A 57,671-nucleotide genomic window follows, 5' to 3' on the forward strand; every position below is an offset into this window, starting at 1 on the left:
TGTTTCCGGCCAATCGGGTGCGGGTTTCCGGCCGGGTGCGGGCCAGCCGGGTGCGGGCCAGCCGCGTTCGGGCGCGCCGGATTCGGGCCGGTCTGGTTCTGGGCAGCCGAGGTCCCAGTTGCCGCAGCCGATTGTGATCAGTCCCACTCGCCGGGTCTGGCGGGCCGGGGCGCCCGGGGGGCGGTTGGTGCCGCGGTGGAAGCGGCGGCCGACGCCCGACGCCTGGTCGATCTTGCACGGGCATCGGCGGGAGGTCGTGGCGCTGGCGCTGCTCGGGCTGGCGGCGCTGCTGGTGCCCTTCAGGTTCCCGACCGTGCTGATCTTTCCGGTGCCGGCGATCGTGTGGGCCGTCGGGGCGGTCGTCACGTTGTCGTGTCAGGGGTGGAACATGCCCGACCGGCTGGCCGGTCTGGGGGCGCCCGCGCTGGCCTGGATATTCGGGGGCGGCATCCTCGCGCTGACCGGGCCCGAGCGGACCTCCGTCGAAGGGCTGCTAGCGCGCTTCAACGAGGTCGCCGGCATCGCGTTCATCATCGGCACCGCCGCCGGGCTGACGTGGCTGCTCTACCGTCTGTTCGACCCACCCGTCTCCACACACGCCCGGCGGTAGCAGGCCGAGCGCCAGCCTGATCCAGGCCGACACGAAGCGGTCGGTGGCCACCCGGCCGGGGGCCTCTCCGGTGGTGTACTCGATCAGCCGGAAGTTGATGATCGAGCCGCCCAGCACCGAGCCGACCCCGGCCCAGTCGACCTGGGCGTCGAGGTATTCGGGCTGGCAGGCGAACCACTCGGTGAGCGCGTCGAACATGGGCTGCAGCAGGCCTGCCGTGACCACCGCGACCAAATCGGGGAACTGCGACAGGTCGCGGAAGAAGACCTGGGCGAGCCGGCGTTCCTCGTCCATCTTGTCGAGCCCCGCGTGGCACATCGCGGCCAGCCGGACCTCGATCGGCTCGGTCTGGGCGACGTCGAGCGTGATCTCGTTGCGCGACGCCCGGTCGGCGACGGCGGCCGCGAGGACCTCGTACTTGGACTTGAAGTGCCGGTAGAGGCCCCCGGCGCCGGGCGACAGGCCGGCGGCGGCCTCTATCTCGGCCACCGAGGTCGCGTTGTAGCCGCGCTCGGCGAACAGCCGTAGCGCCTCCTCGATGATGCGACCCCGTGTGCTCATCTGTACCTCCCGCGAGGGACAGCGTAGACCGCCCAGCTTTAAAAGGAAGATCCACTTCGCGGCGGATCGCGCACTTTGGCATCCTTGATCCGTGCACAGCATGGGGATCAACGTCGGTTTCGACCTCGACCTGACGCTCGCCGACACTCGCGCGGCGATCGCGGCCGTCTACGAGGCGATGCTGCCCTCGCTCCACACCCCCATCGACGTCGCGATCGCGGTGTCGCGGATCGGCTGGCCGCTGGAAGACGAGCTGGCCCAGTGGTTGCCGGCCGACGAGATCCCGGCCGCCGTGGCGCTCTACCGCTCGCTCTATCCGGTCATCGCGCTGCCCGCCACCGTGGCCATGCCGGGCGCCCACGAGGCGCTGGCGGCCGTCCGCGCCGCCGGGGGCCGGATCATCGTGGTCACCGGGAAGAACCCGCGTGACGCCCGGCGCACGGTCGACGCGCTCGGGCTCGACGTCGACGAGATCGCCGGGTCGGTCTTCGGCGCCGACAAGGGCGCCGCCATCGCCGCGTTCGGGGCGGCGGTCTACGTGGGCGACCACGTGGCCGACGTCGAGGCGGCCCGAGCGGGCGGGGCGATCAGCGTGGCCGTCGCGACGGGCGGCTGCACCCCCGCGCAACTGGCCGAGCGGGGCGCCGACGTGGTCGTCGCCGACCTCACCGAGTTCGTGTCCTGGTACACCGCCCGGACGTCGATTCCCGCGTAATTTGACGGGCTTTCGGCGGTCACCCGGGAGCCTTAGTGGGCATAACCTACATCCATTCCCTTCCACGACAGTTTGAACGAGGTCACTCCTGTGCCCAGCGGCAAGGTCAAGTGGTACGACGAAACCAAGGGTTTCGGTTTCCTCACCCGCGACGACGGCGGTGAGGTCTTCGTGCATTCATCCGCGCTGCCCAAAGGCGTGGAAGCCCTCAAGCCCGGCCAGAAAGTCGAGTTCGGGGTCGCCGAGGGGCGGCGCGGCCAGCAGGCGCTGTCCGTCAGGGTGCTGGAGCAGCCCCCGACCCTGGCGAAGGCGCCGCGTCCGAAGGGGAAGCGCAAAAAGCCCGACGAAATGGTCGTCATCGTCGAAGACCTGATCAAACTGCTCGACGAACTGTCGACCTCGTCCTACCAGAAGGGCAAACTCCCCGAACCCGTGCACGCGAAGAAGGTCGCCACCGTGATTCGCGCAATTGCGGACGACATTGACGCCTAAAACGGATTTGTCAGAGGTTTCGTGTCCCCTGCGGCCGGTGGCTGAGCCACCGGCCGCAGGGGCACGGTGACCGCGGTCGACATGCTCATGACCTTCCGCTGACGGCGGGTGACCAGCAACCAGACCAGCGAGACCGCCAGCAGGGTCGCCATCACCGCCAGCCCGGCCGTGCCCTGCGCGAACAGCGACAACATCAGGCCGATCAGGCCGCCGAACACCCAGGCGATCTGGAGCAGCGCCTCGACCACCCCGAAGGTCGACGACCTGACCTCCTCGCCGATCTCCCGCTGCACGATCGCGTCGAGCGCGAGCTTGCCCAGCCCCTGCGCGAACGCGCCGATGAGGGCGACCGCGACGGCCGTCCAGAGACTGAAGAAGAACGTCGCCACGAGCGTGGTGAGCGTGGTCAGCGCCAGCGTCGACAACACGATCAGGTGCGGCGGATAGGACTTCACCCACGACGCCACGGCCGCGCCGAACAGGCCGCCGCCCCCGGCCGCCGCCGCGAGCAGGCCCAGCGTGATCTCGGGGGCCAGCCCCGGCAGGTGCTTGTCCTGGACGAGGAACAGCAGGAAGAAGACCAGGAACCCGGCCTGGATGCGGATGGCCGCGTTGGCCCGCATCGACTCGGCCACGATCGGCCCGACGTTCAGCAGGGCCCGCACGCCCGGCGGCTTCGCCGACTCCTCCTCGTCGGGGGAGTCGACGTGACGGGGCAGCCTTATCGACACCACCCCGGCCACCAGGAACAGCACCATGGCGATCCGGAGCACCCATTCGGCGCCCAGCCAGGCCACCAGGCCCGCCCCGAGCCCGGCCGCGCCGCCCGCCGCGACCAGCGCGAACAGGGCCACCCGGGCGTTGGCGGTGACCAGCCCTATGTCGGCCGGCAACACACTCGGCATGATCGCCGCCCGGGACACGTTGTAGGCCTTCGAGAGCACCAGCACCGCCAGGGCGGCCGGGAAGAGCGAGAGCGTGTCGCCGTAGACGACGCTGGAGGCCATGCCCCAGCAGAGCAGGCCGCGGGCGAACAGGGTGCCGGCGATGACGTAGCGGCGGCCCGACCGGAAACGGTCGAGCACCGGGCCGACGAAGGGCGCGACGACGGTGAACGGCACCATCGTCACCAGCAGATAGAGGGCCACCTGGCCGCGCGCCTGCCCGACGGGCATGCCGAAGAACAGGGCGCCCGCCAGCGAGACCGTGATGAACGCGTCGCCCGCGCTGTGGACGGCGGTGACCTCGATGAGACGGCCGAGGCCGGTCCGGTCGGCGCCCTTCGCGTGGGTCAGCCGCCGGCTGGCCCGCCCGACGCTGCCGGCGGCCCGTCCGACGCTGCCCGCGCCGCGGCCGATCGAGCGGCCGGTCCGGGCGCTCGCGGACATGATCGCGCGGCCCGCGTCACGGACCTTGCCCCAGGCACCCGCCACCCCATCCGCTCCTCTCGTGTCGAATTTCCAGTCTTACCGACGTACTCGGGTGCTGTCCGCTCCCGAGGAGGGTGAAAATCGCTCCTCAGGTAGGTGAAAATGGAGTGTGAGCCGTACCCGCGTGAGAACCCCCGCCGCTGACCAGGCCTGCGCCGCCGCCGTCGACCTGGCTCGTTCGGCGGCCGAGGAGATCGCCAGGCCGGGCGAGGTCGGCGAACACCTGGGGTTCGACGCGGAGGGTGACCGGGTGGTCACCCACTATTTCGCCTGCCTCGATCGAGCATACGAGGGCTGGCGCTGGGCGATCACAGTGGCCCGTGCTTCGCGTGCGAAGGCCGTCACCGTCAGTGAGACCGTGTTGCTGCCCGGCAAGGGCGCCCTGCTGGCGCCGACCTGGGTGCCGTGGAGCCGCCGTCTGCGCCCCGGCGACCTGGGCCCCGGCGACCTGCTGCCGGCCGAGGCCGACGACGACCGGCTCGCGCCCGGCTTCACGGCCGAGGCCGAGGCCGACGACGAGACCGACCACCAGATGCTCTTCGAATACGGCCTTGGGCGGGCCCGGGTGTTGTCGGCGATCGGCCGCGACCTCGCTGTCAACCGCTGGCACAGCGGCGAGTCGGGCCCCGACTCACCGCTCGCGACGGCGGCCCCCGCCCAGTGCTCCACCTGCGGTTTCTACTGGCCCCTCGCCGGCGCGCTGCGCCTGGGCTTCGGGGTGTGCGCCAACGAGTTCGCCCCCGACGACGGTAAGGTCGTCGCCGCCGACCACGGCTGCGGCGCCCACTCCGAGGCGGCCCCCGCGCCGTCGGCGGCGGGCGAGGCTCCACAGCCGATCCTCGACGACCTGGGCTACGACCCCATGCCGGAAGGCTGACCTCCCTTCACTCCCGGAAGCGTGTGATGAACGACTTCTTCGGCACCACCCGCATGCGTGAAAACGTCCTCGCCGCCTGGACGGCCTCGCCCGCCCGGTTCCGCGAGGACGCCAATGCCGAGGAGGATTTCGCCCTCGGCGGCTACCGCGACCGCCTGATCGTCGAACTGGCCCAGAACGCCGCCGACGCCGCGCTGCGCGCCGGGGTGCCCGGCCGGTTGCGGCTGACCCTGCGCGAGGGCGTGCTCGAGGCCGCCAACACCGGCGGGCCGCTCGACGCCGCCGGGGTCGAGGGCCTGTCGACGCTCCGGGTCTCCGGCAAGCGCGACGAGGCCGGCGCGGCCGGACGGTTCGGCGTCGGCTTCGCGGCCGTCGTGTCGGTCAGCGACGAGCCGGCCGTCGCCTCCCGGGCGACCGGCGGGGTGCGCTGGTCGCGGGCGCTGACGACCGAGCTGGTCGCCGCGGTCCCCGAGCTGGAGAACGAGCTGGCCGGGCGTGAGGGCCACGTGCCGCTGCTGCGGCTGCCGTTCCCGGCCGAGCTGACGGTGCCCGAGGGCTTCGACTCGGTCGTCCGGCTGCCGCTGCGCAACGCCGCCGCCGAAGACGCCGTCCGGCGCATGCTCGAGGAGACCAGCCCGGCGCTGCCGCTGGTCATGCCCGCGCTGTCGGCGATCGACATCGAGGTCGACGGCGTCTGGCGCAGCGTCACCGCCGCCGGGTGGCACGTCGTCGAGGCGTCGGGCGAGTTCACGCCCGAGCAGGTGGGCGACCTGTTCGCCGACCGGCCGACCGAAGAACGGGCCCGTCCGTTCTGGCAGGTGCGGTGGGCCGTGCCGATCGCCGGGGCCGTCGCCCACGGCCAGGCCCGTGCGTGGGGCGACCAGGCCCGGCGCGACGGCGAGGCGCTGCCGCTGCCGAAAGACGTGCCGTCGTCAGTGCACGCGCCGACGCCCTCCGACGAGCCGCTCGACCTGCCCGCTCTGCTGATCGCCACGTTCCCGCTGGCCACCGACCGGCGTCACGTCGCGTCCGGGCCGCTGACCGACTTCCTGGTGCGGCGTTCGGCCGAGGTCTACTGCGACCTGCTGCGGTCGTTGCCGCGCACTCCCCGGCTGCTCGACCTGGTGCCGCAGGTGCTGGCCAAGGGCGAGCTCGACGCGGCGATCCGGGGCGAGATCCTCTCCCTGCTGCCCGACCTGCCGCTGCTGCCCGCCATCTCGGCCCCCGAGGAGCCCGCCGAGCGCTACGCCGAGGTCGTCAACGCCCGGCGCGCGGCCGACGGGCTGGCGCCGCTCTCCTTCGCCGACGACGAGGAACTGGTCATCGCCGGGCGCGACGCCCGGGTGGTGGCCGGGCCCGGCGAGTTCCTGACCATGATCGCCGACATGGTGCCCGGCCTGCTCCCGGCCGGGTGGCCGGTGCGCCACCACGCGCTGCCGGGCCTGGGCATCCGCAGGGTCGAGCTGGCCGACGTGATCGACATGCTCACCGGCGACGCCGTGCGCGACCGCGAGCCCGCCTGGTGGCGGGCGCTCTACCAGGTGCTCCCGGCCGACGACCTCGAAGCGGTCGGGGCCGTGGCGGTGCCGCTGGCCGACGGCCGGCTGGTGCGGGGCGCCCGGGGCACGCTGCTCCTGACCGACGGCGAGAAGGCGCTCGACGCGGCGCTGCTGGCGCCCCTGGGCCTGCGCATCGTCCACCACGACGCCGCCCACCCGCTGCTGCTGCGGCTGGGGGCGGCCGAGGCGACGCCGCGGACCGTCCTCGACGACCCGCTCACCCACGCCGCCGTCACCGAGTCGGCCGGGTCGGCCGACCCCGAGCCGGTCGCGCAGGCGGTGCTGGCCCTGGTCGACGCGGCCGGGCTGACCGCCGGTGAGGCGCCCTGGCTGGCCGCGCTGGCCCTGCGCGGGGCCGACGGCGAGGTCTACGCCGCCGGCGACCTGCTGCTCGAAGGCGGCGACCTGGCCAAGCTGATCGACCAGGAGGCCCCGTTCGCGGCGCCCGACCTGGTGGAGAAGTTCGGCTCCCGGGTGCTGGCGGCGGCCGGCGTGCTCGACGGGTTCGCCGTGGTCAACGACGCCGACGTGGTGCTCGACCCCGACGACTGCGACCACGACCTCGACCGTGAGGACGAGTGGCTCGACGCGATCCTCGACCTGCTGCCCGAGCTCGACGTGCCGCCCGTGGCGCGCGAGTTCACCGCCGTCCGCGACCTCGAATACGTCGCCGACTGGGCCGCCGCGCTGCCGCTGCTGGCCCGGCCGCCGCTGCGCGCCGCCCTGCAGCCGATGCGGGTCTTCGCGGCCGGCGAGGTCCACGAGGTGCCCTCCTACACCGGCTGGTGGCTGGCCCACCACCCCGTGATCGACGGGAAGCCGCCGACCTCCCTGCGGCTGCCGTCGGCCGACCCCCTGCTCTTCGGCCTGTACGCCGACGCGCCCCCCGTCGCCGACGAGTCGGCCCTCACGATGATCGGGGTGCGGTCGACCCTGGCCGACCTGCTCGCCTCCCACGGCGGCCCCGAGGAGCTCCTCGACCTGATGGCCGACCCCGGGCGGCCCGTCGACCGGGCCCAGCTGCGGGCCCTCTGGAAGGCGCTGGCCGAGGTCGGCCCCGAACGGGTGAGCCCCCCGGCGGCGGTCCGGGCGGTGCAGGACGGCGAGATCGTGGTCGCCGACGTCGACGGCGAGCTCGAACCGGTCGTCGTCGAGGCGCCCGACCTGCTCGCCCTGGTGGCCGACCGGCCGCTGGTGCTGGTCGGGTTCGACCAGGCCGAGGCGCTGTCGGAAGTGCTCGACCTGCCGCTCGTCGGCGAGGTCGTCACCGGCGACGTCACCTCGTCGGGCGCGGAGACCCCGGTTCCCCCGCAGGTGCGCAGGCTGCTGCCGGGGGCGCCCAGTTCGTACATGAAGCATGAGGAGCTGCTCGTCGACGGCAGGCCGGTGCCGTGGCGGTTCTTCGAGGGCCGGGTGCACGCGTCCGGCGTCGAGGGGCTGGCGCGCGGGCTCGCGTGGTCGGCCGGGCAGTGGGGCGACCGGCTCGCGGTCGAGGCGCTGCTGCGCGATCCCGGCCGGGTGCCGCTGCTGCTGGCCGAGGCCGACCTCGACGGCTGAAACACTGCCAGGGTGGAACGTCACCTGATCAGTCACCTCGCGCACACCGACCACCCCATCGCCGCTCCGGTGAGCGGTCAGACGATCACGCGCATCCTGCGCCGGGCCAAGCTCGGCGCCCAGCCGCGCGTGCTCGACCTCGGCTGCGGCCATGGCGTCTGGACGCTCCGCGCCCTCGCCATGCACGAAGACGCCACCGCCGACGCGGTCGACGTGCACCGCGAGGGCCTGGAGTCGTGCCGGATCATGGCCGAGCGCCAGGGCCTCGACCACCAGCTCACCCTGCACCACACGTCGGCCGCCGACTATGAGAACGGCCTCTACGACCTGGTCATGTGCGTCGGCGCGACGCACGCCTACGGCGGCCTGGTCGAGACCGCCAACGCGGTCAAGAAGCACCTCAAGCCGGGCGGCCTGGCGCTGATCGGCGAGGGTTTCTGGGAGGTGCCCCCGAACGCCGAGACGCTCATCACGCTGGGCGCAGAACCGGGGGAGTACGCCGACCTGGCCGGCACCGTCGAGCGCGCCGAGAGCGCGGGCTACGCGACGGTCTACGCCTACACCAGCGAACTGTCGGAGTGGGACGACTACGAGTGGTCGTGGACCGGCAGCCTGCTGCGGTGGGCGGCCGACCACCCGGGCCCCGACGGCGACACGGCGCGGGCGGCGGCGCTGGCCCACCGCGACATGTGGCTCAAGGGCTACCGGGGGGTGCTGGGTTTCGTGACGCTTCTGCTGAAGCGGACGAACTGATCTTCCGGTCGCGTCGGCGGACGAACCAGAGCCCGAAGAACCCCATGCCGATCCCGGCCACGCAGGTCCACGAATACCAGCTCTGGTCGGGGCGGACGATCAGCAGGACGATGAGGGCGATCGCCCACAGGACGATGCCGACCGTGATCGTCGCGGAGTCGTTGGTCTTGAGGGGCTCTGGATCGGGCCGCCGCTGCTGGGTCACCCTGTCACCTTAAATCCGGCAGGTCACAAGTGGCCCATGTGAGATTCGACGCGGGTCGCGTACGAAACCGCAACGAAAAAGTCACGTCGGCGACCTGGGTCTTTTCCCTGGTGGTAAGGGGTGTCACTCTGCGCGGGTGAGTGACGTCAAAACCCCCCAAAGCAGTAGTTTCCTCGACACGTATTTCAAGATCTCGGCTCGGGGCTCGTCGGTCGGCGCGGAGGTTCGTGGTGGTCTGGCCACGTTCTTCACGATGGCCTACATCGTCGTGCTCAACCCGATCATCCTGGGCTTCGTCCAGGACAAGGACGGGCAGTTCCTCGGCGACGGGTCGGCTCCCAACCTGTCGTTGATCGCCGTCGCGACGGCGCTGGTGGCCGGCCTGCTGACCATTCTGATGGGCGTGGTGGCGAACGTGCCCTTCGCCCTGGCGGCGGGCCTGGGCCTCAACGCGTTCGTCGCCTACGGCATCGCCTCCCAGGTCTCCTGGGAGGACGCCATGGGCCTGGTCGTCCTCGAAGGTCTGGTCATCCTGGTGCTGGTGCTGACCGGGTTCCGGACGGCCGTCTTCCACGCCATCCCGGCGAGCCTGAAGACCGCGATCTCGGTGGGCATCGGCCTGTTCATCGCGCTCATCGGCTTCGTGGACGCCGGATTCGTGCGCAAGACGGCCGCCCCGGCGCCGCCCCTGGAGCTGGGCATCGGCGGCGGGCTGACGTCGTGGCCGATCCTGGTGTTCGTGGTCGGCCTGCTCGTCACCGCCCTGCTGGTGGCCCGCAAGGTGAAGGGCGCGATCCTGATCGGCATCGTCGGCGCGACGATCTTCGCGATCGTCGTCCAGGCGATCGGGAACATCCCGAAGCAGCAGGACGGTGACGTGATCACCCCGGGAGGCTGGGGCCTGAACCAGCCGGCCCTGCCGTCGTTCGACCAGATCTTCGCGCTGCCCGACTTCTCGCTGATCGGCCAGTTCAGCCTGTTCGGCGCGTTCACCAAGCTCTCGGTCGTGCTGGCCGTGCTGCTGGTGTTCACGCTGCTGATCACCGACTTCTTCGACACCATGGGCACCGTCGTCGGCGTCGGCAAGCAGGCCGGCCTCGTGGCGGCCGACGGCACGCTGCCGAAGACCAAGGAGATCCTCCTGGTCGACTCGATCGCGGCCGCCGCCGGCGGCGCGGCGTCGGTGTCGTCGAACACGACCTACATCGAGTCGGCCTCGGGCGTCGGCGAGGGCGCGCGGACCGGGCTCGCCTCGGTGGTCACCGGTCTGCTGTTCCTCGCGTCGATGTTCCTCGCGCCGCTGGTCAACATCATCCCGTACGAGGCCGCGGCGCCCGCGCTGGTGGTGGTCGGCTTCCTGATGATGACCTCGATCCGGGAGATCGACTTCACCGACCTGGAGATCGCGATCCCGGCGTTCTTCACGATCGTGCTGATGCCGTTCACCTACTCGATCGCCAACGGCATCGGGGCCGGGTTCATCACGTACGTGCTGATCAAGGCGGTGAAGGGCAAGGCGTCCGAGGTGCACCCGCTCATGTGGCTGGTGGCGGTGCTGTTCACGATCTACTTCGCGCTCGGCCCGATCAAGATCCTCTTCGGCTTCTGAAACTTTCAACTATTTGCCGATAGATTGCCGGATCTCCGCAGGACCACCCGCGTCGCACGGCTGGTGCATTGACCGTATTTTGCGGCCAATTCTAGCCTTCCGTGCGACACGGGAGTTACCGAAAGGTTTCGGAACAGGAGATCCAGTGCGTACCTCTAAATGGCGATCTCTGATGGCGGCGGCCCTCGCCCTCGCCTCGGCCGCCGCGACAGTGCTCGTCGCCACGCCGGCCTCGGCCAGCGCGGCGCTGCGTGTGCACGCCCAGGCGCGCGGCAAGTTCATCGGCACCGCGCTGGCGACCTCGCCCCTGGCCAACGAGACGGCCTACCGGAACATCGCCGGGAGCGAGTTCAACCAGATCACGGCCGAGAACGCGATGAAGTGGAGTGACACCGAGCCGAACGACAACCAGTACACGTTCGGCGGCGCCGACCAGATCGTCAACTTCGCCACGGCGAACAACCAGCAGGTGCACGGCCACACCCTCGTCTGGCACAGCCAGACGCCGGGCTGGGTCCAGGGCCTGTCGGCCACCAACATGCGCGCCGCGATGAACGAGCACATCGCGACGGTCGTGGGCCGCTACGCCAACAACCCCGCGGTCGTCTCGTGGGACGTGGTGAACGAGGTCTTCGAGGAGAACGGCAGCTTCCGCTCGTCGTTCTGGTACAACACGCTGGGCTCCAGCTTCATCGCCGACGCCTTCCGCGCGGCGCGGCAGGCCGACCCCGACGCCCGCCTGTGCATCAACGACTACAACGTCGAGGGCATCAACGCCAAGAGCACCGCGATGTACAACCTGGTCCAGCAGCTCCGGTCGCAGAACGTGCCGGTCGACTGCGTCGGCTTCCAGGCCCACCTCTCCACCCAGTACGGCTTCCCGAGCGATCTCCAGCAGAACATGCAGCGGTTCGCCGCCCTCGGCGTGCAGGTCAGGATCACCGAGCTCGACGTCCGCATCCAGGGGTCGCGCACCTCGGCCAAGGACACCCAGCAGGCGACCTACTACAGCAACGTGGTGAACGCCTGTCTCGCCATCACGGCCTGCGCCGGCGTGACCATCTGGGGCTTCACCGACAAGTACTCGTGGGTCCCGGACACCTTCCCGGGTGAGGGCTTCGCGCTGATCTACGACAACAACTACTCGCAGAAGCCGTCGTACACGGCGGTCCACAACGCCCTCGACAACGGCAGCCCGAGCGACACCACCGCACCGACGACACCGGGCGCCCCGACCGCGTCCAGCGTCACCTCGTCGGGCGCCAGCCTGTCGTGGACGGCCTCGACCGACTCGGGCGGCTCCGGTCTGGCCGGGTACAACGTCTACAACTCCTCCGGTACGCAGCTCGCGACGTCCACCACCAACTCGGTGACCCTGACCGGGTTGTCGGCCAACACGGCCTACACGGTCTACGTCCGGGCGCGTGACGGCGCGGGCAACCTCTCGGGGAACTCGACCTCGGTCACCTTCACCACCACGGGCGGCAGCAGCGACACCACCGCCCCCACCACCCCCGGCACGCCCACGGCATCCAGCATCACCTCGTCGGGCGCCAGCCTGTCGTGGACCGCGTCGACCGACTCGGGCGGCTCGGGCCTGGCCGGGTACAACGTCTACAACTCCTCCGGTACGCAGCTCGCGACGTCCACGACGAACTCGGTGACCCTGACCGGGTTGTCGGCCTCGACGGCGTACACGGTCTACGTCCGGGCGCGTGACGGCGCGGGCAACCTGTCGGGGAACTCGACCTCGGTGACCTTCACCACCACGGGCGGCACCTCCGGCGGCTGCTCGGCCACCGGCACCATCCAGACCCAGTGGGGCGGCGGCTACGTCGTCCAGCCGGTGACCGTGACCAACGGCAGCTCCGCCCGCACCTCGTGGACGGTGACCTTCACCCTGCCCTCCGGCCACACCCTCGTCGGCTCCTGGAACGCCACCCTCACGGTGTCCGGGAACACGGTGACGGCCCGCAACGCCAACTACAACGGCAACCTCGGCGCCGGCGCGAGCACGACGTTCGGCTTCCAGGTGGCGCGTCCCAGCAGCGACACCTCGACGGCGTCGGGTTACACCTGCGCCTGATTCTTGACCCGGGCACGGCCTCCTTCGGGGGCCGTGTCCGGCCTTTTCGGGGAAGGTATCCCTGAGCAGGAATGCCAAGGTGTGCCATATAGTTAGCAAAGGTAATGACTCATGCTAACGAATCCTCAGAACACGGATCCGGCTGCGAACCTGCGCAGCGACGCCGGTCTGGCGTCCGCGCTGCGCGTGTCGCTGGCCCGGCTGACCCGTCGCCTGCGCAAGCAGGCCGTGGGTCACATCCTGACGCCCACGCAGCTCGCGGCCCTGGCCGCCGTCGAGCGGCACACCACGATGACCCCCGGCGAACTGGCCGAGCACGAGAAGGTGCAGCCGCCTTCGATGACCAGGGTGGTCACCCATCTGGAGGAACGCGGCCTGCTGGCCCGCTCTCCCCATCCCACCGACCGTCGTCAGGTGACCCTGTCGGTCACCCCGGCGGGCGCCTCCCTGCTGAAGGAGGAGCGCCGCCGCAAGGAGGCCTGGCTGGCCCAGCGCCTCGGCGAGCTGACACCCGAGGAGAAGGCGATCCTGCGCAAGGCCGCCCCCATCCTCGAAAAGCTCTCCCAAATGTGAGAAGGCTGCGCACCGCGGCCGATCTGGCGAAGTGGACGGGTGCTGGGGCGGTTCGGGAGCCCGGCCCAGCCTCGGCCGACGGCGCCGCCGGCATGTTCCGGTCATTGCGGAACTTCAACTACCGGTTGTTCCTCTCCGGCAGCGTGGTCTCCAACGTCGGCACCTGGATGCAGCGCACCGCCCAGGACTGGCTCGTGCTGAGCCTGACCGGAGGGTCGGGCACGGCGCTCGGCATCACGGTGGCGCTGCAGTTCCTGCCGATCATGTTGTTCGGGATGTGGGGCGGCGTGCTGGCCGACCGGTTCCCGAAACGGCGGCTGCTGATGACCGCGCAGTCGCTGATGGCGGCGCTCGCGCTGGCCATGGGCGTGCTGACCGTCACCGGCCACGCCGAGGTCTGGCACGTCTACGTCATGGCCTTCACCCTCGGGCTGCTGGCCTGCGTCGAGGTGCCCACCCGGCAGTCGTTCGTGGTCGAGATGGTCGGCCGCGACGACCTGTCCAACGCCATCGCCCTCAACAGCTCCTCGTTCAACCTGGCCCGCGTGGTCGGCCCGGCCGTCGCCGGGCTCCTGATCAACTGGCTGGGCGGCACCGGCCCGCTGTTCCTGGTCAACGCCCTCACCTTCGCCTTCACCATCGGCGGCATGCTGCTGATGCGGACGGCCGAACTGCGCACCCCCGAGCCGGTCAAGCGCGGCAAGGGGCAGGCCAGGGAAGGCGTGCGCTACGTGATCGGCAAGCCCGATCTGCTGCTGCCGGTGCTCATGGTCGGCTTCGTCGCGGTCTTCGCGCAGAGCTTCACCACGTCGATCGCGCTCATGGCGACCGAGGTGTTCGACGCGGGGGCGTCGGCGTTCGGGATCGGCAGCAGCGCGTTCGCCGTCGGGGCCGTCGTGGGCGCCCTGCTGGCGGCCCGGCGGGTCACCCCGTCGCGGCGGATGATGGTCGCCGCCGGCGTCGCCTTCGGGGCCGCCCAGATCGCGGCGGCGGTCACGCCGGCGTACTGGGCCTTCCTGATCGTGCTCGTCCCGGCCGGGCTGGCCATGATCACCGTGCAGACCATGGCGAACTCGACTCTCCAGCTCGGGGCCTCCAGCGAGATGCGCGGACGGGTGATGGGGATCTACGTCCTGGTCTTCACCGCCGGCGCCCCGATCGGCGCCCCGCTGATCGGCTGGATCGCCGAACTGGCCGGTCCCCGCGTCGGGATCATGGTCTCCGGCCTGCTCAGCCTGACCGGCGTGGCGCTGGCCGTATTGATCACCCGGCTGGTCGCGGCCCGCAAGGCCGTGGCCCTGAACCCGGCCGCGGCGTCGGTCGCGGTCTGAGGATGGTCAGCGGCACCCCATGGGCTTGGCTAGGCTCGACGCCGTGGACCGTCCCCGCCGCTGGCTGCTGCCGACCGTGCTCGGCCTGCTGATGCTGCTCGTCGTCGTGGGCGCGCTGGTTCAATAGCCGCCTGTTTGATGGCCGCGCCCTGGGCGCGGCGGCCGGGGCCTGTTTGATGGCCGCGCCTCCGGCGCGGCGGCCGGGGCGCTCAGACCCGACGCTTTCCCTCGTCGCTCCGGTTCGCTGCGCTCTCCTGCGCTCCTCAGTCCAAGCGTCGGCGCGCCCCGGCGGCGGGAGGACTTCACCGGCGGAGCGGTGGCCGAAAGACGGACCTGAGGCGCCGGAAACCGGACCTGCAAGAACAGGGCGCCCGGCTCGCAAGACCGGGAGCCGGGGCCGCACGATCAGGGCCGGAACCGGAGGGGTGGGGAGCCGGGCTCGAATGACCCGGAGAAGTCCGGTGCGGCGGGTGGCCGCACCGGACTTTCTTCACCAGGCGTAGGCCTCGGGGGCGGTGCCGCCCGGGCCGGGGAAGATCTCGTCGATGCGGGCCAGGGCCTTGTCGTCGAACTTGATCTCCAGGGCGCGCAGGGAGCCGTTGAGCTGGTCGGCGGTGCGCGGGCCGATGATCGGGGCCGTGACGGCCTTCTGGTGGAGGAGCCAGGCGAGGCCCGCGTTGGCGGGGTCTTCGCCCAGGTCGTCGCAGAACGCCTCCCACTGCTCGATCTGGGGGCGGACCTTCTCGAGGTTCTGGAGCATGTCCTCGGTGGCGCTGCGGCCCTTGTCGATCTTCCGCAGGACGCCGCCGAGCAGGCCGCCGGCCAGGGGGCTCCACGGGATGACGCCCAGCCCGTAGTCCTCACACGCCGGGAGGACCTCCAGCTCGACCGAGCGCTCCAGCAGGTGGTACTTCGACTGCTCGCTCACCAGGCCGAGGAAGTTGCGGCGGCGGGCGGTCTCCTGGGCCTTGGCGATGTGCCAGCCCGCGAAGTTCGACGAGCCGACGTACAGGATCTTGCCCTGCTGGCGCAGGACCTCCATGGCCTCCCAGAACTCCTCGAACGGGGTGTTCCGGTCGACGTGGTGAGCCTGGTAGACGTCGATGTAGTCGGTCTGCAGGCGCTTCAGCGAGGCGTCGCAGGCGCGGCGGATGTTCAGCGCCGAGAGGAAGGTCTCGTTGGGCCAGTCGCCCATCGAGCCGTAGAGCTTGGTGGCGATGACGGTCTTCTCCCGACGCCCACCGCCCTTGGCGAACCACCGGCCGATGATCTGCTCGGTGACGCCCTCGCCCTTCACCCATCCGTAGACGTTGGCGGTGTCGAAGAAGTTGATGCCCAGCTCATGGGCGCGATCCATGATCGCGAAGGAGTCCTCCTCCGACGTCTGCGGGCCGAAGTTCATCGTGCCCAGGCAGAGCTTGCTGACCTTGAGTCCGGTACGACCGAGCTGCGCGTAGTCCATGCTTCCACCATAGGAACCTGGAGTGGACTCCAGGCCAGCCCTCACGCCAGCCGCCGCGCCGGAGGCGCGGCCATCCAACAGGGCGCGGCCATCGGACAGGGCAGGATGTTCCCATGGGGTGGACATGTCGGGGAATCGGGCTGGCCTTGCTGGTCGTGGTCCTGTGGGCGGTTCCGGCGCAGGCCGACGACGACGAGTTGTTCCGGTTCGCCGATCCCCGGATCACCGAGTCGAGCGGCCTCGCCGTCTCGCCGACGCATCCCGGGATCGTCTACACCCACAACGACAGTGACGCCGGGGCCGTCTTCTACGCCGTCGACTCCGCGACGGGGCGGACCAAGGCGGCGTACACGATCGAGAACGCCGAGGCCCGCGATTGGGAGGGCATGGCGGCCTACCGTGACTCGTCGGGGCGCGGGGTGTTGTTCTTCGGCGACATCGGCGACAACCTCGACGGGGCGTGGTCGGACATCTCGGTCTACAAGGTGACCGAGCCGGCCCGGCTGCGCAGTGGCACCGTCTCGGCGGTGCGGTATCGCTTCCGGTACGCCGACCAGGCGCGGAACGCCGAAGGTCTCATGGTCGACCCTCGGACCGGTCGTGTCTACGTGGTGACCAAGGAGTTCGACGGGCTCGTCTACGCGGCGCCCAGGCAGCTGCGGACCGATCGGGTGAACGTGCTGAAGAAGGTGGGGTCGGCGCCGACCATGGCGACCGACGCGGCGTTCGCGCCGGACGGGTCGAGTTTCGTGATCCGGACCTACTTCTCGGCGACCCTCTACCGGAAGATCGACGAGGAGATCTCGGGGGTGGGCATGCCCATGTTGCGGCAGGCGGAGTCGATCACCTACACGGCCGACGGGAAGGCGCTGCTGACCGGGTCGGAGGGGGCGCGCAGCCCGGTCGTGCGGGTTCCGCTGCCGGAGGGCGCCATGCCCAGCCCGTCGCCCACGCCGGAGGTCTCCGAGGCGGCCGAGCCGAGCCCGGCGGCGGCTGAGCCGGTGTCCGCCGAGTCGCAGGGGCCGAACACCGGGCTCATGATCGCTCTGTGGCTCGGGGTGGCCGTGGGGGCGGTCGGGATCATCGTCGGGATCGCGCGTTGGGCCGGGCGCTGAGCTTGCGATTTGAGTGCTTTTGTCAGCCACATACCGGGATACTCACCGCGAATTGAGTAGGTGCTCCATAGCGCCCACATGGGGTTGAGCGGGATGGTTCCCGTATGCACTCCGCCGGCTCTCCTGCCTGCCCCGACTGCGGTGTCCCACTGGACGGGTCACCTCGCCGCTGTCCCGCCTGCGAGCTTCCGCTCCACGGCCCGATCGCGGCGGAGTTGTGGCAGCTCGACCTCGCTCTGAACGATCTACGGGGGCGCGAGGCCCGGCTGCTGGGCAGGAGGACGGAGCTGCTCACCGCGCTCCGCGCCGCCGGAGAGCACCAGCCCACCGGCGCCTGGGCCGGGGGAGCCCAAGCGCCGGTGAGCGGCCCATCCGAGCAGGAGGCGGCGAGCGCAGGGCAGCGGACGGGCGCCCAGGGACAGCCTGGGTGGCAGCAGGGCGGGGGCGGTTTCCATGGTCCCGTCGCGCCGAAGCGGGAGATGTCGCCCTCCGCTGTCCGGAATCTGCTGCTCGGGCTCGGCGGGTTGCTGCTCGTCGTGGCCGCGTTCGTGTTCACGATCGTCAGCTGGGGTTCCGTCGGGATCGGGGGGCGGGCGGCGATTCTGGTCGGGTTCACCGCCTTCGCCTTCGCGGCGCCCTTCCTGCTGGTCAGGCGGAACCTCAAGGCGACCGCCGAGACCGTCGCCATCCTCGGGCTGGCGTTGTTCCTGCTCGACGGCTACGCCGCCTACCAGGTCTGGTTCGAGCCCGACGTCGACGCGCTGGCGTACACGGCGGTGCTGATCGCGCTGGCGGCGGGGGTGTTCGCCCTCTACGGCGGGTACGCCCGGTTGTCGTTGCCGGTCCCGGTCGCCATCGGGCTCGCGCAGTTCCCGCTCATCATTTCCATCGCCGACGAGACCGTCGCGCACGCCGCCGGGGCGCTGGTGCTCACCGCCGCGTTCGACCTCGTCGTCTGGACGCTGACCCGCCGGAAGACCGCCCTGATCGGGCTGCTCGTCACCTGGGTCGTCGGCGTCTACATCGCGTTCTTCCAGTCGACGGCCTACCCCGACGACCTGGCGAAGGGGGTCGTCTACGGCGTCATCCTCGCCGTGGCCGCCGTCGAGGCCGCTTTCCTGGCCCGCAGGGCGACCAGGTTCCCGCTGGTCCCGATCATCGGGGGCGTCGTCGCGGGGGTGTTCGCGGTGCGGGCGCCGGTCGCGGCGGTCGTGCCGTTCGAGTGGGTCGTCCTGGTCGCGCCGGTCGCGGCGGGGGTGTTCGCGCTGGTGTTGCGGGGGCGGGCGCGCACGACCGCGCTGGTCGTGGGGGCGGTGGCGTCGATCGGCGTGCTGGCGCCGGTCCTCATCGTGGTGCGGGGGCCGCTCGACTGGGGGCACGGTGTCTGGTCGGCGAGCTGGGGCGCGGGGGCGGGCGACTACCTGAGCCGGTCGCCGTGGGTGCCGGGGGTGCCCGACCTGCTGCTGCTCGGGCTGATCACGGTCGCGCTGGCGCTGGTGGTGAAGCAGAAGGTCGTCGCGGTGCTCGCGGGGGCGCTGGCGGTCGCGTTCGTGCCGCCGGTGTTCGACCTGCCCTACCCCGTGATGATCGCAGTGCTGCTGGCGCTGACCGCCGGGATCGCGGCGGTGCGGCAGCCGGCGTTCGCCCGGCTCGCCCTCGGCGTCGGCGTGGTGGCCGTGGTGTGGGGGCTGGTCAGCGAGACGGCGACGCTCGTGGTGCTGGCCGCGCTCGTGGTGATCGCGGCGGGGGTGGCGGTCCGGGACGAGAAGTCGCGGACGTGGGCGGCGAACGTCGCGGTCGTGCACGCCGGCGGGTTCGTGGCGGCGGCCTGGCTGGCGGCCGATCTCCAGCCCCGGTTCCTCACGTTCGTGCTGCTCGCGGTGGCCGCCGCGGCCGCGCCCTGGCGGCGGACCGAGATCGGGGCCGGGGTGGCCGGGCTGGCGGGGCTGGCGGTCGTCCAGGACCTGAGGATGTTCAGTCTCGCGGCCGCCGCCGCCGGGGTGATCGCGACCGGGGTGGCGCTGCGCAAGGATCGCGGGAAGGTCGGCTACCTGGCCACCGCGCTGCTGCTGACGGCCTCGTGGTCGCGGCTGGTCGCCGAGGACGTCACCCTCGTCGAGGCCTACACCGCGCCGTTCTCGGCCGTGTTGCTGGTGTTCGGCTGGTGGAAGGCGCGGACCGGGTCGTCGTGGCGGGCCTACGGCGCGGGGTTGACCTTCACGCTGCTGCCGAGCCTGTTCGTGCTCTACGACCAGCCCGAAGGATGGGTCAGGCCGCTGGCGCTCGGGATCGTGGCGCTGGGAGTGCTGGTGGTCGGGGCGCTGCGGCGGCTGCAGGCGCCCGCCGTGCTCGGCGGGTTCACGCTCGCGGCGGTGACCGTGCACGAGATCGCGCCCTGGGTGGCCGACCTGGTGCTCCTGGTGCCCCGGTGGGTGCCGATGGCCGTGGGCGGGCTGCTGTTGCTGCTGGTCGGGGCGACGTACGAGAGCCGGATCCGCGACGTCAAGCGGGTCGGCGCGGCGATCCGGGGTCTGCGGTGAATCGTGTCTTTTAGGCAGATTCCCGGCGGAAGACGCTGTCGGCCTTCGGCCGTCAGCGTCTTCCTTCGACGAACTCCTCGCCCCTGAGCGCGCGTTCGACCAGGGCGATCGACTCGGCGAGGGCGACGAGCCGGGGGCCCTCCCGGCGGTAGACCTCCAGGACCGCCTCGACCACGTGGGGCGGCAGGTGCTCCTTCAGGTCGACGGCCGCGTCGCGGTAGCCCGCCCGCGCGCCCTCGACCTGGGCGCGCACGGTGTGGCCGGCCATGCGGGCCAGCGCGAGCGGATGGCGGCGCAGCACCCCGTAGGCGCGGTAGTCGGGCGGCACCGCGTCGAGCAGCCAGTTGACGGCCGACGTCTGCCAGTCGGGGCTGCCCGGTGGGCGTACTTCGGGTGGCCATCCCGGTGGAACGTACACGTGTTCGATATTATCGAAGGCATGAAGATCGGGGTGGTCGGCGCCGGCATCCTCGGGCTCGCGGTGGCGCGCGAGCTGACCTCCCGGGGCGCCGAGGTGACCGTGCTCGAGAAGGAAGACCGCGTCGCCGCCCACCAGACCGGGCACAACAGCGGGGTCGTGCACGCCGGGATCTACTACCGGCCGGGGTCGTTGAAGGCGCGGTTGTGCCGCGAAGGGGTCGCGCTGCTGCGCGACTACTGCCGGGAGCACCGGCTGCCCTACGACGAGATCGGCAAGCTGGTGATCGCCTCGACGAGGGCCGAGCGGGCGGGGCTGCGCGAGATCGCGGCCAGGGCGCGCGCGAACGGCGTACCGGACATCACCGAGCTCGACGCCCTCGGCCTGCGCGAGATCGAACCCCATGCGGTCGGCGTCGCCGCCGTCCATTCTCCCCGCACCGCCGTCGCCGACTTTCCCGCCGTCGCCCGGCATCTCGCCGCATCCTTGGATGTACGGCTCTCGCACCCCGTGCCGGCCGTCCACGAGTCGGCCACGGGTGTGGCGGCGGGCGGCCTGCGCTTCGACCGCCTGGTGGTCTGCGCCGGCCTGGGCACCGACGCCCTGGCGGGCCGGGGAGAGGTGCGCGTCGTCCCGTTCCGCGGCGAGTACTTCCGCCTGACCGGCCACGCGAAAGCCCTGGTCAAGGGCCTCATCTATCCCGTTCCCGACCCGCGTTACCCCTTCCTCGGCGTCCACCTCACCCGACGGATCGACGGCGAGGTGCTGGTCGGGCCCAACGCGATCATGGCACTGGCGCTCGAAGGCTACTCGTGGCGCGACGTGCGGCTGGGCGAGCTGGCCCGCATCCTCGCCTGGCCCGGCACCCGCAGGATGGCCCGCCGCCACTGGCTGACCGGCCTGCGCGAACTGAACGGCTCGCTGCGGCCGTCGGCGTTCCTCAAGGCGGCCCGCCGCTACGTGCCCGCGCTCACCGGGGGCGACCTGGTCAGGGCGGGCAGCGGGGTGCGGGCCCAGGCGGTCGGCCGCGACGGCGCGCTGATCGACGACTTCGCCATCGACCGCCACGGGCGGGTCCTGATCGTGCGCAACGCGCCCTCTCCGGCGGCGACGTCGAGCTTCGCCATCGCCCGGCATGTGGCTGATTTGACGGCAACCTTAAGCGATTCTTCATAAAGTGCTCAGGTACGCCCCCCATCGTCCGAGAAGATGCTCATGGTGACTCCCGAAGCCCGACTGCTGATCGTCGAAGACGAGCCGAACATCCTCGAACTGCTGGCCGCGAGCCTGCGGTACGCCGGCTTCGAGGTCAGCACCGCGTCCAGCGGCACCGAGGGAGTCGCCGCGGCCACCCGTCACCGGCCCGACCTGATCGTGCTCGACGTGATGCTGCCCGACATGGACGGCTTCGACGTCGTCCGGCGGCTGCGCGGCGGCGGCACCTTCACCCCCGTCGTCTTCCTGACCGCCCGCGACGCCACCGAAGACAAGATCCGCGGCCTGACGCTGGGCGGCGACGACTACGTCACCAAGCCGTTCTCGCTCGAAGAGGTCATCGCCCGCATCCGGGCCGTGCTGCGCCGCACCGCCGGCGACCCGACCGCGCCGCCGCCCCGGCTGACCTTCGCCGACATCGAGCTCGACGAGGAGTCCCACGAGGTCTGGCGGTCGGGCAACCCGGTGCCGCTGTCGCCGACCGAGTTCAAGCTGCTGCGCTACTTCATGGCCAACGCCGGGCGGGTGCTCTCGAAGGCGCAGATCCTCGACCACGTGTGGGACTACGACTTCCGGGGCGACGCCGGGATCGTCGAGTCCTACGTGTCGGTGCTCCGGCGCAAGATCGACAGCCGGTCGGCGCCGAGGTTGATCCACACCCTGCGCGGTGTCGGCTACGTGATGCGAACCTCGGCCTGACGACATGAGCCGGGTGTCGCTGCGTACGAAGCTGATCGCGGCGATGCTCGCCCTGGTCGCCTGGACCCTGCTGGTGATCGGCGCGGCCAGCGTCTCCCTCTTACGCAGCTACCTGATCGACCGCGTCGACGAGCAGGTGGCCAAGCTCAGCGTCCAGACGCTCGCGCGGCTCGCGCACAGCGGCGACCTGACCTATTCGATGCAGCGGCTGCCGCCCGAGGGCCTGGTGCAGGTCGTCGAGGCCGACGGCACGGTCGGCCCGACGGCGGCCGGCGAATCGGTGGTCGGCGGCCCGAGCCCGGCCGACCTGCCGCCCCCGGGCGAGATCGCGACCCGGTCGGCCGACGGCGTGTCGTGGCGGGTCAAGACCGTGCCGCTGGCGAGCGACCGCACCCTGGTCACGGCCATCGCGCTCGGCGGGGTCACCCAGATCACGAGCCGGCTGGGCCTGATCGTCATCCTGGGCGGCGCGGTGGTGCTGGCGCTGGCGGGCGCGATCGGGATCCTGCTGGTCCGGCGCAGCCTGCGCCCGCTGGCCGAGATCGAGCGCACGGCCGGATCGATCGCCGCCGGCAACATGAGCAGCCGCATCCCCGACCGCGACCCGCGTACCGAGGTCGGCCGGCTGGCCCGGTCGCTGAACGGCATGCTCGCCCAGATCGAGAAGGCCTTCGACGACCGGTCGCGCTCGGAGGCGGCGGCCCGGGAGTCGGAGGAGCGCATGCGCCGGTTCGTCGCCGACGCGTCCCACGAACTCCGCACTCCGCTGACCTCCATCCGCGGGTACGCCGAATTCCACCGTCAGGCCCCGCAGACCGACGTGACGCGGCTGATGCGGCGCATCGAGAGCGAGGCCGAACGGATGAGCCTCCTCGTCGAAGACCTGCTCCTGCTCGCCCGCCTCGACCAGCAGCGCCCCCTCGCCTCGAAGCCGGTCGACCTGCTGGCCATCGCGGGCGACGCCGTCCAGGACGCGCGCATCCTGTCGCCCGGCCGGGCGATCTCCCTGGCGGTCGAGGGCACGACCGCGCCGATCGTGTCGGGCGACGAGGTGCGGTTACGGCAGGTCGTCGGCAACCTGATGTCCAACGCCCTGGCCCATACGCCCGATGGGGTGCCGGTGATGGTGACCGTCGGCGCGGCCGGGACCGAGGCGTTCGTCGAGGTCGCCGACAAGGGGCCCGGGATGACCGCCGACGAGGCGGCGCGCGTCTTCGAACGTTTCTACCGCGCCGACCCGGCCCGCACCCACGACGAGTCGTCGGGCGCCGGGCTGGGGTTGTCGATCGTGTCGTCGCTGGTGAAGGCCCATGGAGGGACCGTGACCCTGGAGACGTCGCCGGGGGCGGGCGCGGCGTTCCGCGTGGTGTTGCGCCTGGAGCCGGAGCAGGACTAGAGGCCGGGGAAACCCTCGTCGGGGAAGCCGCCTTCGGGGGTGCCCGGAAGCGCCACCTGCTCGCCCTCGGTCAGGCCGCCGGTGATCTCCACCGTGGTGTCGCTGCGCACGCCCGTGGTGACCTTACGCTTCGCGCCGCCGGGCAGGGTGACCGTGTCGTTCTGGACGGCCCTGGCCGGGACGTAGACGACATTGGGTGATTCGCCCGTGACGACCTGGACGGTCGCGGACTGGCCGAGGAGGAGGCCGGCGGGCTGGTCGTCGAACGAGATGGTGACGCCGTAGCGGACCAGCCGGTCGGTCGTGGTGGCCATGGGGTCGATGTGCGAGACCGTGCCCTGGTAGGCGCCCTCGGCCAGGGTGATGACGGCCTGCTGGCCGGTTTTCAGGGTGCCGATGTCCGACTGGGTGAACAGGGCCTTGACCTGGAGGTCGGTCAGGTCGCCGAGGCTGACGAAGGCCCCCTCGGTGTAGGGGTCGCCCGCGACGCCGCCGACCTGGAGGACGGTGCCGGCCGAGGGGGCCTTGATGACGACGCCTTTCAGGGCGTCCCTGGCGGCGGTCAGGTCGTTCTCGGCCTTGGTGACGGCGGCTTCTGCTTCGGCCTCGGTCATCTGCGGGCCGCCGCCTTGCTGTTGCTGCGGGAGGCGGGCGCCGCCGCCTTGGGGGCGCTGCTGCTCCTGCTGCGGAGGCTGCTGGTCGCAGGATGGGCTCGGGCTCGGGGTCGGCGTCGGAGAAGGCGAAGGCGAAGGCGACGACGACGGCGATGGGGACGGCTCGGTCGCGGGGTCGAGGTGGACTTCCGCTTCCCCCTGCCGCCACGGCTTCTCCGATGGCACCGGAGACTTGGTGAACGACACCGCAGCGGCACGGATGCCGCTGGGCGAGCTCGACGGCTTCGCCCTGGCTGTAGGTGACGGCTTGCCGTTCGTGGGCGGGCAGTTCGTTTGGGGCTGTCGGCTGGGGGGCGCGGAGGAGCCGCCCGTCGCGCCCGAGCCGTCGACCGTGTCGAGTCGTTCCTCCGCCGCGGCCAGGGCGGCCTTCGCCGCGGCGTAGTCCTCGCGGGCGATCGTGTCGTCGATCCGGGCCAGCAGGTCGCCCTTGCGGACCTGGTCGCCGATCTTGACGTACACCTTCTCGACCGTCCCGGCCGTCGAGAAGGCCAGGTCGTGGATGCCGTCGTCCACGGTGTTCCCGGCGGCGGCGGCGACCGAGGTCACGTCGCCGCGGGCGGCGGCGACGAGTTCCACGTCAGGCAGGGCCGGCGGGTCCTCCGAGAGCAGGATCACGCCGGTGGTCGCCAGGGCGGCGGCGGCCAGGGCCAGGCCGCCGGCGCGGAGCCGGGTACGAGTCATGGCTCGTCATCCTGGTGACCGCGTGTCATGTTCCGCTGAGCCGAAACTGCGAGTTGCCTGTGGACCCTTGACAGGAAACGTTCAGGACCGGCAGAGGGCGCTCCAAACCTGGACCGGCAGTGTCCATCCCTGTGAAGTTGTCGACGAAGCGCAGAGCGCTGATCCTGAACGCCTCGCTGGGGGTGCTGCTGCTCGGCGGGGCCGGGGCGGCCTGGGCGTCCCTCGGGGGCGGGGGCGAGCCGGCGGCGTCGGGGAACGTGCTGACCACCAGGGTCACCCGCGGCACGGTCGAGGCGGCCGTGACCGCGTCGGGGGCCGTGGAGAGCTCCCGGGCCCGTTCGTTGAATTTCGCCACCCAGGGCACCGTCGCGTCCGTCTCCGTCGAACCCGGCGAGAAGGTGAAGAAGGGCCAGGTGCTGGCCCGCCTCGACGACGCGAGCGCCCGCGAGGGCGTGGACGCCGCCAAGGCGAGCCTCGACGCCGCCGAGGACGGCGACACCGACAGCGCCTCCGGCTACTCCCAGTACGTCGCCGCGAAGAACGCCTACCAGGCCGCGAAGCGCACCCTCGCCGGGACCGTGATCAAGGCCCCGTTCGCCGGGACCGTCACGGCGGTCGGCGGCACGGCCGGCGGGCCCTCGCAGGTCCAGGAGGGCGGCTTCGTCGACGTCGCCGACCCCGCCAGGCTCCAGATCGTCGGGAACTTCACCGAGTCGGACGTGACCAGGCTGAAGGTCGGCCTGGCGGCCCAGATCACCTTCGACGCGATCCCGGGCGTGACCGCCACGGGCGAGGTCGTGCTCATCGGGGCGCAGCCCCAGACGGAGGACAACGTGGTGTCGTATGCGGCCACGATCGCCCTGACCGACCTCCCCGACCAGGTCAGGCTCGGGCAGACGGCGTCGGTCAGCGTGGTGGTCGACCGGGCCGACGACGTGCTGACGCTGCCATCGGCGGTGATCACCACGGCCGGCGGGCGCAGCACGGTGACCGTGCTGGAGGACGGGCGGCAGACGGTGCGGGTCGTCGAGACCGGGGTGAAGGGCACGACGGGCACCGAGATCGTCTCGGGCCTCCAGGAGGGCGACCAGGTGGTGCGGCCGGTCGTCGCGCCGACCGGCCAGACCGGCGGGTTCCTCCGCGGCGGGTTCGGTGGGCGGCCATGAGCCTGGTGCTGGACGTACGGGACGCCACGAAGGTCTACGGCGCGGGCGAGACGGCGGTGCACGCCCTGCGCGGGGTGTCGCTCCAGGTCGAGCCCGGCGACTACGTGGCGATCATGGGGGCCTCCGGCTCCGGCAAGTCGACCCTGATGAACATCATCGGCTGCCTCGACGTGCCGACCGCCGGGCGGTTCCACCTCGACGGCGTGGACGTCGGCGCGCTCGACGACCGGCGGCAGGCGGTGGTGCGCAACCGGAAGATCGGGTTCGTCTTCCAGTCGTTCAACCTGATCCCGCGCATGACCGCCCTGATGAACGTCGAGCTGCCGCTCGCCTACGGCGGGGTCAAGCCGGCCGAACGCCGCCGCCGGGCGCTGGCCGCGCTCGACCTGGTGGGCCTGGCCGACCGGGTCGGCCACCAGCCGAACGAGCTCAGCGGCGGCCAGCAGCAGCGGGTCGCCATCGCCCGCGCGCTGGTCAACGCCCCCGCCCTGCTGCTGGCCGACGAGCCGACCGGCGCGCTCGACAGCACCTCCACCTTGGACGTGCTGGGCATCTTCGACCGGTTGTCGGCGACGGGCCGCACGATCGTCGTCATCACCCACGAGGCCGACGTCGCCGAGCACGCCAAGCGGGTGGTCCGGCTGCGCGACGGACGCGTCATCGAGGACACCCGGCTCGCCCCCGTCGACGGCCTGCCGCCCCGGCTCGGGGAGGCGACCGCGTGAGCGCCGTCGAGATCGTCCGGTTCGCCGTCCGGGGGCTGGCGGCCAACAAGATGCGCTCCGCGCTCACCACGCTCGGCATCCTGATCGGGGTCGCCGCGGTGATCCTGCTGGTCGCGGTCGGCGAGGGTTCCTCGCAGTCGATCCAGCGCAACATCCAGCAACTCGGCGCGAACACGCTCACGGTCAGCTCCTCGACCGGCGGCGGTGGCGGGGGCTTCCGGATGGCCCGACCGCAGGAGGACAGCGGGCCGCGCACCCAGGCCAGGCCGCTGACCGTGGACGACGCCAGGGCGCTCGCCGACAAGGCGGCCGCGCCCCACGTGGCCTCGGTGTCGCCGGTGGTCTCGGCGAACGCGCAGGCGGCGACGTACGACGGGGCCTCCCACCCGATCCAGCAGGTGATCGGCACCTACCCGAGCTACTTCGAAGCCTCCAACAAGCCCGTCGCCAAGGGCGCCTACTTCTTCAACGACGACGTGCTGGCCGCCCGCAAGGTCGTCGTCATCGGGCAGACCGTGGCCGAGAACCTGTTCGGCCCGATCGACCCGGTCGGGAAGCAGATCACCGTCACCGGGGTGCCGTTCACCGTCGTCGGGGTGCTGAAGGAGGCCGGGTCGGCCGGCGGGTTCCAGGACGCCGACGACGTCGCCATCGCGCCGCTGACCTCGGTGCAGCAGAGCCTCACCGGGTTCGGGCCGCTCGGCCAGATCCTCGTCAAGGCCGGGTCGGCCGCCGACGTGGCCGCCGCCCAGGCCGAGATCACCTCGGTGCTCGACCAGCGGCACGGCGTCGGCGGCACGGTGGCGGCCGACTACCAGATCCTCAACCAGGCCACCCTCCAGGAGACCGTCAGCGCCGCCACCTCGACGTTCACGGTCCTGCTCGCGGCCGTCGCGGCGATCAGCCTGCTGGTCGGCGGCATCGGGATCACCAACATCATGCTGGTCACGGTCACCGAACGGACCCGCGAGATCGGCATCCGCAAGGCCATCGGCGCGCCACGCGGCGCGATCCTCGGCCAGTTCCTCGTCGAGGCGACCCTGCTGAGCCTCGTCGGCGGCCTGCTCGGGGTCGCCATCGCGGTCGTCGGCGCGCAGTTCACCATCGCCGGCATCACGCCCGTCGTGGTGCCGAGCTCGGTCGTGCTGGCGCTCGGCGTCTCGGTCGCCATCGGGTTGTTCTTCGGCAGTTACCCCGCCAACCGCGCCGCCCGGCTGCGGCCGATCGAAGCCCTGCGCTTCGAGTAGCTTCGAGTTAAGGAGTCACGGTGCCCAGGCGTATGTCCGCCGACGAACTGCTGGAGACCTCGCCGTTCCGCGGCGAGCTCACCGAGGAGCTGACCGCCCGCCCCAAGCGGGCGAAACTCCCCAGACTGACCCTGTTCCTGGCCGCCGGGGTGATGCTGGTGGCCGGGATCCTCATCGGGATCCAGGCCCAGAAGACCTTCGGCGCCACCGACGACCGGACGGCGATGATCGGCCAGCTGATGGCTAACCGAGGTGGTCAGCTGGGCGGTCAGCCGGGTGGTCAGCTGGGCGGCCAGGGCACGGTCGGTACCGTCAAGCTGGTCGACGGCGACAAGGTCTACGTCGAGGGCGCCGACGGCACCACCACGGTCGTCACCACCAGTGACGACACCGAAGTACGAATCTCCAAAGAGGGCAAACCGTCGGATCTCAAGCCGGGCGCGTCGGTCGTCGTCCAGGGCGAGCGAGACGCCGACGGGAACGTCGCGGCCACCAGCGTGACCGAGGGCGGTGGCGTGCCGAGAATGCGAGCGAACCAATGAGTGAGGCCAGGCTCCTGATCGTCGACGACGAACCGAACATCCGGGAGCTGCTGTCGACCAGCCTCCGCTACGCCGGATTCGAGGTGATCACGGCGTCCGACGGCAGGGAGGCGGTCGAGGCCGCCGAACGATTCCGGCCCGACCTGATGATCCTCGACGTCATGCTCCCCGACATGGACGGCATCGCCGTCGCCACCCGCCTCCGCGCAGCCGGACGGCGGGTTCCGGTCGTCTTCCTGACCGCCCGCCAGGCGCACGACGACAAGCTCGCCGGCCTGGCCCTCGGCGACGACTACGTCACCAAGCCCTTCTCCCTCGACGAGGTGCTGGCCCGCATCCGGGCCGTGCTGCGCCGGGCCGGGGCCGCCGACCCCGCGCCGATGCGGCTGCGGGTGGCCGACCTGGAGATGGACGAGGACGCCCACCAGGTCTGGCGGTCGGGCCGCCCGGTGCGGTTGTCGCCGACGGAGTTCAAGTTGCTGCACTACTTCATGGTCAACCAGGGCCGGGTGCTCTCGAAGGCGCAGATCCTCGACCACGTCTGGCGCTACGACTTCGGCGGCGACCGGAACGTGGTCGAGTCGTACGTGTCGTACCTGCGCAAGAAGATCGACACCCGCGACCCAAAACTGATCCACACCCTGCGCGGCGTCGGCTACGTGCTGCGCGCGCCCCGCCGATGAGGCGGGTGCCGCTCTGGGCGCGGCTGGTGGCCGGGACGCTCGTCCTGGTCGCCCTCGCGATCACCCTCACCGGCGTGTTCGCGGTCCGGCTGCTGCGCGGCTACCTGGTCGACCGCATCGACCAGCAGCTGATCGCGGCCGGGCTGCCGCTGCGCGAGGTGACCCTCAAGCCGCCGCTGTCGCAACTCGTCAAACCCCGGCCGCAGCGGCTGCCGGGCCTGTTCCACGTGCTCATCCTCGACGCCGACGGCAAGGTGGCCGACCAGATCGCCACGTCGACCACGCCGGAGGAGCCGGTGCTGGCCGGCCTCGACCACACGAGGGTGGCGGCCCTGTCGGGACACCCCTTCACCGTCGAATCGGTCGACGGGACCGGCCCCGAGTGGCGGGTCGTGGCCGTGCCCACCCCCGACGGGCGCAGCCGGGTGGTGGCGGTCAGCCTGGGCGACATCGAGCACACCGTCTCCCGGCTGACCCTCATCGTGGCCGGGGTCGGCGCGGCCGTGCTGCTCGCGCTCGGGCTCGCCTGCCATTGGCTGGTACGCCGCAGCCTGCGTCCCCTCGGGGAGATCGAGCACACCGCCGCCGCCATCGCCGGGGGCGACCTGTCCCAGCGGGTGCCCGAACAACCCCGCAGCACCGAGATGGGCCGTCTCGGCGGCGCGATCAACGGCATGCTGCACCAGATCGAGCTGGCCTTCCGCGCCCGCGAGCAGTCGGAGACGGCCGCCCGGCGGTCGGCCGCCGAGGCGCGCGGCTCGGAGGAGCGCATGCGCCGCTTCGTCGCCGACGCCTCCCACGAGCTGCGCACCCCGCTGACCTCCATCAGGGGCTTCGCCGAGCTCTACCGCCAGGAGGCCGACCCGGACACCGAGAAGCTGATGGGCCGCATCGAGGGCGAGGCCGCCCGCATGGGCGTCCTGGTCGACGACCTGCTCCTGCTCGCCCGCCTCGACCAGCAGCGCCCCCTCGAACGCGAACCGGTCGACGTGCTCAGCCTGGCCGCCGGGGAGGTGCTCGACGCCCGGCTCCTGGCTCCGGAGCGCGAGATCGATCTGGTACGTCTGGACGACTCCGACGACCCCCTGATGATCGTCGGCGACGAGGCCCGGTTGCGGCAGGTCCTCGGCAACCTGGTGGGCAACGTGCTCAAGCACACCCCCGAGGGCACGGGCTTCACCGTGGCGGTCGGCGCGGCCTCGTCCGGAGTGGTGATCGAGGTCGCCGACGAGGGGCCGGGGCTGCGCTGCCCCGAGCGGGTCTTCGAGCGTTTCTACCGCGACGACCCGTCCCGCAGCCGGGGAGCCCGGAAGGGCGGGGCCGGGCTCGGCTTGTCGATCGCGGCGGCCCTGGTGGAGGCGCACGGGGGCCGGATCCGGGCGGCCAACGGCGAGCGGGGCGCGGTGTTCCGGGTGGAGCTGCCGGCGGGGTTGCCAGCATCCTCACAGGAGTGACTCAACGGCCTCATATTCCGGGGCTCTTCGATGGATCCCGTGCAGAAGACCGCCTTCGCCGCCCTGACCGCGGCCCTGCTCCTGTCCCTGACCGCCTGCGGCGGGGGAGGCGGGTCGACCACCGCGGCTCCCGCGCCCTCGGGCGGACCGGCCGACCGCACCGCCTTGGCCGAGTGCCTCAAAGAGCACGGAGTGGCCTTGCCCGAAGGCGGCTTCAACGGCGGCCGGACTTCGGGCGCACCCTTCGGCGGCGGCCGATCGAGCGACGGCCAGCCGCGCGACTGGCCCTCGGGCGCGCCTGCCGGTGGCGGCCGATGGGGCGACGGCCGGCCAGGCGAACGGCCCTCGGGCGCGCCTTCTGGTGATGGCCGATCAGGCGGGCGGCCGTCGGGTTTTCCGTCCATGGATGACAAGACGCGGGAGGCCCTTCAGGCCTGCGGCGGCAGGCGGGTCGACGACTCGGCCCTCAACGCGTTCCGCACCTGCATGAAGGACAACGGCGCGGAGGTGACGAGCTTCCGGGACGTGAACCGGGACGACCCGGCGATCAAGAAGGCCCTGGAGAAGTGCCGTCCTCTGATGCCGTCCACCTCATAGGGCTTTGCGGTGAATTGGCGCATCCGCCACGTTGCGCACGCTTCTTTGAGGGAAGTCGGACCATATGTCCGATGGGTTGGCGACCGCGCTGAAGAGCCTGCGTGCGCAGCTCGGCCGTGACCTGTTCCCGCTCGCCATCGGGAACGTCGAGGCCGACCGCCACGCCCAGAAGGAGCTGGCCGGGCAGCTCGACGACTACCTCATCCCGCGCCTGGCCGCCATCGACGCGCCTCTGCTGGCCGTCGTCGGCGGCTCCACCGGGGCCGGCAAGTCGACGTTGGTCAACTCCCTCGTCCAGGACGACGTCACCGCCCCTGGCGTGCTCCGCCCGACGACGCTGGCCCCGACCCTGGTGGCCTCCGCGGCCGACGGGCCCTGGTTCACGTCCATGAACGTGTTGCCGGGCCTGCCGCGCTCGACCGGCGACGGCCAGCCGGGCACCCTCAAGATCGTCACGTCGCCGCAGGTCAAGCCCGGTCTGGCGCTGCTCGACGCGCCCGACATCGACTCGGTGGTCACCGCCAACCGCGAGCTCGCCGCCCAGCTGCTCGCTGCCGCCGACCTCTGGTTGTTCGTCACGACCGCCAGCCGGTACGCCGACGAGGTCCCCTGGGGCTTCCTGCGCATCGCGAGCGAACGCAGCACCGCCATGGCGGTGATCCTCCAGCGGGTGCCCGAGGAGGCCCGCGTGCCGGTCGCCGCCGACCTGCGCCGCCTGCTCAAGGAGAACGGCCTGGCGGGCACGCCCCTGTTCGAGGTGCCGGAACTGCCGCTGCCGAGCGAACGCGCCCGGCTGCCCGAGACGGCGGTCCGGCCGATCAAACAGTGGCTCGACGGCCTCTCGGCCGACCACGAGGCCCGCGCCGACGTCGTCCGCCGGACCCTGTCGGGCGCGCTCGACAGCCTGGCCGTGCGGGTCCCGGCCCTGGCCGAGGCGGCCGACCGGCAGCTGCTCGGCGCGAACGAGCTGCGCGGCCTGGTCGAGAAGGGCTACGACGTCGGCATGGCCGACTTCGACGAGGCCATGCGCGACGGCACCCTGCTGCGCGGCGAGGTGCTGAACCGCTGGCAGGACTTCGTCGGCACCGGCGACCTCATGCGCTCCCTGGAGACCCGGGTCGGCTGGGTGCGCGACAAGCTGGTGGCCGCCTTCACCGGGCGTCCGGCCCCCGACAAACGGCTCAGGGTCGCCCTGGAGAGCGGCGTCGAGTCGCTGATCAGGGCCACCGCCGACGGGTCGGCCGAACGCGCCGTGGACGCGTGGCTCTCCACTCCGCAGGGGCGTGACCTGCTGGAACGTACCGGAATCGAAGCCGCCGGGAAGCTCGGCCGGGTGTCCGCCGACCTGCCGACCAAGGCCGCCAAGGCGGTCCGCGACTGGCAGGGTTACGTGCTCGACCTCGTCCGCGACGAGGGCGCCGACAAGCGCAGCATGGCCAGGGCCGCCTCGTTCGGGGTGAACGGCCTGGGCCTGCTGATCATGCTGACGGTGTTCGCGTCCACGGGCGGCCTGACCGGCATCGAGATCGGCGTCGCCGGCGGCACCACGGTCCTCAGCCAGAAGCTCCTGGAAGCGGTCTTCGGCGACCAGGCGGTCCGCCGCCTCACCGACGCCGCCCGCGCCAACCTCCGCCAGCGGGTCAGGGATCTGTTCGACGACGAGGCCGGGCGCTTCCACGTCCTGCTCGCCGGCATGGAGTCGACCGACACCCACGCCCTGCGGGCCGCCGCCGAGGCCGTCGAACGCCGCAAGAGCGACATTCCAGGCGGTGCCGCGTGAGGCTCCTGCGGCGCCGCTCCCACATTTCCCTGGACGACCGCCTCAAGGCCCTCGGCGCCGCCGCCGACCTGGCCGACGGCCGGGTGGCCCGGGAACCGGTCGACCACGCCCGCGCCGTCGTCGCCCGGGCCGGCGCCCGCGCGGGCCTGTCGGTCGACCACACGGCGGTCGCCCTGGCGGGAGCCACCGGCAGCGGCAAGTCGTCGTTGTTCAACGTGCTGGCCGGCGGCGACGTCGCCACGGTCGGGGTGACCCGCCCCACCACCTCCAAGGCCCAGGGCGCCCTCTGGTCGCCGGAGGGCTCGGGCCCGCTGCTCGACTGGCTCGACGTGCCCACCCGGCACGTCGTGCACTCCGACGACCTGGCCGGGCTGATCCTCCTCGACCTGCCCGACCACGACAGCATCGAGCTCTCCCACCGCCTGGAGGTCGACCGCCTGGTCGCCGTCGTCGACCAGCTCGTCTGGGTCATGGACCCCCAGAAGTACGCCGACGCCGCCATCCACGAGCGCTACCTGCGCCCCCTGGCCAGGCACGCCGACGTGACCCTCGTGGTCCTCAATCAGATCGACCGCCTCCCGCCGCACGCCATCCGCCGCTGCCTCGACGACCTGCGCCGCCTGCTGGCCGAAGACGGCCTTCGCGACGTGCCGATCCTGCCCGTGTCGACGGTGACGGGAGAGGGCGTACAAGAGCTGAAAGACCTGCTCACCGAACTGGTCAGCCGTCGCCACGCGTGGTCGTCGCGGCTGGAGGCCGACACGGCCGGCGCCGCCGACCACCTGATCGCCGCCTCCGGCGGCCTGCCCGCGTCGGACCCGCGCACCCCCGACCACGACGCCCTCGATGAGGCCCTGGCCGAAGCGGCCGGGGTGCCCCTGGTGGTCCGGGCCGTCGCGAAGGCCCACCGGCACCGCGCCGTGGCGGCGATGGGCTGGCCGGTGACCCGCTGGCTGCGCCGTTTCCGCCCCGACCCCCTGCGCCGCCTGCACCTCCAGCGCCCCACGACGGGCCGCACCTCCCTGCCCCAGGCGTCGGCCATCCAGACCTCCCAGATGGACGCGGCCGTCAGAGCCGTCGGCCTGGAAGCGGCCGAGGGCGTCCCGGAACCCTGGGCCGCCGCCATCCGCCGCTCAGCCCGCGAACACCACGAGGGCCTGGCCGACGCCCTCGACCAGGCGGTCGGCCGCAGCGACCTCGGCATGGAACGCCGCCCGTTGTGGTGGCGCGCCGTGAACGCCCTCCAATGGCTGCTGTTCGCGACGCTGCTGGCGGGCCTGGGCTGGCTGGTGGTCCTTTACGTGCTGGGCTTCCTGCAACTGCCGAGCCTCTACACACCGACGGCCGGAGACGTGCCGTGGCCGACGACGCTGCTGGTGGGCGCGGCGGTCATCGGGGTGGTGGTGGCCCTGCTGACCCGAGGGCTGGCCTGGATCGGCAGCAGGCGGAAGGCCCGGAAGTCGGCCAGGGTGCTGCGCCAGAACATCTCCGACGTGGCCGACCGAATGGTCATCACCCCGATCGACCACGAACAGACCCGCTACGCCACCTTCGTCCAGCAGGCCAAGACGGCGAGCAGCTAATTCTGGCGAACTTAGCAGCTAATTAGCTGCTAATCTGAGCAGAATTAGCAGCTAGCGGGCGGAGGTCCCGGTGCGTATTCCCCAGCCGCCTCCACCGCTGTCGCCGATCCTGGCCTCCCTTCAGGGGGATCGTCTCGTCGAGGTGATGCGCCACGGCATGTCGATCGCAGGTGAGCGATACCTGCCCTGGGACGAGTTCCGCTGGCGTCCGGTCCCCGAAGGGCTCACCCTCGAGGAGTGGTGGGCGGCCACGAAGATCGCCCGCTCGGTGGTCCGGCGGCGGTTGCCGTTGCGATTCCAGGACGACGTCCCTTTCGGCTACGCCCTGCCCGACGAGGTGCTGCGCGGCATCGAGAACGTGGCCAAGCAGACCAGCGGCCGAATCGGGGTCCCCGAGCCGGTCACCCACGACGCGCCGACCCGCGACCAGTACGTCGTCAACTCGCTCATCGAAGAGGCCATCACCTCCTCCCAGCTCGAGGGCGCCTCGACGACCTACCAGGTCGCGAAACACATGTTGCGGACCGGACGCAACCCCCGCACCCGCGACGAGCTGATGATCCTCAACAACTACCTGGCCATGCGCCGCGTGGGCGAGCTGAGGGAGGAACGCCTCACACCGGCGCTGATCGCCGAGATCCACCGCATCGTCACCGAAGGCACTCTCGACGACCCCGCCACGGCCGGCCGCCTGCAGCTGCCCGGTGAAGAACGGGTCGTCGTCATGGACATGGAGGGAAACGTCCTGCACGCCCCGCCGCCGGCGGAACAACTGCCGGAGCGGATGGAGGCGCTCTGCGCCTTCGCCAACGGAGAGAGCGGCGCCTCCTACGTGCCGCCGGTCGTCCGCGCCATCGTCGTGCACTTCATGTTGTCCTTCGACCACCCGTTCGTCGACGGCAACGGCCGCACCGCCCGCGTGCTCTTCTACTGGTCGATGCTGAACCAGGACTACTGGCTGACCGAGTTCCTGTCGATCTCCCGCCTGATCAAGCAGAAACAGGCCCAATACGGCCGCAGCTTCCTGCACTGCGAACAGGACGAGGGCGACCTCACCTACTTCATCGACGCCCAACTCGGCATCATCAGCCAGGCCATCACCGACCTGCACGACTACCTCGACCGCAAGGTCGGCCAGACGCGCAATCTCCAGCGGGCCGTGTCCGCGCTCGCCGGTCACCTCAACCATCGCCAGATCGCGCTCCTCCAGAACGCGATCAAGAAGTCCGACGCCCGCTACACCGTCCGGTCGCACTCACGGAGTCACAACATCACCGTGCAGACCGCGCGCACCGACCTGCAGGCCCTGGAAACCAGGGGCCTGCTCACCAGGGTTCCCGAAGGCCGGGGCTTCGCGTGGCTGCCGGTCGGCGACCTCCGCAAAGTCCTCGGTCTCGCCGGCTAGGCCCGGTCGCGCGACCGGTCGAGGTCGCCCAGTGGGTCGGGCACCGCCTGGCCGCGTTCGATCGACCTCGGCAGCGAATCGGCCTCCGCCTCCGCCTTGGCCTCCGCCGCGGCCGCCTCCGCCTCGCGCACCGCCTCAGAACCGGCCGGACGGTCGCGGTCGGGCTGCTCCCTGGTCGCCGCCGACTGCGGCAGCGCCTCGGTGAACGCCTTCGACACGCCCTGGAGCGCCGACGTCACCTCCGACGGGATCACCCAGAACGTGTTGCCCGGGCCGGACGCGAGCTGCGGCAACATCTGGAGGTACTGGTAGGCCAGCAGCTTCGGGTCGGGGTCGTTGCGGTGCACGGCCTGGAAGACCTCGTCGATCGCCTGCGACTGGCCCTCGGCCTTGAGGATCTGGCTGGTGCGCTCACCTTCGGCGCGCAGGATGGCGCTCTGCTTCTCGCCCTCGGCCGTGAGGATCTGCGACTGCCGCAGGCCCTCGGCGGTCAGGATGGCCGCGCGCTTGTCGCGTTCGGCGCGCATCTGCTTCTCCATCGCCTCCTTGATGGTCTTGGGAGGGTCGATGGCCTTGATCTCCACCCGGTTGACCCGGATGCCCCACTTGCCGGTCGCCTCGTCGAGCACGCCCCGCAGCTGGCTGTTGATGGTGTCTCTGCTGGTCAGCGTCTTCTCCAGGTCCATGCCGCCGACCACGTTGCGCAACGTCGTCACGGTCAGCTGCTCGACGCCCTGGATGAAGTTCGCTATCTCGTACGCCGCCGCGCGCGGGTCGGTCACCTGGAAGTACAGGACCGTGTCGATGTCGACGACCAGGTTGTCCTCGGTGATCACCGGCTGCGGCTTGAAGCTGACGACCTGTTCACGCAGGTCTATGAGCGGCCGCACCCGGTCGATGTAGGGGATCACGAAGTTCAGGCCGGGATCGAGGGTGCGGCTGTAGCGGCCCAGGCGCTCGACGTTGGCGGCGCGCGCCTGAGGGACGATCCGCACCGTCCGGAAGACGGTGACGACCGCGAACATCGCGACCAGGATCAGGATGACGAGCAGCGCGACTTCCATGGTCACTCCCGAGGGTAGACAAGCGCGGTGGCGCCCTCGATCTCGAACACGTCGACGGTGGCGCCGACCGGGATGACGAGGGTCTCGTCATAGGCGCGGGCCGACCATTCCTCGCCGCCGATCTTGACCCGGCCGCCTCGGCCGGTGACCTCGTGGGTCACGTACGCCGACTTGCCGACCAGGGCCGAGACGCCGAACCTCTGGGCGGGGGCCTGCTTCAGGTGCCGCATCGCCAGGGGGCGCAGGCCGAGCAGGCCGCCGCCGGACGCCAGGACGAACACGAGCAGTTGCAGGCCGGGCGGCAGCCCTATCGCGGCCACGCCCGCCGTCAGCAGGGCCGCGACCGAGATGATGCCCATGGCGGCGGTGAGCGTGAAGAGCTCCGCGACTCCCAGAGCCGCCGCCAGGATCAACCACACGATCCACGAGTCCATTGCACCGCCCTATCTATAGGGGGTTCCTCATATCAACCTACCCGTCAGGGAGCCAGAGCGCTGCCCGCCTTCCATGCGTTCCAGGCAAGTTGCCAGAATCCCCACCCGTTGGCCGGTTCGAGTGGTCTGTCCGTTCCGACGATGACCACCGGGTCGCCCCGCAGGGAGTTGTCGAAGAACCACTTCGCCTGGTCGGGGCGGGCGTTGACGCAGCCGTGGCTGACGTTCAGCCGGCCCTGGGCCCAGGTGTTGTCCTTGGCGTGGACGTACTCGCCGCTGTTGGAGATGCGGACGGCGTGGTCGATCATCAGGTCGTAGTACTCGGGGTCGCCCGGTTTGCGCCGGGGGGAGACCATGCGGACCTTCTCCTTCTTCTCCATCGTCAGGTGGACGCCGCTGGTCGTGGTGTATTCCCTGGTGGTGGCCATGCCGGCGCTGATCGCCATCTCCTGGGCGAGCACGCCGTCGCGGTGCACGGTCATGCGGTGGTTGGCGGTGTCGATGTGACTGCTCATGTGGCGGCCGATGACGAAGTTGGCCGAGGGGTCGGTGGTGCCGTACACACCTGGAGCGAAGCGCAGGCCCGTGAGGTGGGCGGTGAACCTGACCCGGGTGCCGGGTTGCCAGTGGTGGCGGGGGCGCCAGACGGCCTGGGTGTCGGAGAACCAGTGCCAGCCGCCCTCGACGGGGCGGTCGGGCACGACCTCGAAGACGCGCTCGACGGCCGCGCGGTCGGGGACGGGCACCTTGAACTCGACCACGATCGGCATGCCGACGCCGACGGTCTCGCCGGGCAGCGGGTCGACCTTGGGGGGTGTGGCGGGGGTGGCCGTGAGGGTGCGGAAACGGCCGCTGACGCGGCGGTCGGTGGTGACGGCGGTGACGAGGTGGTCGGCGCCGGGGCGCAGCGACCACGACGAGCGCCATTCGGTGCGGTCGCGGCTGTAGGCGCCGGGGACCGGGAGGCCGGCCGCGGTCACGGTGACCGACCTCAGCGTGCCGCCGAGCGCCCTGATCGTCAGGCCCCGGTCGGGGACCGCCCGCTTCTCGCCCAGGGCGGGGGAGATCGCGACGCCGACGGGCGTCAGGGCGGTCACGGGAGAGCAGGAGACGAGCGTGGTCAGGGCCGTGAGCAGGCAGAAGAGGCGCGGCACCGCGCCAACGCTACCGAACGGTAGCGGGCAGGATGCGCCCGGTTACCTCCCCGAGGGACAGCCCTGACGGGGTCGTGGCGGTGATGGTGACCGTGTCGCCGTCTTCGAGGAACGACTGGCCGCTCTTCATCGGCCGGGTGCCGTTCCAGGTGAGCTCGATGAACGATCCGGGGGAGTCCTCGCCCGAGACGGTGCCGCTGGCGTAGAGGTCGCCGGTGCGCAACGACGCGCCGTTGACGGTCAGGTGGGCGAGCATCTGGTCGGGGGTCCAGTACATGTCGCGGTAGGGCGGGGTGGAGACGACCTCGTCGTTCAGCCGCACTTCGAGGGCGAGGTCGAGGCCCCATTCGGCGTTGCGGCGCAGGTAGTCGAGCGGCGCGGGGTCCTGCTCGCGGCCGCCGACGCGGGCGTGGTCGAGGGCGTCGAGGGGGGTCACCCAGGCGGAGATCGAGGTGGCGAACGACTTGCCGAGGAAGGGGCCGAGGGGGACGTACTCCCAGGCCTGGATGTCACGGGCGCTCCAGTCGTTGACCAGCACGACCCCGAAGACGTGCTCGTCGAACGCGCCCGCCCGCTGGCACAACTCGGTGCCGGCGCCGACCACGAAGCCGACTTCGGCCTCGATGTCGAGCTTGGCCGACGGGCCGAACGACGGCCGCTGGCCGCAGGGGCGGCGGATGTCGGTGCCCGAGACGACGACCGTGCCGGCCCGCCCGTGGTAGCCGACGGGCAGGTGCCGCCAGTTGGGCTTCAGCGGCTCCTCGTCGGGGCGGAACATGCGGCCCAGGTTGGAGGCGTGTTCGAGGGAGGCGTAGAAGTCGACGTAGTCGGCCACGTCGATGGGGAGGTGGAGCCGTACCCGGTCGAGGGGGATCAGGTGCCCGGCGCCGCGGTCGTCGGCGAGCAGGTCCTGGACGCGGCCCCGGGTGGCCCGCCACGCGCCGCGCCCGCGGGCCATGAACGGGTTGAGGTTCGGTTCCCGGAACACGTCGTCGCCGAGCAGGGGCGCCAGGTCGACGACCTGGTCGCCGTAGCGCACCCCGACGCGGGGCGGCCCGCCGTCGACGGAGAAGACGCCGTAGGGGAGGTTGTCGAGCCCGAAACTCACGCGTCTTCTCCGATCAGGCCGAGTTCCCGCAGGTCATTGAGGGGTTGGGAGGTGCTGCAGGAGCCGTAGGAGACGAAGGTCTCCCGGGTTCTCACCGCTTCTCCGTCCGGTACGGCCACCGCCTGACGCGCCAGCCGATCCGCGTCGGTCGAGGCCAGCACCGGCAGCGGGTCACCCCCGTGGAGGGCGGCGTGGGTGGCGAGCAGCAGGTTGAGGAACCCGTGCCGCCAGACGCCCAGCGCGGGGTCGTAGTGCCGGACGGCGTGGTGCAGCCCGGCGGTCGCCTTGAACGGGATGCCGCTTCGGGCGCAGAACGTGATGAAGCGGGCGACCTCCTCGGGGGAGGGGAACGCCTCCCGGGTGAGCCCGCCGCACCTGATCTTGAACCCGGCCCCGGTCGAGGGATGCGGATGCGCGACGGCGTCGAGCCCGTCGAGCTCGTCGGCGGTCACCTCGACGAACAACCGGGCGTCGGACCGGGGCACCGGCTTGCCCAGCCGCACCTCGATGAGATCGACCTCCGGCAGCTCGACCGCGGGATCGTCCACGATCACCCCGATCTTCTCCGGCCGGGGCGTGGTGATCTCGTGGAGGCGGCTGGCCAGGCACAGGAACCGGTGGGTGAGCACCCGGCTGCCGGCGGCCCGGTCGTCGTCGTGGCGGGCCAGCGCCTCGGCCATCGGCAACGAGGTCGGCGGGAACAGCCCCGCGTCGTCGACGAGGGCGGAAAACAGCGGGCTCACCGGGCCCAGGTCCAGGCGTAGTCGCCGTCTTCGCAGGCCAGCGCGCCGGGCCCGAGGTCGAGCGGCCGGAACGTGTCGACCATCACGGCCAGCTCGGAGGTCTGCGTGGCCCCCGAGGCGATGATCGCCTCGACCGCGCCGGGCTGCGGCCCGTGGGTGAACCCGGCCGGGTGCAGTGACACCGACCCGACGTCGATGCCCGAGCCGGCCCGCGCCGAGTAGTCGCCGCCGACGTAGAACATGAACTCGTCGGAGTCGACGTTGTGGTGGTTGTACGGGATCGGCACCGCCTCGGGATGGAAGTCGAGCGGCCGGGGGCAGAACGAGCACACCACGAAGCCCGGCCCCTCGAACGTCTGGTGCACGGGCGGCGGCGCGTGGGTCTTCTTCACCACGGGCTCGAAGTCGGCGATGTTGAACACGTACGGGTAGAGGCACCCGTCCCAGCCGACCACGTCGAACGGGTGGTTGCGGTAGGTGAGCCGGGTGAGGCCGCCACGGGTGCGGACCAGGACCGGGACGTCCTCCCCTTCGACGATCAGCGGCTCGGTCGGCGCGCGAAGATCGCGTTCGGAGTAGGGGGCGTGCTCCAGGAACTGGCCGAACTGGGAGAGGTAGCGTTTCGGCGGCCGGATGTGGCCCGACGCCTCGATCGTGAGGGCCTCGACGGGGCCGGAGGGCACCCAGCGGTGGATGGTCCCGGTCGGGATGACGACGTAGTCGCCCTCGCCGACGTCGAGCGCCCCGTAGGCCGACTCGAACCGGGCCCGCCCCGACTTGACGTAGACGCACTCGTCGCCCATCGAGTTGCGGTAGAGCTCGCTGGGCCGGTCGGTGGCGGCGTAGCCGAGCCGGACGTCGCCGTTGCCCGCCAGCAGCCGCCGCCCCGAGACGAGGTCGCCCTCGGGGGCGAGGTCCTGCGTGCGGAAGTGGCGCGGTGACAGCGGCAGGTTGGGTTCGAGGGCGCGGTAGCCGTTCTGCACGGCCTCGGCCTTGGTGATGGCCGTGGGGGCGTAGCGGTGGTAGAGCAGCGAGGCGTCGGAGGAGAAGCCCTCCTCGCCCATCAGCTCTTCGGCGTAGAGCCCGCCGTCCGGACGGCGGAACTGGACGTGACGTTTCCGGGGAACCTCTCCCACGGTGCGATAGTGCGGCATCGTCGCCTCCCTGTACGCATACCGGACGCTGACGTCCACTATACGTCAAGCGCCTCCCCGAGCTCCTTGGCGGCCTCCGACACGAGCGGCCCCGCGACCGAGACGTCGAGATCGCCGAACGAGATGATCCCGACCGACGCCTCCAGCCACTCGAGCCCCGTGATCGGCGCGGCCACCCCGCGGGCTCCCTCCTGAAGCTGCCCCTCGGTGGCCTGAACACGCGGCTTGCCCTCCCGCAAGGAGAGGATGGCCAGCCCCGCGGCCCCCTTCGACAGCGGATGACGGGATCCTGCCCGGTAGGCGACGTGGAGATTCGTCCACGACGGCTCGACCACCGCGATGGCCAGCCCCTCGCCGCCCTCGGCCACGGTCAGGTGGGCGGTCGCCCCCGACGCCTCCGCCAGCCGCCGCAGCGCCGGCACGGCCGTCGCCATCAGCAACGGCTGGACCGCCTGGGCCAGCTTGACCACCCCGAACCCGAGCAGCACCCGCCCGGCGGCGTCGCGCCGCGCGAACCCCTCGTTCTGCAACGAGGCGATCAGCCGGTAGACGACGGGCCGGCTGACGGCCAGCGCGGCGGCCAGCTCCGTCGGGGTCATCCCGGTGGGGGTCTCCGCGAGGAGACGGAGCAGTCTCAGCCCGCGCTCAAGGGTCTGTGCCGACTCAACAGCCATGGGGACGATTATGAAACGGTGCAGAACGTGATTGTGGTGGGCGCGGGGATCTGGGGTGCGTCACTGGCCCTCCGGCTGGCGGAGTCGGGCCGCCGGGTGACCCTCATCGAGCGCCTCGACGGAGACGACCCCCGCCGGGCCAGCGCCGGGGAGACCCGCCTGGTGCGCTCGGCCCACGGGACGTCGGAGTTCTATTCGCGGATGGCCTGGGAGTCGACCCGCGAGTGGCTGGCCCTCAACGAGCGGACGGGCGAGCAGATCTTCCTGCCACAGGGGGTGATGTGGTTCGGCCGCGAGGCCGACGGCTGGGAACTGCGCAGCGCCGAGGTCCTGAGAACCCTCGGCATCCCCTGCACGTTGCTCGACCCCGCCGAAGCGGCGAGGTTCTACCCCGAGATGCGCCACGACGACCTGGCCACGGTCCTCTACGAACCGGAGGCGGGCGTGGTCAGGGCCCGGCGCGCGACCGAGGTGACGACCGGCCTGGCCCAGGACGCCGGGGTGACCCTGCTCAGGGGCACGGCCAGGCCCGCCGGGCGCGGGGTCGTCGTCGACGGCGAGCGCCTGACCGCCGACCAGGTCGTCTGGGCCTGCGGGGCCTGGTTGCCCGGCCTGTTCGAGGGCCTGCCGATCACGGTCACCCGCCAGGACACCACCCACTTCGCCGCCGGCTGGACCGGCGTGCCCGCGTTCTGCGACTACAGCGGCTCCGCCTACGGCCACGGCGACGTCGGCGGCCACGGCATGAAGATCACCAGCGACGTCGAGGGGGAACCCGGCTTCGACCCGGACTCGCCGCGCGGCGAGATCCTGGCCGCGAGCGAGCAACGGGCCCGCGACTACCTGGCCCGCCGGTTCCCCTCGCTGGCCGAGGTCCCGCTGGGCCTCACCCAGGTCTGCCAGTACGCCCTCACCCCCGACGGCGAGTGGGTCATCGCCGAGGTCGACGACGGCGTCTGGGTGCTGGGCGGCGACAGCGGCCACGGCTTCAAGCACGCGCCGGTCCTGGCGTCGTACGTGACCTCGGTCCTGAACGGCGAGGCGGCGATCGATCCCCGGTTCGGCCTCCACCCGAGGGAAAACGCGCGCGGCCTGCGGACCAGCGGCGAGACGTGATCTACTGCCCGGCATGGCGGATTTCGGGGCGACCGAGGAGATCGCGGTCGAAGGGGACAGGTCCGGCCGGGCGGCGTCGCTGCTCGGCAGGATCGTCGTGGCCGTGCTGGCCGCGGCGGTCCTGACCGCGTCGGCGGCCCCCGTCGCGCCCGCGATCTCGCCCGGCCTGGAGGGGGCGACCCCCATGGAGGCCCCGGAGGTCGACCTGGTCTGCGAGGGCGGCTGTCCGGCCGGTGACGGCGGCCAGCTGGGCGACGGGACCTCGCCCTTCCCCCGGGGCTACCGGGAGGAGGACCAGGAGTGCGCGGGCGAGGGCTGCGCCGTCGCTCCGCAGGACGCCGTCGACAAGTAGGAGATTTCCTACGTATAGTGTCTGACATGCACATCTTGTCAGGCGAGGAACGGGTGTTCGCCGCGTTGGCCAGCCCCGTCCGCCGGGAGGTGCTGCGGCTCCTGCGCGACGCGGGCCCGCAGCCGGTCACCGATCTCGCCGCCCACTTCGACATGGCCCGCCCGAGCTTCTCCGAACACCTGCGCGTGCTGCGCGAGGCCGGTCTGGTCAGCGAGTCCCGCGCCGGCCGTCAGCGGCTCTACCGCCTGGAGGGCGCGGCGCTCTACGAGGTCCAGGAATGGCTCAACCCGTTCGAACGCTTCTGGCGCGACCGGCTCACCGCGATCGGCGGCGTGCTCGACTCCCTGGACGGTGACGAGTCGTGAACGACGATCTGACCACGATCAAGGTCGACCAGTTCCTGGCGCATCCGCCCGCGAAGGTGTGGCGGGTGCTCACCGAGCCCGACCTGATCGCCAAGTGGCTCATGCCCGGCGACTTCCGGCTGGAGGTCGGCCACCGCTACACCATGGAGACCCGCGCCATCCCGGCCACCGGCTTCTCGGGGCTGGTGCGGGCCGAGGTGCTGGCCTTCGAACCCCTGCGCATGCTGCGCATCGGCTGGGACGACGCCGCCGCACCCGGGAAGACCGGCTGGACCATCACCTGGACGCTGGTCGCGGAGGGCCGGGGCACCCGCCTCTTCCTCACCCACGAGGGCTTCGACCCCGACGACCCGCTGCAGACGCAGGCCCGGACCATCATGGGCGGCGGCTGGCGCGGCATGGTCACCCGCCGCCTCGGAGAGATCCTCGCCGACCTCGACTGATCGCGGGCATGAAGAAGCCGGGGTGAACGATCGCCCGCACCCCGGCCGAGTCGTCGCTCTGCGCCTAGCGGGAGGACTCCAGCCAGTTGCCGAACTCCGACAGGTTGATCAGGCCGTCGCCGTCGCCGTCGACCTTGGCGATCACCGCGGCGGCGCCCGCCTCACCGAGGGGCTGGCCGAGCAGATCCGCCAGGCGGGTCAGCTCCTCGGCCGAGATGAGGCCGTCGCCATCGGCGTCGACGAGGGCGAAGGTGGGAGCGTACTCGCTCATGATTTCCTCCTCAGATACGCGATCAGCACCCTAGCGGGATATCTCTTCCCAAGAGCGGCGTAGCCTCGCATTCATGACGCGGATCCTCGTTGTCGACGATGAGCCCCAGCTGCTGCGCGCGCTGCGGATCAACCTGGCGGCCCGCGAGTACGACGTGGCCGTGGCGGCCGACGGCGCCGCCGCGCTGCGCCTGGCCGCCGACTGGCACCCCGACCTGGTCGTGCTGGACCTCGGCCTGCCCGACCTTGACGGGGTCGAGGTCATCCACGGCCTGCGCGGCTGGACGAAGGTGCCGATCATCGTGCTGTCGGGCCGGTCGGGCAGCCTCGACAAGGTCGGCGCCCTCGACGCGGGCGCCGACGACTACGTGACCAAGCCCTTCGGCATCGACGAGCTCCTGGCCCGCATCCGCGCGGTCACCCGCCGCAGCGCCTCGGCCGGCGCCGAACCGGTGACGGTGAAGATCGGCGACCACGTGGTCGACCTGTCCGACAAGACCATCTCGGGCGGGGTGCGGCTCACGCCCACCGAGTGGCACCTCCTGGAGATCCTGGTCCGCAACCCCGGCAAGCTGATCAGCCAGCGCCAACTGCTGACCGAGGTGTGGGGCCCGGCCTACCTCAAGGAGACCCACTACCTGCGCCAGTACTTCGCCCAGCTCCGCCGCAAGCTGGAGTCCGACCCCGCCCACCCGATCCACCTGGTCACCGAACCGGGCATGGGCTACCGCTTCCAGCCGTAGACACCGCCGGAGCGCCCGCGCCCGGCCGGTTGCCAGGTCCCGCGACCGTGCCGCTTGTGGTCATCCGGCAGTGCAAAGCCCGGCCGCGCCCAGGGGGGTAGGCGCGACCGGGCTTCGTAGCACCTCGCGGGGCCGTTCCCGGGGCGGGTCCGCGAGGGGGTCAGCCGGCCGTGCAGGTGGGCACGGGGGCGGTGTTGGTGCCGTTCCAGGAGCCGAGGAAGCCGAAGGTGGCGGTGGCGCCCGCGCCCAGGCTGCCGTTGTAGACGGCGTTGCGGACCGTCACCTGGCCGCCCGACTGGGTGTGGGAGCCGTTCCAGAGCTGGGTGATCTGCTGGCCGTTGGCGAAGGTCCACCGGACCGTCCACGCGGTGATCGCCGTGTTGCCCGCCTTGACGACGACCTCGCCCTGGAAGCCGCCGCCCCACTGGCCGCCCGGCGTGTAGGTCGCCGTGCATCCGCCGGGCTGCGGCGAGGGCGACGGCGAGGGCGACGGAGAAGGCGAGGGCGACGGAGAAGGGGTCGGTGACGGCGTGGGAGTGGGGGTGGGGGACGGGGTGGTGCCGTTGATGGCGGCGGTCAGGGCCGGGTACCAGGCGTTGGCCATCTTCTGGTCGCCCGCCGCGTTCGGGTGCACGCCGTCGTAGGTGTCGGCGGCGGTGCTGAAGTTCGTCCACTGGTCGACGACCACGATCGGGGACTGGGCCGTGGTGCGGGCGGCGGCCCAGGCGGGGATCGCGTTGTTCAGGTTGACCGTGCGCTGAGCGCACTCGCCGCAGGTCGACGGGTTCATCGGAATGATCTTGGCGACCAGGATCTTCATCGCGGGGTTCTTGGCCCGCATCTGGGTGACCAGGGTCGAGTAGGCGTCGAGGATCTGCTGGGTCGAGCGGTTGCTCCAGACGTCGTTGGTGCCGAAGTGCATGAGCACGATGTCGGGGCTGGTGGCGTTCAGCCAGCCGACGAGCTGGTTCTGCGCCGCCACGTTGGTCACCAGGTAGCCGCCGTGGCCCTCGTTGTCGCCGTCGTAACTGAAACCGCAGCCCTGCGGGCCGAGCGTGCCGACCATGTCGACGGAGGTGTAACCCGTCTGCTGGAGGCGTTGCCACAACAGGGCCCGCCAGCAGCCGGGAGAACCGGTGATCGAGTCGCCCAGGGGCATGATCCGCACCGTGGCCGCCTCGGCGGGCCGCGTGACGAAGAACGCGGCGAGCAGCACCAGAGCCGCCACCAGGGCGCTCATCTTCGACGTCTTCACGGGCGGATGGTAAGAAGACGAACCGGTCAGCTCCTAGAAACTTCTTCTGACCCGGGGCTCTGACCTGGGGCGACGTATGTACGTTTCAGATCAGGGCCGTCAACTCGCCCACGGAGGAGGAGCCCGGCGGGCGCGACGCATGGGCCGCGTGGTTCGCCTCACGCTGGAGCATGGCGTTCACCGGGGTCGCCACCCCGTGGAGGCGGCCGAGCAGCACGATCTCGCCGTTGAGATAGTCGGCCTCGATCGTGCCGCTGCCCTTGGCCAGGCTCTGCCACGACGATCCGCCGGGCCGGGGCACACCCTCGATCTCGCCGTGCTCGACCAGGCGCCCGCGCCGGGCGCGTTCCTCCTCGGGGGTGGTCACCTCGACGCCGGCGGCGGCCAGCGCCGCGAGGCCCTCCTCGCGGGCCCGCCGGGCCAGGTCGAGCCCGGCGGGGTCGGGGCCGACCAGGGCTTCGACGGCGTTGCCGAGGTTGCCGAGGAGCTTGCCGTACTTCCAGCGCATGATCGCGGGGTCGGCCCAGGAGGCGAAGCCGCTGCGGTCGAGGTCGGCGGCGATCGTCTCGGACAGTTTGTCCACACCCTGTGGATAACGTCCGACGGGCAGCATGCCGGAGGCGGGGGTGCCGTAGGCGACGATCGTGCCGGGCTCCAGGTGCAGGGCGGGCATCCAGACCAGCATCCCGTAGACGTCGGCGAACAACCGCAGGGCGAGGCGCTCGTTCTCGACGGCGTTCTGCGCGCAGACCACCGGCAGGCCGTCGGCGTGCGGGGCCCACGCCGAAAGGGCCGCCGCGGTGTCCTGGGTCTTGGTCGCGACGACCAGCACGTCGCCCTCGCGCAGCTCCAGGTCGGCCGGGCCGCCCACGGCCGGGATCCGAAGTGTTTCCGATCCGTTGGGAGTGACGAAACGCAGCCCGGTTGAGCGCAGCGCGGCCAGATGAGACCCTCGGGCGGACAATACGACGTCGTGGCCGGACTGGTGGAGACGGGCGCCGATGGTGCCCCCGATGCCGCCGGCCCCGATGATGATGTAGCGCATAGGCCCGATTCTGCCCGGCTTTACAGTCACGGAGGGTTCTGTCACCGTGACCGTGGAACGTTGACTTCGGCGGATTTCGGGTCACCCAATATGCTGCCCAAACGAAACCGCGGACCGCACGGAAGGAAGGCTCATGTACAAGGAGTTCGCGATCGAGGTCGTGGTCTGGCTGATCCCGGTCGTCATCCTGCTGGGCCTCGCCTGGCTGGTCACCGCGACCGCCTAGGTCCGACCGACCAGGCCCTAGCGCAACTCCAGCGCGAAGTCGCCCGCCGGGCAGCCCGAGAGCCGCCATCCGCCGGGCACCTGCCGGAAGGCCACGCTGGAGATGCCCGAGGTCGTCACCGACGGGCGGGCCGGGCCGGGCGCCCAGACGTCGAGATCGCACCGTCCGGTCCCCTTGGTTCCGGTCAGCCGCAGGTGGCGACGCTCCGGATCCGACCACAACGAGGCGAGACGGCCCGGCACCGCCCTCGGGTAGGCCCTGCTCACCACGTTGCTCACGGAGCGTGACGGTCCCCTTTCCGTGCCGGTCGCGCAGTCGACGGTCACCAGGTTCCCCGCGGTGACCGGGTCGGCGCCGGCCAGGTGCGGGTCGCCGCACCCCTGCTTCCAGACCCAGAAGGCGCCGCCGATCATGGCGCTGTCCTCGGCTTTCGCGTACGCCGCCAGCCGCCCCCCGCCCCACGCGCTGGTCCACAGCGGGGTGCCGTAGCGGTCGGCCATCCGGGCCGACAGGGCGACCGCGCGGGCCGGGTCGATCGGCAGGTCGGCGGGCTTGACGGCCAGCACGAGGCGGGGGTCGGCGGCGAAGCCGGGCCAGGGCGCCCACAGCGGGCCGGGCTCGAAGAAGATCAGGTGCCGGTGGCCGCCCGCCGCGCGTTCGGCCTCCCTGATGGCGGCGACGGCGCGGGCGTAGAAGCGGCCGAGCGCGGCCGAGGAGGTCAGCGGCGGGGTCTCGCCGAGGCCGGGGCTGTTCATCAGGTCGAACCCGGCGACGGCGGTCGAGCCGGCGAACTCCCGGGCCAGCCGTCCCCAGGTCGCGACCAGCCGGGTCTGCACGCCGCCGCGGTCGGCGTAGAAGTCGCCGAAGGCCCGGTTGACCACGGGGGCCAGCTCCTTCACCAGGAACTGGCAACGTCTGCTGCCGTCGAACGGGGTGGCCCAGCCGGGCGCGCCGTCCCAGCCGATCATGGGGGTGGTACCGGTCGGGCAGGTGGAGCCCATCGGGGCGACGACGCCCCGGCCCCAGGCGTCCTGGTGCAGGTCGATCACGGTGACCATGTCGTTGGCGGCGGCCTGGTCGACGGCCCGGCGGATGCGGGCGACGTAGCCGGCGTCGAAGGCGCCGGGTGTGGGTTCGAGCAGCGACCACGAGACGGCCAGCCGGACCACCGAGAAGCCCATCGCGGCCATCTGGCGGAAGTCGGCGTCGGTGAGGGGGCGCACGGTCTCCTTGGTCGCGTCGCCGCTCCAGTAGTCGACGAGCTGGTTCACCCCGACCCCGCGTAACAGCACCTGGCGGCCCTGGCCGTCGGTGATGGCCCGGTCGGGCAGCGCGTTTGCCTCCGGCGCCAGCGTCATCGCCAGGGCCAGGACGGGCACGGCCGCCTTCCTCCGCCCGGGCAGCAGGATGGTGGCCGTGGCGGCGAACAGCCCGATCACCGCGCCGTAGGAGGCCCCCACCGCCAGCCTGATCAACAGGGCGAACAGCGGCCAGGGGTCGCCCGAGAGGGCGTCGGCGGGTCCGTACGCGAACAGGGCCGCGACACTCTGGGCGAAGCCCAGGAAGAGCCCGCCGCAGAGGCACGCGAGCCAGCACCCGACGAACCGGCCGGGCCCCGCGGCCAACCGCGCCGAGGCGAGGTGGACGACGGCGAGGAACACCGCGAGGCCGACCAGCCCGCCGACGACCCCGGCCCCGGCGGTCGGCGCGAAGAACCACCACCCGCCCCCGAACGCGTATCCGACGGGCGAGTGCGTCCACCACCCGGGCCCGAGCACGATCAGCCCGCCGACACCCGCGAACGCCGTCATCACCGTGAACTCGGGCGCCGGCCGCCCCCACGCCCGGCGGGTGCGGCGTGTCACGATCCAAGCCGGGATCGCGGCGGGCCAGCAGAGGACGCCCAGGTAGACGCCGGTGAAGCCGGCGGCCCAGGCGGTGGTGAACGGTCCTTCGCCCAGCGGAACGGTCCCGAGGAAACGCCCGGTGACGGCGGCCAGCACCAGCAGGCCCCAGGCGGCCAGGAAGCCCCGCCGCAGCAGGTAGGAGCCGCCGAAGAAGGCGGTCACGGTCAGCACGGCCTCGGCCCGGCCGGGGGCGAGCAGCCCCGTCGGGTCGGCGAGGTCCAAGGTCAGGAGCAACCCGGCGAGCACGGCGGACCCGGCGCCTGCGGCGCGGAGCGCGGTGGGGTCCACGGCGGCATGACGGGGCACCCCGTGATCCAACCAGCCCCACATGCCTCTCGACTAGGGGTGTTCTCGCTGGTCAGATTTCCCCATATCACCTTAAATAGCTCCAAATTGGTATCGACCCCGGTATTTCGGTCAGGTGCCTACAAAAGTGTCACTCCACTGCAATCTTGATCATCATCATTTGATCATGTGATACTGCGCCGGTGATGCCGAAGGTACGGCAAAACATCACAGATACGACATATCACTAGTGAAGTGAAAGATCGGGAGGTAACCGGCACTCAACAGGCCGTCGAAACCGGTCACCGTTCCCGTCACGTACGCACGATCTCTTGGACCGTTCAAGCGCCCCTCCGCCGGGGGTGCTGACTGTGCTGCGCAAATCCTTCACTGTGGGGAGCACCCGAGAAATGTCCGTCGAGACACCCGCGAGACCCGCCCGACCCCCACGCAACCTGCCGTTACGCCGGCTGCTGCCCATGGTCGTCAAAGCCCCGCTCGAAGGTCTGACCGACGTGGCCAGAGCCGCCCGGGGGGAGATCGTCCGGCTGGACGTCGGGCCGTTCCGGCCCTACCTGCTGAGCCACCCCGACCACCTCCAGCACGCGCTGCGCGCCGACTGGACCAGCTACCTGCGCAAGGGCATGTTCTGGAAGCCCGTCGAGCGGCTGCTCGGCGACAGCGTCATCGGCGACGGGCCCGGCTGGGCCGCCAGCCGCAAGGTGCTCCAGCCGCTCTTCACCGCCCGCTACGTGGCCTCGCTCACCGACGACATGGCCGCCACGATCGACCGGGGCCTCGACGAGCTCACCCCGGACGTGCCGATCGACGCCATGGAGGAGATGAACCGCATCGTCACCCGGGCGGTCGTCTCGGTGTTCTTCGGCGACCGGATCTCCCCGCGCGAGGCCGAGGTCCTCGGGGCGGCGTACACGACCGCGAACACCGCGCTGCCCTTCCGCATCGCGCTGCCGTTCGTGCCCGACCGGGTGCCGCTGCCGGGCGACCGGAGGTTTATGGAAGCGCGGCAGACCATCGACGACGTGATCTACCCGCTGATCCGGCAGGCCCGCAAGGAGAGGAGCGACGGGCCCGACATCATCTCGGCGCTCGTCCGCGCTCGCGACGACGAGGGTCGCGAGCTCACCGAGCTCAACCTCCGCGACGACCTGGCCAGCATCTACGGGGCCGCCACCGAGACCGCCGCGGTCGCGCTGACCTGGTTGTGGCCGATCCTGCACGACCACCCCGACGTGGCGGCCCGGCTCTACGCGGAGATCGACGAGGTCACCGGTGATGGGCCGGTCGGCGCGGACACGCTGCCGAGGCTGCGCTACCTGGACACGGTGCTGCGCGAGACGATGCGCCTCTACCCGGCCGGCTGGGCCATGCCGCGCATGGTGACCAGAACCCACGAGATCGGCGGGGTCACCCTCAAGGCCGGGTCGCAGGTGCTCATCAGCCCGTACATCACCCATCGCCTGGACGAGTTCTGGCCCGACCCGCTGACCTTCGACCCCACCCGGTTCGAGGGCGACCGGGAGAAGCGGCACCGCTACTCCTACCTGCCGTTCGGGGCCGGGCCGCACCTGTGCCTCGGGCAGCACCTGTTCTTCATCGAGGCGCCGCTGCTGATCGCCGGGCTGCTGAAGCGGTTCCGGCCCGAGCTGGTCACCGAGGCGCCGTTCCCGGTGCAGCCCGCGGGCACGCTGCGCAGCCGCAAGAAGATCGAGATGATCCTGCGCCGGGTGACCACGTGATCGACGCACACACCGCCGGCCGGGTGAGCGGGCTGGCGGCGGCTTCCGCGCGCGATCTGACCGCCCGCGCCGCCGCTCATCCCGATCTGTTCCCGGCCAGGCCGTTCGACGCGACCCTGTTCACCGCCGTCTCGCTGGCCAACGCGTTCGGCTCGCCCGACGCGACCGTGGCCGAGCTCCGGGTGGCCAACCGGCTGTCCCTGTGGATCTTCGCGGTCGACTGGCTGATCGACCACCGGGCGACGGAGCTCGCCGAGGTCGACACGATCGTCGAGGAGTGCCTGAGCGGCGTGCCCAAGAGCCCGCTGACGGCCTTCCTCGGCGAGATCCGCGACGAGGTGGCCGACACCCAGGGGTTGTTCGAGGCCGAACTGGCCCGGATGCTGCACGCCATGCGCCGCGAGTTCGCCTGGAAGGCGGCCGGCGAGCTGCCGACGCTGGAGGTCTACCTCGGCAACGCGGCCAACTTCGGCTCGACGTTCGTCAACGTCGCCCACTGGACCAGGAACGGGGTGGCCGGCGTGGCCGACCTGCTCCCGGCCAGCGACGAGGTGCAGAAGGTGCTGCGCCTGCTGAACGACCTGGCCACCCACCACCGCGACGTGAGCTGGGGCGACCTGAACGCGCTGATGCTCGGCCCGACCCCCGACGAGGTGCGCGCCCGCGTCGAGAGCCTGGTCGGGGCCGCGAGGAAGCTCATCGGCGACGGCCCCCAGGCCGGCTACCTGGGCCGCCAGATCGGCTACAGCTCCGGCTTCTACGGCGTCGCCGACTACTGGGGGAGCCGGTGACCGCCGACGAACTCGTCCGCGACCTGATGTCGCGGCCGTGGGGCGACGTGTCGACGTCGGTCTACGAGACCGGCCGCCTGGTCACCCTCGCGCCCTGGCTGGTGGGGCACGCCGAACGCGTCGAGTACCTGTGCGCCGGGCAGCGCCCCGACGGCGGCTGGGGCGCGCCCGACGGTTATGACCTGGTGCCCACCCTGTCGGCGACCGAAGCCCTGCTGTCCGCCGTCGACCGGGGTGATCCGGCGCCGCGCCGGGGCGATCCGAAGGCCGCCGCGCGGCGGGGGCTGGCCGCGCTGGCCCGCCTGCTGGGCGACGAACCGTGGCGGCCGCTGCCCGACATGCCGGCGATCGAGCTGATCGTGCCGCACCTGATCGGCCTGATCAACGTGCGTCTCGGCGACCCGGGCCTGCCGATCCCGCCCGGCATGAGCACGGCCCCGCTCCGCCGAATTCGCGGCTGGTTGAAATCGGGTGCGCAAGTTCCAGAGAAATTGCTTCATGCACTGGAAATAGCGGGAGATTCCGCGACTTTTGCGCAAACAGGACTTACTTCTATTGGTACGGTCGGAGCTTCCCCCGCCGCGACGGCCGCCTACCTCGGCCACCGGGGGCTGCTGGCCCCGGGCAACCCGGCCCGCCTGCACCTCGAAGCGGTCGTCCGGCGGTTCGGCGGGCCGGTCCCGGTGGGCCTGCCGATCACCGTCTTCGAGCGCGGCTGGGTGCTGAGCACCCTGGTCAGAGCCGGTGTACGGGTCGACCCGCCGGCCGAGATGCTGGCCGACCTGGTGGCCGCCATCGGCCCGGCGGGCAGCCCGGCCGGCACCGGCCTGCCGCCCGACTGCGACACCACCTCGGTGGCCCTCTACGCCCTCGGGCTGCTCGGCATCCCGTACGACCCCGAGTGCCTGCTGGCCTACGAACTCGACACCCACTTCTGCACCTGGAAGAGCGAGGAAGGGGCCTCCATCAGCACGAACGCTCATGTGCTCGACGCGCTGGGCCAATACCTGAAGCTGGCGCCGGAGGCCCGCCGCTACCGCCCCCCGATGGAGAAGGCCGCCGCCTGGCTCGTCGCGAAACAGCTGCCCGACGGCTCGTGGCGGGACCGCTGGCACGCCAGCCCCCTCTATGCCACCGCCTGCGCCGCCCTGGCCCTGCGCGAGTATGGCGGCCCGGCCGCCGAGGAGAGCGTCGAAAGGGCGCTGACCTGGACGGTCGCCACCCAGCGGGACGACGGATCGTGGGGCAGGTGGGCCGGCACGCCCGAGGAGACGGCGTACGCGTTGCAGATCTTACTGCTCGTCGGAGGGCTCCGGCACCGCGAGGCGGTGGCCCGCGGGCACGCCTTTCTGACCGATGAGGACGACATGTCGGAATGGCCGCCGCTGTGGCATGACAAGGACCTGTACCTGCCCGTTTCCATCGTCAGAGCGGCCATGATCGCGGCGCGTCATCTTACGCGACGGAATGCAGCGGCCTATCTTCAGATATGAGCACATAAAGGGACACGTGTTGAGTGTGTTTCCCGGCATTGCTAAGGTTCCCCGGGGCGCTTGCGGCTTGCGCCCCGGAAATCCCCGCTAAGCGGTGACGAGTTAGTAATCGCCGGGAAACGTCCCAGGGTGGTTGATATGCGCTTCCGCAATTCCCGAGTGCGCACCAAGGTGGTGGCACTGCTGCTGTCCCTCGCGGCCCTTTGGGGGTTCGCGGCCTGGGTCACGCTCCGGGAAGGCGTCAACCTCCTGTTCGTGAACACCTTCGACCAGGGTGTCGCGCAACCAAGTGACGGGCTCGTGCTGGCACTCCAGGACGAACGGCGCGCGTCGGTCGTGCAGCTCGCCGGCCGCCGCCCGCTGGCCGACATGTCCGGGCTGCGGGCCAAGACCGACCAGACCAGGGCCCACTTCGAGAGCCTGGCCAAGGGCGACGACGTCAAGTTCGCCTCCAGCCCCGACACGACCAAGCGCCTCGACGAGCTGTTCGGCCTGCTGTCGGGCCTGTCCGACATCCGCAAGGCGGTCGACCAGGGCCGGATCAACCGCGACCAGGCCGCCGACGGCTACACCAAGGTGCTCGACGCCATCTTCCGCACGTATTTCTCCGTCGCGACCCTCGACGACGACGAAATCGCGAAGGACGCTCGCACTTACATCAGTCTCCAGCGCGCACGTGAAGTTCTTTCGCAAGAGGACGCGCTGCTCGCGGGCGCGATCGCGGCCGGCCGATTCGGCGCCGCCGAACACGCGAAATTCGTGCAGATCGTCGGGGCCCAGCGTTTCCACACGGCCGAGCAGGTCAGCGAATTGCGGCCGGTCGACCGGGCCTACTTCGACACGCTGCTCGAGAGCGACGCGTTCACCCGGCTGCGCCAGGTCGAGAACGCCGTGATGGAGCGCGGCCGGACCCTGGAGGCGCCGCCCGTCACCGCCGACCAGTGGCAGCAGACCACCTCGGTCGCCCTCGGCCGGATGATGGACGAGGTCCTCGCGGGCGGCGACCGGGTGGTCGAGCGGGCCACCCCGGTCGCGCTGGGCGTCATCGTCCGGCTCGTGCTGGCCGGCGGCCTCGGCCTGGTGGCCGTCATCGCGTCGGTCATCCTGTCGATCACCACCGCCCGGCGGCTGGTCGCCCAGCTGGAGAAGCTCCGCGACGCCGCCCACCAGCTCGCCGACGAGCGGCTGCCCGGCGTCGTCGAACGGCTCGCCCACGGCGAGAAGGTCGACGTCGCCAAGGAGGCGCCGCCCCTGGAGTTCGGCGGCGACGTCATCGGCCAGGTGGGCCAGGCGTTCAACGCCGTGCAGGAGACCGCGATCCGGACCGCCGTCGAGGAGGCCGAGCTCCGGCAGTCGATCCGCGACATCCTGCTCAGCCTGGCCCGGCGCACCCAGTCGCTCGTGCACCGCCAGCTCACCCTGCTCGACGTCATGGAGCGCCGCGAGACCGACGCCGAGGAGCTGCGGGACCTGTTCCGGGTCGACCACCTGGCCACCCGCATGCGCCGCAACGCCGAGAACCTCATCGTCCTGTCGGGCGCGAGCCCGGCCCGCGCCTGGCGGCGCGCGGTCCCGATGGTCGACGTGGTGCGCGGCGCGCTCGCCGAGGTCGAGGACTACACCCGCGTGACGATCATGCCGATGGGCCAGGTCGACCTGACCGGCCGGGCGGTCGGCGACGTCATCCACCTGCTCGCCGAGGTGATCGAGAACGCCGTGTCGTTCTCGCCGCCCTACACGGTCGTGCAGGTCGGCGGCCACCCGGTCGCCAGCGGCTACGCCATCGAGATCGAGGACCGGGGTCTCGGGATGACCGAGGAGGACCTCGCCGAGGCCAACGCCCGCATCCTGAACCCGCCGGAGTTCAACCTGTCGAGCACCGCCCGGCTCGGCCTCTACGTGGTCAGCCGCCTGGCCGAACGCCACGGCATCCGGGTCTCGCTCAAGAGTTCGCCCTACGGCGGCACGACCGCCGTCGTACTGCTGCCGAGCGAGCTGGTCATCGACGACCGGCCCGCCGACATCCCCCCGGCCGAGCAGTTGCCCGAGGCCCTCCCGAGACTGGCCGAGGTCACGATGCTCGCCGCGCCCGTGGCGCAGCTCACCCAGCGCCGCCCAGAGCCCGAGCAGGACACCCCTGTCGCTCCGCGCGTCCCGGAGGCCACCGTGACCGAGTTCACCCCGTCTGGTCTGCCTTTCCGCGTTCCCCAGGCGAGCATCGCCCCGTCGCTCCGTGACGTGGTCGACGACCTCGCCGAACCGGAGGACGAGGACGACGACCGGTCACCTGAAGAGATCATGCGCATCATGGGCTCGTTCCAGTCGGGCACCCGGCGGGGCCGGTCCGATGCGGCCCGCAAACTCCAACAGAACGAAGGGGACGATCGGTGACCGCCGCCGACCTCGCCTGGCTCCTCGACGACCTGGTCAGCAACGTCCGGGAGGTGCGGCACGGCATCGTGCTCTCCTCCGACGGGCTGCTGCTCGCGAGCTCACGGGACCTGGAGATATCCAGCGCAGAGCACCTGTCGGCGGTGGCCGCCGGGGTGCAGTCGCTGGCCCGCGGCGTGAGCGAACGCTTCGAGGGCGGAGCCGTCCGGCAGACCATCATCGAGATGCGGTCGGCCTACCTGGTGGTCACCGTCGCCGGCCACGGCGCCTGCCTGGCGGTGCTCTGCGAGGAGGACGCCGACGTCGGCCTCGTCGCCTACGAGATGGCGATGCTCGTCGTCCGCGTCGGGCAGTACCTGACGTCTCCCGCACGGTCGGTGTCGTCTTCTACGGGCAGGAGCGACCCGTGAACCCAGACGAGCAGCTGTACGACGAGCAGGTCGTCCGTCCCTACGTCATCTCGCGCGGCCGCACCGAGGCCCGCGCGAACCTCGACCTGATCTCCCTGGCGGTGGCCATCAGGCAGCCGACCGGGCTGGAGGTCGGGCTCGACCCCGAGCACCTGGCGATCGTGCGGCTCTGCCGCCGGCCGCTGTCGGTGGCCGAGATCGCCGCCGCCCTCGACCTGCCCGCGGGCACGGTCCGGGTGCTGCTCGGCGACCTGCTCGACTCGGGCTTCGTGGCGGTCCAGGACCCGCAGCCCGAGGTGGACGTACTCGACGAGCGAATGTATAGGGCGGTGCTCGATGGCCTCCGTGCCCTCTGACAAGGTCCGCATGCCCACCCCCGTGAAGCTGCTCATCGCGGGCGGCTTCGGGGTGGGCAAGACGACGATGGTCGGCGCGGTCTCCGAGATCAAGCCGCTGCGGACCGAAGAGGTGCTGACCGACCGCAGCGTCGGCGTCGACGACCTGTCGGGCGTCGAGCGGAAGACCACCACCACGGTGGCCATGGACTTCGGCCGGATCAGCGTCGGCGACGACTACGTGCTCTACCTGTTCGGCACCCCCGGCCAGGAGCGGTTCTGGTTCGTCTGGGACGAACTGGCCAGGGGCGCCCTGGGCGCCGTCGTGCTCGCCGACACCCGCCGTCTCTCCGACTGCTTCCCGTCGGTCGACTACTTCGAGCGGCGCGGCACCCCGTTCGTGGTCGCGGTCA

The 57,671-nt window shown here is 71.4% G+C and carries 54 protein-coding genes (1 of these 54 cut by a window edge); 37 read left to right on the top strand and 17 right to left on the bottom strand.

The genetic code is table 11. The annotated features are described in order from the left end of the window. The first annotated feature begins 187 nt into the window (after positions 1-187). The gene (locus tag AW271_RS39800) at positions 188-610 is read left to right on the top strand and encodes a hypothetical protein (protein ID WP_157554377.1); all 423 of its coding nucleotides are present in this window, start codon (positions 188-190) and stop codon (positions 608-610) included. Here AW271_RS39800 and AW271_RS19095 read toward each other — a convergent pair. Beyond that, on the bottom strand, positions 494-1,171 hold the full coding sequence (locus AW271_RS19095) for a TetR/AcrR family transcriptional regulator (protein WP_063818035.1): 678 nt from the start codon (positions 1,169-1,171) through the stop codon (positions 494-496). The genes AW271_RS39800 and AW271_RS19095 overlap by 117 nt on opposite strands. A 100-nt stretch (positions 1,172-1,271) precedes the next feature. Here AW271_RS19095 and AW271_RS19100 point away from each other — a divergent pair, with 100 nt between their 5' ends. Both AW271_RS19100 and AW271_RS19105 read left to right on the top strand, forming a co-directional pair. Further along, positions 1,272-1,886 (top strand): HAD family hydrolase, encoded by a 615-nt coding sequence (locus AW271_RS19100; RefSeq protein WP_062338695.1) that lies wholly within the window; start codon positions 1,272-1,274, stop codon positions 1,884-1,886. A gap of 90 nt (positions 1,887-1,976) precedes the next feature. Next, positions 1,977-2,378: a cold-shock protein gene (locus AW271_RS19105; RefSeq protein WP_062338697.1), complete on the top strand. Its 402-nt coding sequence runs from the start codon at positions 1,977-1,979 to the stop codon at positions 2,376-2,378. Here AW271_RS19105 and AW271_RS19110 read toward each other — a convergent pair. After that, complete coding sequence (locus AW271_RS19110) at positions 2,375-3,811, bottom strand: MFS transporter (RefSeq protein WP_245653102.1); 1,437 nt, start codon at positions 3,809-3,811, stop codon at positions 2,375-2,377. The two genes, AW271_RS19105 and AW271_RS19110, sit on opposite strands and share 4 nt — an antisense overlap. Positions 3,812-3,917: 106 nt before the next feature. Between AW271_RS19110 and AW271_RS19115 the strand changes: the two genes are divergently transcribed. Genes AW271_RS19115 through AW271_RS19125 form a run of 3 tightly spaced genes read left to right on the top strand, consistent with a single transcriptional unit; the run spans position 3,918 to position 8,554 of the window. Next, positions 3,918-4,685 carry a DUF3027 domain-containing protein gene (locus AW271_RS19115; protein WP_062338699.1) on the top strand — a complete coding sequence of 256 codons (768 nt, stop codon included), beginning with the start codon at positions 3,918-3,920 and terminating at the stop codon, positions 4,683-4,685. Positions 4,686-4,711: 26 nt separating this feature from the next. Next, a complete protein-coding gene (locus AW271_RS19120; protein ID WP_062338701.1) occupies positions 4,712-7,801 on the top strand; it encodes a sacsin N-terminal ATP-binding-like domain-containing protein in 3,090 nt (1,029 codons plus the stop codon). Positions 7,802-7,813: 12 nt separating this feature from the next. Further along, entirely contained in the window at positions 7,814-8,554 is a 741-nt protein-coding gene (locus tag AW271_RS19125; RefSeq protein WP_062338703.1) for an SAM-dependent methyltransferase, read from the top strand. Here AW271_RS19125 and AW271_RS43155 read toward each other — a convergent pair. Beyond that, complete coding sequence (locus AW271_RS43155; RefSeq protein ID WP_083976855.1) at positions 8,496-8,759, bottom strand: DUF2530 domain-containing protein; 264 nt, start codon at positions 8,757-8,759, stop codon at positions 8,496-8,498. The two genes, AW271_RS19125 and AW271_RS43155, sit on opposite strands and share 59 nt — an antisense overlap. Before the next feature lie 136 nt (positions 8,760-8,895). On the opposite strand from AW271_RS43155, the gene AW271_RS19130 reads away from it, so the two are divergent. The 4 genes from AW271_RS19130 (at position 8,896) to AW271_RS19145 (ending at position 14,358) form a co-directional block, all read left to right on the top strand. After that, positions 8,896-10,368 carry an NCS2 family permease gene (locus AW271_RS19130; RefSeq protein WP_062338705.1) on the top strand — a complete coding sequence of 491 codons (1,473 nt, stop codon included), beginning with the start codon at positions 8,896-8,898 and terminating at the stop codon, positions 10,366-10,368. Between the two features lie 172 nt (positions 10,369-10,540). Then, the gene (locus AW271_RS19135; protein ID WP_063818036.1) at positions 10,541-12,454 is read left to right on the top strand and encodes an endo-1,4-beta-xylanase; all 1,914 of its coding nucleotides are present in this window, start codon (positions 10,541-10,543) and stop codon (positions 12,452-12,454) included. A 111-nt stretch (positions 12,455-12,565) separates the two neighbouring features. Beyond that, the gene (locus tag AW271_RS19140; RefSeq protein WP_062338707.1) at positions 12,566-13,027 is read left to right on the top strand and encodes a MarR family winged helix-turn-helix transcriptional regulator; all 462 of its coding nucleotides are present in this window, start codon (positions 12,566-12,568) and stop codon (positions 13,025-13,027) included. Beyond that, complete coding sequence (locus tag AW271_RS19145) at positions 13,024-14,358, top strand: MFS transporter (RefSeq protein ID WP_245653103.1); 1,335 nt, start codon at positions 13,024-13,026, stop codon at positions 14,356-14,358. The genes AW271_RS19140 and AW271_RS19145 overlap by 4 nt, the downstream gene beginning before the upstream one ends. 490 nt (positions 14,359-14,848) lie before the next feature. Here AW271_RS19145 and AW271_RS19150 read toward each other — a convergent pair whose 3' ends face one another. Next, positions 14,849-15,820, bottom strand: a complete 972-nt coding sequence (locus tag AW271_RS19150; RefSeq protein WP_062338710.1) for an aldo/keto reductase — start codon at positions 15,818-15,820, stop codon at positions 14,849-14,851. A gap of 113 nt (positions 15,821-15,933) precedes the next feature. Between AW271_RS19150 and AW271_RS19155 the strand changes: the two genes are divergently transcribed. Both AW271_RS19155 and AW271_RS19160 read left to right on the top strand, forming a co-directional pair. Then, positions 15,934-16,935, top strand: coding sequence for a hypothetical protein (locus tag AW271_RS19155; RefSeq protein WP_062338712.1), 1,002 nt, complete (start codon positions 15,934-15,936; stop codon positions 16,933-16,935). Positions 16,936-17,039: 104 nt separating this feature from the next. Next, a complete protein-coding gene (locus AW271_RS19160; protein ID WP_157554378.1) occupies positions 17,040-19,475 on the top strand; it encodes an SCO7613 C-terminal domain-containing membrane protein in 2,436 nt (811 codons plus the stop codon). Positions 19,476-19,527: 52 nt separating this feature from the next. Here the strand turns inward: AW271_RS19160 and AW271_RS19165 are convergent, their stop codons facing one another. After that, positions 19,528-19,893: a hypothetical protein gene (locus tag AW271_RS19165; RefSeq protein WP_083976857.1), complete on the bottom strand. Its 366-nt coding sequence runs from the start codon at positions 19,891-19,893 to the stop codon at positions 19,528-19,530. Positions 19,894-19,914: 21 nt separating this feature from the next. Between AW271_RS19165 and lhgD the strand changes: the two genes are divergently transcribed. From lhgD to AW271_RS19180, 3 genes are read left to right on the top strand one after another with little or no spacing between them, the layout of a single operon-like run. After that, positions 19,915-21,069, top strand: coding sequence for an L-2-hydroxyglutarate dehydrogenase (gene lhgD / locus AW271_RS19170; protein WP_062338715.1), 1,155 nt, complete (start codon positions 19,915-19,917; stop codon positions 21,067-21,069). 33 nt (positions 21,070-21,102) lie between these two features. After that, positions 21,103-21,807 (top strand): response regulator transcription factor, encoded by a 705-nt coding sequence (locus AW271_RS19175; protein WP_030452139.1) that lies wholly within the window; start codon positions 21,103-21,105, stop codon positions 21,805-21,807. 4 nt (positions 21,808-21,811) lie between these two features. Continuing rightward, entirely contained in the window at positions 21,812-23,203 is a 1,392-nt protein-coding gene (locus tag AW271_RS19180) for a sensor histidine kinase (protein WP_062338717.1), read from the top strand. Here AW271_RS19180 and AW271_RS19185 read toward each other — a convergent pair. Then, complete coding sequence (locus tag AW271_RS19185) at positions 23,200-24,558, bottom strand: efflux RND transporter periplasmic adaptor subunit (RefSeq protein WP_062338719.1); 1,359 nt, start codon at positions 24,556-24,558, stop codon at positions 23,200-23,202. The genes AW271_RS19180 and AW271_RS19185 overlap by 4 nt on opposite strands. Before the next feature lie 119 nt (positions 24,559-24,677). On the opposite strand from AW271_RS19185, the gene AW271_RS19190 reads away from it, so the two are divergent. From AW271_RS19190 to AW271_RS19235, 10 genes are all read left to right on the top strand, one after another. Beyond that, a complete protein-coding gene (locus tag AW271_RS19190) occupies positions 24,678-25,724 on the top strand; it encodes an efflux RND transporter periplasmic adaptor subunit (RefSeq protein WP_245653104.1) in 1,047 nt (348 codons plus the stop codon). Beyond that, a complete protein-coding gene (locus AW271_RS19195) occupies positions 25,721-26,449 on the top strand; it encodes an ABC transporter ATP-binding protein (protein WP_062338723.1) in 729 nt (242 codons plus the stop codon). Before AW271_RS19190 ends, AW271_RS19195 begins: the two co-directional genes overlap by 4 nt. Beyond that, positions 26,446-27,696 carry an ABC transporter permease gene (locus tag AW271_RS19200; RefSeq protein ID WP_062338725.1) on the top strand — a complete coding sequence of 417 codons (1,251 nt, stop codon included), beginning with the start codon at positions 26,446-26,448 and terminating at the stop codon, positions 27,694-27,696. Before AW271_RS19195 ends, AW271_RS19200 begins: the two co-directional genes overlap by 4 nt. Before the next feature lie 20 nt (positions 27,697-27,716). Beyond that, positions 27,717-28,238 carry a hypothetical protein gene (locus AW271_RS19205; RefSeq protein WP_157554380.1) on the top strand — a complete coding sequence of 174 codons (522 nt, stop codon included), beginning with the start codon at positions 27,717-27,719 and terminating at the stop codon, positions 28,236-28,238. Next, positions 28,235-28,921, top strand: a complete 687-nt coding sequence (locus tag AW271_RS19210) for a response regulator transcription factor (protein ID WP_062338729.1) — start codon at positions 28,235-28,237, stop codon at positions 28,919-28,921. The genes AW271_RS19205 and AW271_RS19210 overlap by 4 nt, the downstream gene beginning before the upstream one ends. Beyond that, positions 28,918-30,375 carry a sensor histidine kinase gene (locus AW271_RS19215; protein WP_062338731.1) on the top strand — a complete coding sequence of 486 codons (1,458 nt, stop codon included), beginning with the start codon at positions 28,918-28,920 and terminating at the stop codon, positions 30,373-30,375. Before AW271_RS19210 ends, AW271_RS19215 begins: the two co-directional genes overlap by 4 nt. 39 nt (positions 30,376-30,414) lie before the next feature. After that, positions 30,415-30,972: a hypothetical protein gene (locus AW271_RS39805; protein WP_169806364.1), complete on the top strand. Its 558-nt coding sequence runs from the start codon at positions 30,415-30,417 to the stop codon at positions 30,970-30,972. Between the two features lie 64 nt (positions 30,973-31,036). Beyond that, positions 31,037-32,752 carry a GTPase family protein gene (locus AW271_RS19225; protein WP_062338735.1) on the top strand — a complete coding sequence of 572 codons (1,716 nt, stop codon included), beginning with the start codon at positions 31,037-31,039 and terminating at the stop codon, positions 32,750-32,752. After that, the gene (locus AW271_RS19230) at positions 32,749-34,335 is read left to right on the top strand and encodes a GTPase (RefSeq protein ID WP_062338737.1); all 1,587 of its coding nucleotides are present in this window, start codon (positions 32,749-32,751) and stop codon (positions 34,333-34,335) included. Before AW271_RS19225 ends, AW271_RS19230 begins: the two co-directional genes overlap by 4 nt. Positions 34,336-34,405: 70 nt before the next feature. Further along, a complete protein-coding gene (locus AW271_RS19235) occupies positions 34,406-35,740 on the top strand; it encodes a Fic family protein (protein ID WP_062338738.1) in 1,335 nt (444 codons plus the stop codon). Here AW271_RS19235 and AW271_RS19240 read toward each other — a convergent pair. From AW271_RS19240 to AW271_RS19270, 7 genes are read right to left on the bottom strand one after another with little or no spacing between them, the layout of a single operon-like run. Then, positions 35,737-36,804 carry an SPFH domain-containing protein gene (locus tag AW271_RS19240; protein ID WP_062339105.1) on the bottom strand — a complete coding sequence of 356 codons (1,068 nt, stop codon included), beginning with the start codon at positions 36,802-36,804 and terminating at the stop codon, positions 35,737-35,739. The genes AW271_RS19235 and AW271_RS19240 overlap by 4 nt on opposite strands. A 2-nt stretch (positions 36,805-36,806) precedes the next feature. Then, a complete protein-coding gene (locus tag AW271_RS19245; protein WP_062338740.1) occupies positions 36,807-37,238 on the bottom strand; it encodes an NfeD family protein in 432 nt (143 codons plus the stop codon). Between the two features lie 44 nt (positions 37,239-37,282). Continuing rightward, entirely contained in the window at positions 37,283-38,392 is a 1,110-nt protein-coding gene (locus AW271_RS19250; RefSeq protein WP_062338741.1) for a L,D-transpeptidase, read from the bottom strand. Positions 38,393-38,402: 10 nt separating this feature from the next. Continuing rightward, positions 38,403-39,500: a fumarylacetoacetate hydrolase family protein gene (locus tag AW271_RS19255; RefSeq protein ID WP_062338743.1), complete on the bottom strand. Its 1,098-nt coding sequence runs from the start codon at positions 39,498-39,500 to the stop codon at positions 38,403-38,405. Then, positions 39,497-40,243 (bottom strand): hypothetical protein, encoded by a 747-nt coding sequence (locus AW271_RS19260; protein ID WP_245653105.1) that lies wholly within the window; start codon positions 40,241-40,243, stop codon positions 39,497-39,499. The genes AW271_RS19255 and AW271_RS19260 overlap by 4 nt, the downstream gene beginning before the upstream one ends. Next, complete coding sequence (locus AW271_RS19265; RefSeq protein ID WP_062339106.1) at positions 40,240-41,397, bottom strand: homogentisate 1,2-dioxygenase; 1,158 nt, start codon at positions 41,395-41,397, stop codon at positions 40,240-40,242. Before AW271_RS19265 ends, AW271_RS19260 begins: the two co-directional genes overlap by 4 nt. A gap of 38 nt (positions 41,398-41,435) precedes the next feature. After that, the gene (locus tag AW271_RS19270) at positions 41,436-42,071 is read right to left on the bottom strand and encodes a helix-turn-helix domain-containing protein (protein ID WP_062338745.1); all 636 of its coding nucleotides are present in this window, start codon (positions 42,069-42,071) and stop codon (positions 41,436-41,438) included. Positions 42,072-42,089: 18 nt separating this feature from the next. On the opposite strand from AW271_RS19270, the gene AW271_RS19275 reads away from it, so the two are divergent. The 4 genes from AW271_RS19275 to AW271_RS19290 are packed head-to-tail and all read left to right on the top strand — an operon-like array spanning position 42,090 to position 44,347. After that, positions 42,090-43,187 (top strand): NAD(P)/FAD-dependent oxidoreductase, encoded by a 1,098-nt coding sequence (locus AW271_RS19275; RefSeq protein ID WP_062338747.1) that lies wholly within the window; start codon positions 42,090-42,092, stop codon positions 43,185-43,187. 13 nt (positions 43,188-43,200) lie between these two features. Beyond that, entirely contained in the window at positions 43,201-43,539 is a 339-nt protein-coding gene (locus tag AW271_RS19280; RefSeq protein ID WP_062338749.1) for a hypothetical protein, read from the top strand. 26 nt (positions 43,540-43,565) lie between these two features. Beyond that, a complete protein-coding gene (locus AW271_RS19285) occupies positions 43,566-43,904 on the top strand; it encodes an ArsR/SmtB family transcription factor (protein WP_062338751.1) in 339 nt (112 codons plus the stop codon). Next, complete coding sequence (locus tag AW271_RS19290; RefSeq protein ID WP_062338753.1) at positions 43,901-44,347, top strand: SRPBCC family protein; 447 nt, start codon at positions 43,901-43,903, stop codon at positions 44,345-44,347. The genes AW271_RS19285 and AW271_RS19290 overlap by 4 nt, the downstream gene beginning before the upstream one ends. Positions 44,348-44,411: 64 nt before the next feature. On the opposite strand, the gene AW271_RS19295 is transcribed toward AW271_RS19290, so the two are convergent. After that, the gene (locus AW271_RS19295) at positions 44,412-44,618 is read right to left on the bottom strand and encodes an EF-hand domain-containing protein (protein ID WP_062338754.1); all 207 of its coding nucleotides are present in this window, start codon (positions 44,616-44,618) and stop codon (positions 44,412-44,414) included. 73 nt (positions 44,619-44,691) lie between these two features. Between AW271_RS19295 and AW271_RS19300 the strand changes: the two genes are divergently transcribed. Continuing rightward, entirely contained in the window at positions 44,692-45,360 is a 669-nt protein-coding gene (locus AW271_RS19300; protein WP_062338756.1) for a response regulator, read from the top strand. A gap of 160 nt (positions 45,361-45,520) precedes the next feature. Here AW271_RS19300 and AW271_RS42870 read toward each other — a convergent pair whose 3' ends face one another. The 3 genes from AW271_RS42870 to AW271_RS38600 all read right to left on the bottom strand — a co-directional run bounded on the left by AW271_RS42870 (position 45,521) and on the right by AW271_RS38600 (position 50,081). Further along, positions 45,521-46,615 carry a cellulose binding domain-containing protein gene (locus tag AW271_RS42870; RefSeq protein WP_275935766.1) on the bottom strand — a complete coding sequence of 365 codons (1,095 nt, stop codon included), beginning with the start codon at positions 46,613-46,615 and terminating at the stop codon, positions 45,521-45,523. 85 nt (positions 46,616-46,700) lie between these two features. Continuing rightward, positions 46,701-47,660, bottom strand: coding sequence for a ketopantoate reductase family protein (locus tag AW271_RS19310; protein ID WP_062338759.1), 960 nt, complete (start codon positions 47,658-47,660; stop codon positions 46,701-46,703). Positions 47,661-47,903: 243 nt separating this feature from the next. Next, positions 47,904-50,081: a glycoside hydrolase family 5 protein gene (locus tag AW271_RS38600; protein ID WP_062338760.1), complete on the bottom strand. Its 2,178-nt coding sequence runs from the start codon at positions 50,079-50,081 to the stop codon at positions 47,904-47,906. A 407-nt stretch (positions 50,082-50,488) separates the two neighbouring features. Between AW271_RS38600 and AW271_RS19320 the strand changes: the two genes are divergently transcribed. From AW271_RS19320 to AW271_RS19350, 7 genes are all read left to right on the top strand, one after another. After that, entirely contained in the window at positions 50,489-51,838 is a 1,350-nt protein-coding gene (locus tag AW271_RS19320) for a cytochrome P450 (protein WP_083976865.1), read from the top strand. Further along, positions 51,835-52,629: a terpene synthase family protein gene (locus AW271_RS19325; RefSeq protein ID WP_062338762.1), complete on the top strand. Its 795-nt coding sequence runs from the start codon at positions 51,835-51,837 to the stop codon at positions 52,627-52,629. The genes AW271_RS19320 and AW271_RS19325 overlap by 4 nt, the downstream gene beginning before the upstream one ends. Next, positions 52,626-54,122: a prenyltransferase/squalene oxidase repeat-containing protein gene (locus tag AW271_RS19330; protein WP_245653106.1), complete on the top strand. Its 1,497-nt coding sequence runs from the start codon at positions 52,626-52,628 to the stop codon at positions 54,120-54,122. Before AW271_RS19325 ends, AW271_RS19330 begins: the two co-directional genes overlap by 4 nt. Positions 54,123-54,260: 138 nt before the next feature. Further along, positions 54,261-56,513 carry a sensor histidine kinase gene (locus AW271_RS19335; RefSeq protein ID WP_062338763.1) on the top strand — a complete coding sequence of 751 codons (2,253 nt, stop codon included), beginning with the start codon at positions 54,261-54,263 and terminating at the stop codon, positions 56,511-56,513. Next, positions 56,510-56,923, top strand: a complete 414-nt coding sequence (locus AW271_RS19340; protein ID WP_030452108.1) for a roadblock/LC7 domain-containing protein — start codon at positions 56,510-56,512, stop codon at positions 56,921-56,923. Before AW271_RS19335 ends, AW271_RS19340 begins: the two co-directional genes overlap by 4 nt. Then, positions 56,920-57,279 carry a DUF742 domain-containing protein gene (locus AW271_RS19345; protein WP_030452107.1) on the top strand — a complete coding sequence of 120 codons (360 nt, stop codon included), beginning with the start codon at positions 56,920-56,922 and terminating at the stop codon, positions 57,277-57,279. Before AW271_RS19340 ends, AW271_RS19345 begins: the two co-directional genes overlap by 4 nt. Further along, a protein-coding gene (locus tag AW271_RS19350) for a GTP-binding protein (protein WP_062338768.1) crosses the window boundary here: on the top strand, positions 57,260-57,671 show its 5' portion. 173 nt of this gene lie beyond the right edge of the window; only the first 412 of its 585 coding nucleotides appear in the window; it begins with the start codon at positions 57,260-57,262; the stop codon falls past the right edge of the window. Before AW271_RS19345 ends, AW271_RS19350 begins: the two co-directional genes overlap by 20 nt.

Source organism: Herbidospora sakaeratensis, assembly GCF_001570525.1.
Taxonomy (GTDB): Bacteria; Actinomycetota; Actinomycetes; order Streptosporangiales; family Streptosporangiaceae; genus Herbidospora; species Herbidospora sakaeratensis.

Coding starts and splice junctions, on each gene's coding strand:
- AW271_RS19210 (WP_062338729.1), top strand. CDS start 28,235: ATGAGTGAGGCCAGGCTCCTGATCGTCGACGACGAACCGAACATCCGG.
- AW271_RS19320 (WP_083976865.1), top strand. CDS start 50,489: ATGTCCGTCGAGACACCCGCGAGACCCGCCCGACCCCCACGCAACCTG.
- AW271_RS19335 (WP_062338763.1), top strand. CDS start 54,261: ATGCGCTTCCGCAATTCCCGAGTGCGCACCAAGGTGGTGGCACTGCTG.
- AW271_RS19100 (WP_062338695.1), top strand. CDS start 1,272: ATGGGGATCAACGTCGGTTTCGACCTCGACCTGACGCTCGCCGACACT.
- AW271_RS19245 (WP_062338740.1), bottom strand. CDS start 37,238: ATGGACTCGTGGATCGTGTGGTTGATCCTGGCGGCGGCTCTGGGAGTC.
- AW271_RS19310 (WP_062338759.1), bottom strand. CDS start 47,660: ATGCGCTACATCATCATCGGGGCCGGCGGCATCGGGGGCACCATCGGC.
- AW271_RS19155 (WP_062338712.1), top strand. CDS start 15,934: ATGGGGTGGACATGTCGGGGAATCGGGCTGGCCTTGCTGGTCGTGGTC.
- AW271_RS19265 (WP_062339106.1), bottom strand. CDS start 41,397: ATGCCGCACTATCGCACCGTGGGAGAGGTTCCCCGGAAACGTCACGTC.
- AW271_RS19095 (WP_063818035.1), bottom strand. CDS start 1,171: ATGAGCACACGGGGTCGCATCATCGAGGAGGCGCTACGGCTGTTCGCC.
- AW271_RS19160 (WP_157554378.1), top strand. CDS start 17,040: ATGCACTCCGCCGGCTCTCCTGCCTGCCCCGACTGCGGTGTCCCACTG.
- AW271_RS19120 (WP_062338701.1), top strand. CDS start 4,712: ATGAACGACTTCTTCGGCACCACCCGCATGCGTGAAAACGTCCTCGCC.
- AW271_RS19175 (WP_030452139.1), top strand. CDS start 21,103: ATGCTCATGGTGACTCCCGAAGCCCGACTGCTGATCGTCGAAGACGAG.
- AW271_RS19195 (WP_062338723.1), top strand. CDS start 25,721: ATGAGCCTGGTGCTGGACGTACGGGACGCCACGAAGGTCTACGGCGCG.
- AW271_RS19280 (WP_062338749.1), top strand. CDS start 43,201: ATGGCGGATTTCGGGGCGACCGAGGAGATCGCGGTCGAAGGGGACAGG.
- AW271_RS19240 (WP_062339105.1), bottom strand. CDS start 36,804: ATGGAAGTCGCGCTGCTCGTCATCCTGATCCTGGTCGCGATGTTCGCG.
- AW271_RS19185 (WP_062338719.1), bottom strand. CDS start 24,558: ATGACTCGTACCCGGCTCCGCGCCGGCGGCCTGGCCCTGGCCGCCGCC.
- AW271_RS19135 (WP_063818036.1), top strand. CDS start 10,541: ATGGCGGCGGCCCTCGCCCTCGCCTCGGCCGCCGCGACAGTGCTCGTC.
- AW271_RS19270 (WP_062338745.1), bottom strand. CDS start 42,071: ATGGCTGTTGAGTCGGCACAGACCCTTGAGCGCGGGCTGAGACTGCTC.
- AW271_RS19300 (WP_062338756.1), top strand. CDS start 44,692: ATGACGCGGATCCTCGTTGTCGACGATGAGCCCCAGCTGCTGCGCGCG.
- lhgD (WP_062338715.1), top strand. CDS start 19,915: ATGAAGATCGGGGTGGTCGGCGCCGGCATCCTCGGGCTCGCGGTGGCG.
- AW271_RS19285 (WP_062338751.1), top strand. CDS start 43,566: ATGCACATCTTGTCAGGCGAGGAACGGGTGTTCGCCGCGTTGGCCAGC.
- AW271_RS19295 (WP_062338754.1), bottom strand. CDS start 44,618: ATGAGCGAGTACGCTCCCACCTTCGCCCTCGTCGACGCCGATGGCGAC.
- AW271_RS19180 (WP_062338717.1), top strand. CDS start 21,812: ATGAGCCGGGTGTCGCTGCGTACGAAGCTGATCGCGGCGATGCTCGCC.
- AW271_RS19225 (WP_062338735.1), top strand. CDS start 31,037: ATGTCCGATGGGTTGGCGACCGCGCTGAAGAGCCTGCGTGCGCAGCTC.
- AW271_RS19140 (WP_062338707.1), top strand. CDS start 12,566: ATGCTAACGAATCCTCAGAACACGGATCCGGCTGCGAACCTGCGCAGC.
- AW271_RS19150 (WP_062338710.1), bottom strand. CDS start 15,820: ATGGACTACGCGCAGCTCGGTCGTACCGGACTCAAGGTCAGCAAGCTC.
- AW271_RS19215 (WP_062338731.1), top strand. CDS start 28,918: ATGAGGCGGGTGCCGCTCTGGGCGCGGCTGGTGGCCGGGACGCTCGTC.